Source organism: Micromonospora sonneratiae, assembly GCF_042679305.1.
Taxonomy (GTDB): Bacteria; Actinomycetota; Actinomycetes; order Mycobacteriales; family Micromonosporaceae; genus Micromonospora_H; species Micromonospora_H sonneratiae.
Genome location: NZ_JBHTMP010000039.1, coordinates 1 through 56,137, shown reverse-complemented (window position 1 = coordinate 56,137; position 56,137 = coordinate 1). Strand labels below are relative to the sequence as shown.

Sequence of the window (56,137 nt, the reverse complement as noted above, 5' to 3'; positions counted from 1 at the left end):
ACCGAGATCAGGAAGACGGCCTTGCGCCCGTAGAGGTCGCCGAGCTTTCCCCAGATCGGAGTGGAGACCGTGGTACCCAACACGTAGGCGGTGACCACCCAGGTGAAGTGGTTCAGCCCGCCGAACTCGCCGACAATGCGGGGCAGTGCGGTGCTGACGATCATGTTGTCGAGCATCGCCAGCATCATCGCGATCATGAGGCCAGCCAGCACGACCCGGATGTTGGGCCGTGCGGGCGCTTGCTCGGTCGTGGTCATCGGTAGGCTCCCCCGAGAACATGGCGCACTTACTTGCCGTCCGGCTAGTGACCTTACTAGCCGGACGGTAAGTTCGGGTTGCCGAAACGTCAAGCAAATTGGAGGAAGTCGGTGGGCGAGGGCACCGGAGGCACGCGGTCGAGGATCCAGGCCGTCGCGCTGGAGCTCTTCACCGAACAGGGCTACGAGAAGACCTCCCTGCGGGAGATCGCCGAGCGGCTCGGCGTGACCAAGGCTGCGCTCTACTACCACTTCAAGAGCAAGGACGAGATCGTCAACAGCTTCGTCGAGGACCAACTCGTCAAGCTCGATCAGCTGATCGCCTGGGCCGAGACCCAGCCCGCCGGTCCGGAGAGCCGACGGGCCATCATCGCCGCGTACGCCGATCGTTTCTTCGCTGCCGGAAACCCGTCACCGATGCGGTTCTTCGAGCAGAACCGGACCACCTTCAAGCATCTGCCCATCGGACAGCAGATGCGCGACCGGCTGATGCAGTTGGCCGGGCTGCTCACCCGTGGCGACGATTCGCCCAGCACCCGGCTACGTTCGACGTTGGCCCTGTTCGCCGTACACAGCAGTTGGCTCGTCCTGCGGGCACCGGAGATCAGCGACGAGGAGCGCAGGCGGTTGGTCCTCGAAGTCGCCGACGACCTGCTGGATCGGATCGGGGACAACACCGCGTCGTCCCGCCCGACCCCGCAGGCAGACATCGGCGGGGCCGGAACCGGTGACGCCGATCAGGCCGGCGGGGCCTGACCCGTCAGGTCCAGGCGCAGGGCGATCAGGTCCACCCCGGCCACCGGTGACCAGTCGCGCTCCGGAGTCCGGTGGAACCCCAACCGGGCATAGAGCCGATGTGCCGGAGCCGAGAAGCTCCGGGCCGAGATGACCACCGCCCGGCAGCCCAGTTCGACCGCCCGGTCCACACAGGCCCGGACCAGCGCCGCGCCGGCTCCCTGCCCCTGGGCGGTCGGATCCACCGCCAACATCCGGAACTCGGCCTCGCCGGGGCCGGAGAGTTCGGCGTACGACGTGCCGGGCAGTACGAACAGCACCGAGCCGACGACCTGCCCCGTCCCGTCGACGGCGACCAGCAGCTCACCGCCGGTCGCCCGGCCGGCGACATCGGCCAGCACCCGCTCGTAGCCATGCTCGCCCTTGAGCTGGCCGTCCGCCTCGTACGCCGCCACCGTCAACCGGGCAATCGCCCCGAAGTCGGCCGGCTCGGCTGCCCGGACCAGCACCGCGCTCACTCGATCACCGCGATGAGGTCACCGTCCTGGACGACGTCCCCCTCGTTCACGGCCAGCTCACGTACGACGCCGTCGTTCTCGGCGACGACCGGGATCTCCATCTTCATGGACTCGAGGATCACCAGCGTGTCGCCCTCGGAAACGGTGTCGCCGGCCGAGGCAACGACCTTCCAGACGTTCGCCACCATCTCAGCGCGGATCTCCTCGGCCATTGTGTGGCCCTCCCTCATCGGCGGGGTATGCGTGCGAACGGTATCCAATCATGTGCTGGCCCGCTCGGAGCGTCCGACCGGGCGGACTAGCATCAGCGAGTCGCTCCCGGTCCCGGGAGAACCTGTCCGACCACGCCCAGTCGGCGCGGCACGAGGAAACGGGAGGCCAACATGGCCAAGAAGTCTCGGAAGAAGAAGGCTCGGAAGAACAGCGCCGCCAACCACGGCAAGCGCCCCAACTCCTGAGTCGCCCGAGGGGCGCCGCCGTAGCAGCAGCGACGGGGGCGCCACCCGGGGCTGACGGGCGACGGCGCGGCCCACGGTCTCTCCACGAGCGCAAACCGGCCAGCAGACGGATTCCCGCCTACTGGCCGGCACACGGTCAGTCCGACAGATGTTCAGTCGGGAAGGTATTCCCGGGTCTCGGTCTCGATGACCAACTCCGCGATGCGCAGGCGAAGCCGTTCACGCAGCTCGGCGGGGGCGGTCTCGTTGCCACAGCAGCGCGCCACCAGCGCCTTCACCTCCTGCTCGATGCCGTACTCGCGCAGGCACGGCGAGCATTCGTCGAGATGGCGGCGGATCAGGATGGTGCGTTCCTCGGCGCATTCGAGGTCGAGATAGAGATAGACCTCGGCCAGCACCTCGCGGCAATCAGTTTCGTGTGCGTCACCACAGCTCACAGTCGCTCACGCCTCCCGACGGGCAGTCGCGGTGGAACCGGACGACGAAGCCGAGGTGAAACCCCGCTCAGCCGCATAGCGCTCAAGCATCTTTCGCAGGTTGCGCCGGCCCCGGTGCAGCCGCGACATCACCGTACCGATCGGGGTGCCCATGATGTCGGCGACCTCCTTGTAGGAGAAGCCTTCGACATCGGTGAGGTAGACCGCCAGCCGGAACTCCTCGGGCAACTGCTGCAACGCCTGCTTGATGTCGCTGTCCGGCAGGCGGTCCAGGGCCTCGGTCTCGGCCGAGCGCAGCCCGCTGGAGGTGTGCGACTCGGCTTCGGCGAGCTGCCAGTCGGTGATCTCCTCGGTCGGCGCCTGGATCGGCTGGCGCTGCCGCCGCCGATAAGAGTTGATGTAGGTGTTGGTCAGAATCCGGTACAGCCAGGCCTTGAGGTTGGTGCCCTCTTCGAACTGGTGGAAGGCGGAGTACGCCTTCAGATAGGTCTCCTGGACCAGATCCTCTGCGTCCGCGGGATTGCGGGTCATCCGCAGTCCGGCGGCGTAGAGCTGGTCGACGAAGGGCAGCGCGTCCCGCTCGAACCGCGTTCGACGCTCTTCTGTCTTCTCCGGTCGGGTCAACCGCACGTCCCCTCGCGTCGCATGCCGTCCTGCTGAGGATACGCGCATCGAACGAGCCGCAGATCCAGTTTTGGCCGATGTGCCGGTGCTCACCCGAGCCAGCTCGGCTGCCTCCCGGTCAGCCGGCCACTCGGGGGCATCCAGCAGTCGCTGGAGCCGGCGCGCACCACGCTCGTCGCGCTCCAGACCCTGTGTCTCGATCGCCACCGGTCAACTCCCTAGCCAATGGATAGCTTCCAGGAGCTGTAACACCACCCGACCGGCCGAACATTCCAGAACCCGCTCCCCATCCCTGGTCCCGGCCGTGGTCTACGCCACGACTGGGACCAGGAAGGGCCTGGGAGGATGACGCCGGCGCTACGGGGAACTCGTGGAAGTTCCTCCGGGGCGTCCGGCACCATGGCATGCAACGATCACCTACGCCGTGGGAAACGGTCGTGCCCAGTCGTACGTCCGTAGCCACGCCACGACCTCGGACGCCACCCCGGCCGGGTCCCGCCGCAGATCGTGCCGCTCCCCGGGACGGACCACCACCCGGATGTCCGGGCCGGTCGCCGGCACCCCGAACGGGTCCCGGTCCCCGTTGACCACGAGTGTCGGGAGTCCCGTCAGCAACTCCCCGGCCCGGGACCGTTCGGGCCGGCCCGGCGGGTGCAGCGGAAAGGCCAACGCCACGATTCCGGCGGCACCGGTCGACACCGCGGTACGGCAGGCGACCCGGGCACCGCTCGATCGGCCGCCCACGACGAGGGCCGGCACGGACCGATACCGGTCGCGCAGTACGTCGACCACCGCCGACCACGCCTCGTCGAGGTGGGCGGCGGGAGCGGGGGCCCGGCGACCGGCCACCCGGTAGGGCTGGGTGACCCGCGCTACCGCGACTCCGGCGGCGACGGCCGCGTCCCGCAGCGCGACCAGATCCGGCGCATCGACGCCGCCGCCGGCTCCGTGCCCCAGGACCAGCAGGCTGACCGGCTCGGCCCCGGGCAGGTCGAGCTGGACCATGGCGGGACCACGCGGGGTCTCGATCTCCTCGTCGCGGCGCACCGGCTCATTGTGCCCACCACCGGACCCGCCGATGGTCAGGCCAGCGGCACCAGGCTCAACATCCGCTCACGCGCGGCACACCCGCCCTCATCGACCGTGTCCAGGTCCGGTCTCATCGACCCGCGCCAGGCCACCAGCATGGCCCGCCGTTCCCGCGGGGTCGTACCGCCCCAGACGCCGTGACAGTCCCCGACCTCCAACGCCCAGGCCAGACACGGGCCCTGGACCTCGCAGGTACGGCACAGGGCCACAGCGGCATCCACCGGTTCGCTCGGCGCTGGAAAGAACGTCTCCGGGTCCACGCTCTGACACGCGCCCCTGGTCCGCCATGCGTCATCCAAGCGCCGCTCGCTGACCGCCCGAAGAAGCCTCGGGTCACGTCGTGCCGCAGCGACCTCATGCGGGCGTGGCATCCGCGCCCGTGTCATGCACCCACCTCCCCCGTGGGACCGGCAAGTTCGTAATTGTGTCCCTCGCCCTGGTGCGAATCGACATCAAATGCCGGCGCTGTGTTCTATCGCACTCACGAGGGCTGAGACAAGAGGTTGCCGCAAAGCTGCCGAAAAGAACGGGCGACGTTTCACCCTCAACTCTGGCAAATTAGTACGCGACAATGCACTGATCAACTTCGGAAGAAGTCAGAACAGGGTCAAATCGATATGCCCCGGCGGGGGCGATCCGAGCGGCGCGGCAGCGACCCGTTCGAGCAGACCGGGACCATCATTGCGAACATTTCCGACCCTGTTGCTGACCGGCCGGATTTCAATCCCGGCCAGCGTCTCGTCACCCGGCGGAGCCAGCAACTCGTCCGGCTCACCGTCCCCGGCCAGCCAGGTCGACCAGCGCTGCGGCGGCAGGATCAGCGGCATCCGCTCGTGCACGAGGGCCAGGTCCCCGAGGGCCGCAGTGGTGACCACGCTACAGGTGAGCAATGTCTCGGAACCGTCACCCCACAACGACCACAGACCGGCGAAGGCCAGCACACCGCCATCCGCGGGCGTCAGGTAATAGGCCTGCTTGGCACCGCTGTCCTGGCGTACCCATTCGTACCAGCCATCGGCCGGGACCAGACAGCGACGCCGGGCGAACGACCGGGCGTACGCATTGGTCGTGGCGACCGTCTCAGCCCGAGCATTGATCATGCGCGCGGCACCGCGGGCGTCCTTCGCCCAGGCCGGCACCAGCCCCCAGCGGGCCACGGAAAGCACCCGGCGCGGGTTGTCGTCCGCCGCCTGCTCCGATGCCTCCACGCCGGTCGCCGACGCCCCGGCGTCGGTCACCATCCGGACGATCGGCACCGGATCCGTCGGGGCCACGTTGTAGTCGGCGGCCAACCGGTCACCGGTCTCGTCGTACGACTCGAACAACGCGCTCAGGTCCGCCGCGCCACGGGTCGTGGCATACCTCCCACACATGGTTCCCACGCTAACCCGCACCCCGGACATCCGACCGGGTACGAAGCGACGCCTCCCGGGCCCGCCAGCCCGTGTCCCGATCACGCCCCGCCGGTGTCCCGCCCCGACCAGCCCGCCTCCCAGTCGCGGCCCCCGGCATCGGCGGCCACCGGATCGCCCGTCGTCCCGCGAGACGGGAGAATCGGGTACGGCGATCACGCCCCGCCAGCGGGACACGGCAGACTGTACGGGTGGCGAACCCGACGGCGAACCGTCCACCCCAGCCGTGGACCGCACCCACCGCGACCAACCCGGTCTCCTCGACCCTGCGTCTGCCCGGGTCCAAGTCGCTGACCGCCCGAGCGCTGGTGCTCAGCGCCATCGCGGCCGGCCCATCGACCCTGTATCGGCCGTTGCGGGCCCGGGACACCGAACTGATGGCCAGCGGCCTACGGGCGATGGGTGTCCACATGTCCACCGTGGACGACGAGCGTTGGCTGGTCCGGCCCCGCCCCCTACAGGGCCCGGCGCACGTCGACGTCGGTCTCGCCGGCACCATCATGCGGTTCGCGCCGGCAGTCGCCGGGCTGGCCGAAGGTCCGGTCACCTTCGACGGCGACCCGTACGCCCGGACCCGCCCGCTCGGGCCACTGGTCGAAGGACTGCGCTCCATCGGCGTACGTATCGACACCGCCCCCAATGGTGGCCTGCCGCTGACCGTGCACGGGACCGGCAGCGTCACCGGCGGCGAGGTGGTGATCGACGCCTCCGCCTCCAGCCAGTTCGTCTCGGGACTGCTGCTGGCCGCGCCACGCTTCGACCGGGGCATCGTGGTCCGCCACCAGGGTCCCCCGGTCCCGTCCGCGCCGCACCTGCGGATGACCGTGCAGATGCTGCGGGCGGCCGGTGCCGGTGTCGACGACACCACGCCCGACGTCTGGGTGGTCGAGCCGGGCCGGTTGTCCGGCCGGGGCTGGGAGATCGAGCCGGACCTCTCCGGCGCGGTGCCGTTCTTCGCCGCCGCCCTGATCACCGGCGGCGAGGTGACCCTGCTCGGCTGGCCACGCAGCAGTGCCCAGCCGGTCGACCGGCTACGTGCCCTGCTGCAACAGATGGGCGGCGAGGTGACGCTCGGCACCGACGGGCTGACCGTACGCGGCACCGGCGTCGTACACGGGCTCGAAGCGGACCTGTCCGACGTGAGCGAGCTGACCCCGGTGCTGGCCGCCCTGGCCTCGGTGGCCGACTCCCCGTCCCGCCTGACCGGGGTGGCGCACATCCGCGGGCACGAGACCGACCGACTCGCCGCCCTGGGCCGCGAACTGTCCCGGCTCGGCGCGGACGTGACCGAGACCGTCGACGGGCTGGAGATCCGGCCCCGACCGCTGCGCGGCGGTGTCTTCGAGACGTACCACGACCACCGGATGGCGCATGCGGCGGCGGTGATCGGGCTGGCCGTACCGGACGTCGAACTGAGCGATGTGGCGTGTACCTCGAAAACCCTGCCCGAATTCCCGGCACTATGGTCTGCGATGGTGACCGGTAGGAACTGACCGGAGAAACGAGGAGGCGATCCTGGCGGGCAAGCGGCGAGAGTACGACGAAGAGGACGTACGGGTCCGGCCGGGCCGGTCCTCGCGTCCCCGTACCCGTACCCGCCCTCGACACGAGAACGCGATCGAGGGATTCGTCGTGGCCGTGGACCGGGGTCGCTACACCTGTGTGATCACCGACCCGGCCGATCCCGGCGTGCCCGGTGGCGGGCCGGACGAGCGGACGGTCACCGCCATGCGGGCCCGGGAGCTGGGCCGCAAGTCGGTGGTGGTCGGCGATCGGGTCGCACTGGTGGGCGACACGTCCGGGGTGACCGGCGCGCTGGCCCGGATCGTCCGGATCGCCGAGCGCACGTCGGTGCTGCGGCGCACCGCCGACGACGACGAGAGCACCGCCGAAGGGCGGCTGGAACGGGTGGTCGTGGCCAACGCCGACCAGCTCGTGATCGTCAGCTCGCTGGCCGACCCGCCACCGCGTACCGGGTTCATCGACCGGTGCCTGGTGGCGGCGTACGACGCCGACATCGAACCGCTGCTCTGCCTCACCAAGGCCGACCTGGCGACGCCGGACGCCGTGCTCGACTACTACGCCGAGCTGGACCTGCCGTACGTGCTGGTCCGACCGGACTCCGACCTCGAACAGGTCGGCCAGCTACTGGCTGGTCGTATCTCGGTCATGGTCGGGCATTCGGGGGTGGGCAAGTCGACCCTGGTCAACCGCCTGGTGCCGGCGGCCGACCGGGCGGTCGGTACGGTCAGCGCCATCGGTCGTGGCCGGCACACGTCGACCAGCGCGGTGGCGCTACGACTTCCCGCCCGGCACCACGACGATGCGGGCGTCGACGCCCCGGGGGTCGCTGATCCGGGCGTCGACGACGCCACCACCGGCGGACCGGTTGATCCCGGCTGGATCGTGGACACTCCCGGCGTACGCAGCTTCGGCCTGGCACACGTTTCGGCGGAGAGTCTGCTCCACGGGTTCCCCGACCTGGTGGAGGGGACCCTCGAGTGTCCGGTCAACTGCGAGCACACCGCGAATGAGGCCGACTGCAAGTTGGATGCGTGGGTCGCCTCGGGCAACGCCGACCCGCGCCGGCTGGCTTCGTACCGCCGGTTGTTGGCGTCCCGGTCCGGCGACGTCGAGCAGTAGCGCTGCCGGCGATCGGACCAGCGCCCGGATCGTTCCGACGAAGGTCCGCGTGATCAGGGAACCTGCGTCGGACACGCCGGGGACACGCGCGAGTTGGTCCCTGATCACGCCGATCCTGGCGGATCAGATACCTTTCCGGCCATGGCCCGCTATGCCGATGACCTGGCCCTCGCCCACGTGTTGGCCGACACCGCCGACTCCATCTCGATGGCCAGGTTCCGGGCCATCGACCTGGCGGTGGAGTCGAAACCAGACCTGACCCCGGTCTCCGACGCCGACACTGCGGTGGAACGGGCGATCCGGGCCACGCTGTCCCGGGCCCGCCCCCGCGACAGCGTGCTCGGCGAGGAGTTCGGCACCGAGCCGGCAATCGCCGGGGCAGCCGCCCCGGACGGCGGCGAGCCGTCGACCGAAACACCCAACCGCCACGTCAACCGGCAGTGGGTGATCGATCCGATCGACGGCACGAAGAACTTCATCCGGGGCGTACCGATCTGGGCGACGCTGATCGCGCTGCTGGAGGATGGCCACCCGGTCGTCGGGCTGGTCTCCGCGCCGGCGCTCGGCCGCCGCTGGTGGGCAGCCACCGGCCACGGAGCGTACGCCGGGCGGCACCCCAGCTCCGCCACTCCGATCCGGGTGTCCGGGGTACGCAAGCTCGCCGACGCCAGCTTCTGTTACTCGTCCCTGGACGGCTGGGACGCCACCGGCCGCCTTCCGGCCATGCTCGACATCATGCGTGCCGCCTGGCGCAACCGCGCGTACGGCGACTTCTACGGCTACATGCTGGTGGCCGAGGGCGCGGTCGACGCGATGACCGAGCCGGAGTTGTCCCTGTGGGACCTGGCGGCGCTGGTACCCATCGTCACGGAGGCGGGCGGCACGATCAGCGACCTGTCCGGGCGACCCGGCCCCGGCGGGGGTAGCGCACTGGCCACCAACGGTCACCTCCACGGCGAGTTGCTCGGCCGACTGCGTTAGCCTGCCGCGCGCGCTCTGCCCGGGCACCCTCTATCCTCGCCAGGTGGCGTCCTCCGGCTGGTGGTTTCTGGCGATGATGATCATCGCCTATGGCGTTGCCAACATGCTCCAGTCGGTCGCGGCGGCCCGGACCACGATGCACCACTCGTTCGACCCCGGGCTGTTACTGAGACTGGCCTGCCACCGCACCTACCTGGTGGGGCTGGTCTGCCAGGTGCTCGGCTTCGTGCTGGCCTTCCTGGCCCGGCGCGACCTACCGCTGTTCCTGGTCCAGGCGAGCGTGGCAGCTGGCCTGGGGGTGACCGCGCTACTCGGGGTGCTGGTGCTCAAGTGGCGGTTGCCCGCTGCCGAGATCGCCCTGCTGATCCTGCTCTTCGCCGGAATCAGCGCGCTGATCCTGTCCGCCCAGCCGGCACCGTCCCGACAACTCGGTACGGCCGGCCTGGTCGCACTCGTGGTGGCGCTGGCGGTCATCAGCGGACTCGGCTTCTTCGCCGTACGTCTGCACGGCGCCCCCGGTTCGGTGGCCCTCGGCTCACTGGCCGGACTTGCCTTCTCCGCCGCTGCGGTGGCCGCCCGACCGCTGGCGTCGGCACAGAGCTTCGACATGTTCCTGCGCGACCCGCTGCTCTATCTGCTCATCGCCCACTCGATCGTCGGCCAGTTACTGCTCGGGCTGGCCATGCAACGCGGATCCACCACCGCGGCGGTGGCGGCGATGGACGCCGCCGGTGCCGTTCCCGCCGCGATCGTCGGCCTGTTGCTGCTCGACGACAAGATCTGGCCGGGACGGGAGTGGTTGGCCGCGACCGGCTTCCTGGTCACCCTGGCTGCCGTGATCGGCCTGACCAGATACGCCGAGCCACAGCATCACCACGAGGTGACACCGAGCGGAAAATGCAACCGGCTGCCGGATCCACCGGCTGCCCTACCGGCCCCGGCGGTCAACCCCCGGCTGACCCGAGACCTCTCCGCCAGTGGGGACGCCCGGAGCCACTGAGCCTGCGGGCCAGCCGCGACAAGGCCGGGGCGACCACGACGTCCGTCAGCGGCGGTGACTCACCACCCGTTCATAGAGCCGTTCCAGCGTGCCGGCGGCCCGATCCCAGGTGTAGCTGCACCGTACCCGGTCCACGGCGGCGTGGCCGAAGGCGAACCGCTCCGCGTCGTCGCTGAGCAACCGGCGCAGGGTCACGCCCAGGCTCCGTACGTCGCCGGGTGGCACCAGCCGGCCCGTCACCTCGTCCACCACGGTGTCCGCGACGCCGCCCAGGGCGTACCCGACCACCGGGACGCCGCAGGCCATCGCCTCCAGCGGTACCCGACCGGCGGAGGCGTAGCGTGGGGAACACACCACCACGTCGGCTGACCTGTACCAGGCCGGCGTCTGTTCGTGCGGCACCGCCCCGACCAGCCGCACCTGGTCGGCCACCCCGCAGCGGGCGGCAAGGTCACGCAGCCGCCGGGCATCCGGGTCGTTGGCCAACTCCCCGGCCGCCGGGCCACCCACGATGATCAGCTCCGCGTCACTGACCAGCCGCATCGCCTGGATCAGATCGTCCTGTCCATGCCCGGCCGTCAGTCCGCCGACGGACAGGATCCGGGCCTGATGGTCCCGGGGCTCCGCCTCCCCGTCCGGGTTGAAGCGGGCGGTATCGACCCCGGCGGGCACCACGGCCACCGCCGCCCGTTGCAGTCCCATCCGGGTCAACTCGTCCACCTCGTCGGTGGACTGGGCAACCGCCAGGTCGACCGCGCGACTCAGCGCGCGTTCCAGCGGTATGCGTTCCCCCGGCCCGGCGTAGGCACGACCGAGATGGCGCAGTTGCTCGACACCGAGTGAGTGGAAGGTCTGCACCACCGGGATGGTCGTCTGTCGTACGGCGGTGGCCGCAGCGAGGCCACCGACCCAGAAGTGGCCGTGCACCACATCCGGCGTCCAGTCACCGGCCCACCGGTCGGTGAGCCACTGCCCGAACTCGGGCACATACGGGACGAGGTCGGCGGTCGGGGTACGGGTGGACGGCCCCACCGGCACCCGTACGACCCGATAGCCTGCGATGTCCGATGTCGCCGGGAGATCCGGGTCGTCCCGCCGCTCGTAGACATGTACGTCGTGTCCCCGAATGGTCAGTTCGGCCGCCACCCGGGCGATGTGCTGATGGGTTCCGACCACCGGCCCATGTGGGCCCGGTGGACTGGCGTGCGCGCAGACTAGGCCAACGCGCATTCTCGACACCTCCATCGGAGCAAGGGGCTTCCGATCAGAGGCTCCCATTTAACCGGCCTGCCCCGAGCCGAAACCTGTCAAGTCGATCCGGGGCCACACAGGCACACCCGGCCCGGGGCCACACAGGCAACCCGGTGCGGCCCGCGCGGGCGACGCCAGCGGCGTACCCGGTTACAGTCGCAGACAGCGGGGTAGTGCGTTGACATGCGCGATGACCAGTACCTGACGCCCGTGTCCGACCCGGAGGCCGAAGGGCTGCCAGACACCGCCGATGACGATTCCACGGCCAACGACGATGTCGACACCGGCCGGGAGGCCGACGGCCTGGAGCCGGCCGCGTTGCCCGCCGACCGGCCGGTGGCCGTCGACCGGTTCGGCAACACCGCCGAGGAGCAGCGGGCGGGCGAGTCGCTCGACTACAAGGTCGCGCGGGAGCAGTGGGACCGTCCGGTCGACGATCCGTTGTCGGCGTCGGCCGATGCCCGGCTGAGCGGCGAGGCCGACAGCGACGAGGCAGCCGCCGAGGCACAACTGGACGCGGACGTCATGGACCCGGGGCCGACCTCGGACCCCAACTCTCCGGTGTCGCTCTACGACTACGGCAATCTCTCCGGTTCGCTCGGCGCCCCGGTGGGCCGGTTGACCGAGCCCGACGAGGGCATCGGCCCGGACGTGGAAAGCGACGCGGTGGGGTTCGATGCCGGGGTCGCCGGCGGCGGCCAGTCAGCCGAGGAGCTGGCGGTCCATGAAACTCCGCCACCGGACTGAGCCGACTCCTTCCGGACCGGTCCGCATCACCCCGGATCAACCGCATCGCTCTGGGCCTGTCCGCATCACCCCGGATCTACCGCATCGCTCCGAAGCAACCGCATCGCCCCGGACCGAGCCGGATCAGTCGTCCAGCCCCTGGGCGATGGCATAGCGGGTCAACTCCACCCGGTTGTGCAGTTGTAGCTTCCCCAACGTGTTCTGGACGTGGTTCTGCACCGTCCGGTGGGACAGGCTGAGGCGCTCGGCGATCTGCTTGTAGGACAGGCCCTTGGCCACCAGCCGCAGCACCTCCGTCTCCCGGTCGGTGAGCCGGGGCGTGCCGTCCTCCGTCCCGGCGGGCGGGGTCGTGGCCAGCCGGCGGTACTCCCCCAGCACCAAGCCGGCCAGTCCCGGCGTGAAGACCGTCTCCCCACTGGCGGTGCGCCGGACAGCGTCGAGAAATTCCTGCGGTCCGGCGGACTTGACCAGGTAACCGGTCGCCCCCGCCTTCACCGCGTCGAGCACGCTCTGCTGTTCGCCGCTGGCCGAGAGCATCAGCACCCGTACGTCCGGCACCGCTTCGCGCAGGCTGCGGATCACCTCCACCCCGGAGATGTCCGGCAACTGCAGGTCGAGTACGACCACATCCGGCCGGACCGCACCGGCGATACGGACGGCCTGCCGACCTTCGCCCGTCGTGGCGACGACGTGGTGGCCGGCCTCGGTCAGGTCGCGGGCCACGCCCTCCCGCCACATCGGATGGTCGTCGACCACCATCACCCGGATCTGCGCCTCGCCATCTCCAGTCACGCCGCCCACCCTAGACGAGTAGTTCCGAAATCTGGCCGGTCCCGGCGGTCAGGGGAGGCCGCCGTAGAGCCTGTCGAGCTGCCTCGTCTACGCTCCCACCTCTCTGCCCCGGCACCTGGCGGGCGCTTTCGCGGACGGACATCGCCCCTGGACAAGGAACCTCCCGAGACGACGCACGCCGATACCAGCAGCCGACCCCGGTGTCGACCCCGTAGCGGTCGGCCGCCTCGTGTGAATCCTGACCACCGATGGCGCAACGGCTTGCCCCGCCTGTGCGCCCAGCTCGACAGCCAGCAGACCTCCTCGCCCCCGGCATCGGCGGCGGAAACAACAACAGTTACGCGACACCCGACCAGTAGTCACGAAACCCGGCCAGTGGCCGTCGACGGCCACGTCCAGGTTCTGCATCACAACACGATCCTGGACACCCTCCCCATGCCCGAACATCGACCTCTGACTTCGGAACTACTCGGCTAGGCGACCGTCCACGGTCTGACACGTGCCGACCTGGCCACCGGACCGGAGACCGGACCGGAGACCGAGCGGGCAGCCGACCACGGGCCACCGACCGGGCGGCGCAGGTGCCGGCACCTGGGCTCAGCTCCTCGACGGTGCCGTCAGCCCGAGCAGTATCGGACCGGTCGGTGCTGCGATCAGCTCGTCGAGCGGCACATCGTCGAGGGTGGCGAGGAACGCCTGTTGCGCACGATGCAGGACTGAACGGAGCCGGCAGCCGTGGCGCAGTGGACACGGTGGCGTCGCACAGTCGACGACCTCGCCCTCGCCCTCGAAGGCGCGGACGACATAGCCGACTGTGACGTGCCGCGCGTCAGCCTCCAACTCCACCCCACCGGCCCGACCCCGCGTCGTCACCAGCACGTTCGTCCGTTGCAGACGCTGGACGATCTTGGCGATGTGGTTGCGGGGCACCGCCAGTTCGGTGGCGAGTTCCTCCACGGTCATCCGGTCGTTCCGCACCGCAACGAGCATCGCGATCCGTAGCGCGATGTCGGTGGACCGGTTGATTTTCACGGTGCAGACGATAGCCAAGCCGCTTACAACCAGCTAGCCATCGAGAACCCGCAGTGAATGGCCGAACCGGTACCGCCCGGTCCGTCTGATCGGCCGACCCTACGGGATGCTCGGGCCGGACCTCCGCCACGCCTGCCGTGGCACCGACCGCCGGTGGTCGCGAGCCGGTCTCGGTAGGCGCAACTCGACCTCGGTGCCCTGCCCCGGGGCGGAGATGATCTGGGCTGAACCGCCCAGCGTGGCCATCCGGCCCTGGATGGACTGGGCCACCCCCAGCCGCCCCTGGTCGGCAGCCTCGGCCAGCCGGCCCGCCGGGATGCCCGGCCCGTCGTCGCGTACGGAGATGACGACCAGGTCGGTCTCCTCCTCGACCAGCACCCACGCCCGGCCACCACCATGCCGCTCGGCGTTGTCCAGCGCCGCCCCGGTCGCCGCTCTGATCTCCCGGGCGACACCGGCCGGAAGGCGTACCGGAGTCGCCGGGCTGGCGATCGAGACCGTCGGCGAGGCGTACGCGCCGAGCACCGTACGCAGATCTGCCTCCTCCCCGTCCGATGGCCCGTCGACGCCGTCAACGTCGTCGTCGCCGTCGGGTGCCCGGGTGGCGATCAGTGACCGCAGCGCCGCCTCCTGCTGTCCGGCCAGCCGGGCCAACTCCCCCGCCTCGCCGTCCAGGTGGGCACCCCGCCGCTGCACCAGGGCCAGTACCTGCAACACCGAGTCGTGGATGTCCCGGGCCAGCCGTTCCCGCTCACGGGTCGCGGCGGCAAGTTCGACCGCGCGTTGCAGTCGCTCCTCGGCGATCACGGCCAGCCGGGCGACATGTCCGACGGCGACCCCGGCCAGCAGCATCAGCATTCCGCCGGTGAGGGTCGACTGGCTCACCTGCTCCCGTACGGTCAGGTCCGCGGCACCGATGATCAGCGCAGCCGCCACGCCTCTGCGCCGACCTCCGGAGACCGCCCAGGTCAGCACCGGACCGGCCAACCAGGCCACCGGCAGGGTCGGCACGCCTGCGGCCAGGGCCGACTGTCCGACCACCCAGGGGGTGGTCAGCAGGACCGCCATGACGACCGCCAGATCGGCGGCCAGCAGCGGCCATCGACGCCAGGCCGGCCGGGCGTACGCATACGCCGTGAAGATCGTCCACCCGGTCATGACCAGCAGCGCCGGTACGGCCGCGACCGGATGTGCGTAGTCGCGTGCGTTGCGCACGACCAGCACGAGGACGTACGCCAGTGAGGCGAACCGGAAGACGGCGATGGATCGCCACAGTGGCACCTGAAGGCTGCCGGGAGAGGACGGCATTGCCAGACCATGCCACACTCCGGATCATCCGATGATCCTCACCGGGTGCCGACTTCCCTGCTCGGCTGAAGTGCACAGCCGCATACCTTGACGTAGGGTTAAAAAGCCGCTAAAGCACTCGACTATCGACGGCGGGACGCTGCCCATGGCCGAAACAGAACCCTACGCGCCGCGCACAGTCGCGCCGAGCGGCCTTCCTCTCCTCATCGCCGAGGCATTCGATCGGGGCCGGGTCACCGGGCTCCGCCATGCCGTCGCAGCCTACGCCGAGGCGTCCGGGCTGGCCGGCCAGCGCCTCGAGGACTTCGTGCTGGCCGTCAACGAGCTGATCACGAACGCCGTACGGCACGGCGGCGGCCAGGGCTGGCTGCGGCTGTGGCGGGAGGACCACACCGTACGGTGTGAGGTGTCGGACAGCGGTGGCGGCATCGCGGCCAGTCAGCTCGGCGACCGGGACCGCCCGCCGCCGAACACCACCGGTGGACGCGGGCTGTGGTTGGCCCGACAGCTCAGCGACGACATGGTGGTGAACACCGACGCGACGGGCACCACCATCCAGATCAGTACGGCGGTCGGTGACCCGACCGGCTAGTCGCCGCTCCGGCTCCCGACCGCCGTCGTCGTCCTCTTCGTCGGCGCTGGCGTTGGACGCTAGGCGAACAGGGCACTCACCGATTCGCCGTTGTGGATCCGGCGCATCGCCTCCGCCAACGCCGGTGCCACCGAGAGCACCTTCAACTTCGGTACCTGCTTCTCGGCCGGGATCGGGACGGTGTTGGTGCAGACGATCTCCAACACCCCGTCCTGCTGGCTGAGCCGGTCGAGCGCGTCGCTGGAGAACAGGCCATGGGTGCAGGCCAGCCGGATCGAGCGGACCTTCTGGTCCCGCAGGTGGTCCATCAGCTCGATGACCGTACTGCCCTTGGCGATCTCGTCGTCGAGCACGATGACGTGCCGGTCCACCACGTCACCGATCACCGCGCTGATCTTCACCCGGTCGTCACTGAACCGCTGTTTCGCCCCGGCGGCCACGGGTGTGCCGAGCATCCGGGCGAAGGCCGCCGCCTCCTTGGCGTTGCCCAGGTCGGGCGAGACCACCACGGTGTCGGTCAGGTCGTACCGCTTGAAGTAGTTGGCCAACTCGCGCAGCGCGTGCAGGTGGTCGACCGGCACGCTGAAGAAGCCGTGCACCTGCGGCGAGTGCAGCGTCATCGCCAGCACCCGATCGGCGCCGGCCGAGACCAGCAGGTCGGCGACCAGCCGGGCACCGATGGAGATACGCGGGGCGTCCTTCTTGTCCGACCGGGCGTAGGCGTAGTGCGGCAGGACCACCGTCGTACGCGCCGCCGACGCACCCCGCGCGGCATCGAGCATCAGCAGCAGTTCCACCAAATTTTCCTGTACGGGTGGCACGAGCGGCTGGATCAGGAAGACGTCCCGCTCCCGGCAGTTGGCCTGCAACTGCACTTCCAGACAGTCGTTGGCGAACCGTGAGGTGCGTACGGGCAGCAGTGGGACGTCGAGTTGGGCACAGATCTCGGCCGCGAGTTCCGGGTGGGCACTTCCACTGAAAACAGCGATCTCTTCACGCACAGCCGCATGTTAACCGGATGTTCTCCGGCCTTCGCCGCCGTACTACCAGGTACGGCCGGTAAGCCGTTGATAGACGTCGACGTAGCGGGCCCGGGTCGCCTCGATCACCTCGGCTGGGACCTCGGGGGCCGGCGCCTGCTTGTCCCAACCGGTACCAACCGCCCAGTCGCGGACATACTGCTTGTCGAAGGAGAACTGCGTCCGGCCGGGCTGGTACGACTCTGCCGGCCAGAAACGCGACGAGTCTGAGGTGAGGACCTCGTCGGCCAGCATCAGCGTCCCGTCCGGCGTCCAACCGAACTCGACCTTGGTGTCGGCGACGATGATGCCCCGCTCGGCGGCCAACTCGGCCCCCCGGCGGTAGACGGCAAGGGTGACGTCACGCAACTCGGCCGCGGTGTCGGCCCCCACCTTGGCGACCACGCCCTCGAAGTCGATGGACTCGTCGTGCTCCCCGAGCGGCGCCTTCGTCGTGGGGGTGAACACCGCTTCGGGCAGCTTCGACGCCTCGACCAGACCGGGCGGCAGCGGGACGCCGGAGACAGAACCGAGCCGCTCGTACTCCTTGAGCCCCGAACCGGTCAGGTAGCCCCGGGCGATGCACTCGACCGGCACCATGTTCAGCCGCCGGCAGCGGATCGCCCGGCCGGCGAACTCGGCGGGAACGTCGGTCGCGGAGATCACGTGGTTGGGGACCAGATCCGCCAACTGCTCGAACCACCACAGGGACAGCGCGGTGAGCAGCTTGCCCTTGTCCGGGATCGGGGTCGGTAGCACGACGTCGTAGACCGACAGCCGATCGGAAGCGACCAGAATGAGGTCGGCACCATCGGCGTACACGTCCCTGACCTTGCCCGAATGCAGCAGCTCCACGGGCACTAGTAGAGCATGACCCGGCGCAAGCGCCGATTTGGCGTACCCGGATGACCGTTGACACCCGGCGGAACAGCCTGTGTAAATGGTCAGGATCATCACTCAGGTGGCTGACCCGGCCGACCAGCAACCGGGTCCGGGCCGACCGTCAGGAGATCCCTTGCCGCTTTCCTCTCCCGTCCCGATCCGCTCGGGCCCGCCGGCCCCGACCCGGCGACGTCTGCTGCAAGCGACGGTCCTCTCCGGTGCCACGCTGCTCGTCGGCGGTACGACAGCGTGCACCGAGGAGCCGACCGACCCGGCCAACGAGCGGGTCGAACTGTCGGTCTTCTGGTGGGGTGGGAAGGAACGGGCCACGCTGACCGAACGCGCCCTCGCGCTCTACTCCCGCCGGCATCCGTCGGTGACGTTCCGTTTGACCTGGCAGGGGGAGACCGGTTACTACGACCGGCTGGCCACCCAGACCATGGGTGGAAACGCACCCGACCTGTTCCAGATCGACGACGGCCACCTCAGCGAGTACGCCCACCGCAGGATCGTGCTGGACCTGACCGACTTCGTCGCCGACGGCCGGATCGACCTGCGGAACCTGCCACCGAGCCTGGTGCAGTACGGGCGGATCGGCGGCCGGACGGTGGCCGTGGCCGCCGCCGGGAACACTCCGGGACTGATCTACAACCGGTCCCTGCTCCGACGCCTGAAACTGCCCGAGCCGCACATCGGGATGTCGTACGACGAGTTCTTCCGTTGGATCGGCACCGTCGGCAGGCGCAGCGAAGGTCGGGTGGCCGGCACCATGGACCCGTCCGGCGACTACAGGGCGTTGTGGCTGTGGTTACGAACGCACGGCCGGGAGCTCTACCACGGACGGCAGGTCGGCTTCACGGTCGATGATCTGACCCGCTGGCTGGACATGTGGCAGAGTGCCCGGTCCAACCGCACCGCCCCGGGACCGGTCGTCGTCCGGGCGACCGACGAGCCGGACCCCGCTCGGCAGCCAATCGTGTCCGGGCGGGTCGCCACCGTCTTCGCCTGGGCCGACGAGCTGCCGGAGTTGCAACGCCACACCGGCGACGAACTCGCCGTGATCTCCTACCCCGGAGCACCCGAGGCCCACTGGGCGCGGGCCTCGATGTACTGGGCCGGCTTCCATGGCACCCGCCACCCGCAGACCGTCGCCGACGTCATCGACTTCCTGACGAACGAGACGGAGGTCGGCCGGGTTCTCGGTGCCGAACGCGGCCTGAACGCGAACCTGAACATCCGGCGGGTCGTCGAACAGTCGTTGACCGACCAGGGCATGAAGCGGGTTGCAGCCTTCGAGAATGCGATGAGCAGCCGGTTCGGACCGGCCCCGGTCCCGCCGCCGAAGGGTCACGGCAGGGTGCGTGCCCTGCTGGCGACGACCGCGGAAAGCGCCCGGTCCGGCCAGCAGACCAGCCGGGGAGCCGCGATCCAGTTCATCGCCCGCGCGAATGCCGCTCTGGTCAGCTGATCTTCCACCGGTCGGCTGGCCAGACGGAGCATCGGTGACGATCGGGTCGATGGTCGCCCAGCCGAGCCACCGTCACCGACCCCTCGGTCAGCCGCGGCCCCGCCGGTTGCGCATCACGAAGAACAGCACCAGCACCACAATGCCGACCACGACGAGGCAGCAGATCGCCCCGAAGAAGCCGCCGAAGCCCCGGGGCCGCCGCCGGGCAGCCTCCACGACCATTGCCCCGGTGTCGGTCGATGCCCAGGCAGCGGCCGGAACCAGCAGGGTCAACATCACGCCGCTGACAACCGCGCTCAGCCGCGCCCACCACGTACCCAATACAGACATGCCCCCATCCTCCCCGGTGCGCGCAAGCCTGACCCTGGGTTGGCCGTTATCCGACTCGGGGGCGGATCGGGTCCGGTCCATCGGCGAAGACGCGACAACCGGCGGGGTGGTGTCCCAGACACCACCCCGCCGGTCTCGTCAGCCGCCTACGCCCGCCACAGCGGGCGCCCGCGCTCGTTGCAGAGGACGCCTACGCGCCCAGCCACGGCCGGCGCCCACGCTGGCCGCAGAAAACGCCTGCGCCGGGGACTAGTCGGCCAGCGTCACGATCGAATTGGCCCACCGGAAGTACTTGTTGGTGCCGAAGTCCCGGACGGTCTTGATGCCGAAGGCCTTCAGCAGCAACTCCGCGTCGCCCTCCGACACCCCCTGGATGGCGGTGACCGGGGCGTCCGCAAGCTCCTGCGCGCTCTTGCCCTCCCAGTCCTTGGACAGCTTCGCTTCCAGTCCCAGCATGTTCACTCCTTTCAGATGGCCCGGCCCCACGCCGAGCCGCTGCAAAACAGGCCAGCCCCCGCTGGGGTACGGCTACCGGTGACGAACCATGGCCAACCGACGCGCCGGTCGGCCATGATCGGGATCAGCCTGGTGGCGGCGCCGGGGACGGCCATCGCCCCGGCTGGTCGTCCCGCACCGACCGGTGGTTACTCGTCGTCGCCGTCCGCCTCGGCCGACTCGTCGTCGTCATCGTCGAAGACCTCGTCGATCAGCATTCCGCCGGCGAAGCCGAGCGCCGCGCCCCCGACCGCACCCGCGACGACCGCCCCCATCCCCGGGCCGCTGCGCTCGTGGTGCTCCTCGTAGTGGCCGCCATGGCCGTAACCGCCATGTCCGTAACCCCCGTGGCTGTATGCCGGCGGGTATCCGGGAGCGCCGTACGGGTTGCCGCCGAACGCGGAAACGGCCGACTGGTGGCGTTCGAGCGCCTGCCGTACCCACCCGTCGACCCGGGCGAGCCAGTCGCCCTGGTCCGCCTCGGTGTGAGCCACGCTGTAGCGGCTGATCGCGTCGTGGCTGCCGCCGAACGCCCCGGTCCGCTTGTCGAACTCCAGAATCACCTCAACGCCGTGCGGGTTCGCCACGAACGTCAGCTCCACCTCGGCTATCCCGTGGGCGTACTGCGGCGGGGCGAAGAACTCGATCTCCTGGTAGAACGGCAGCGTCTGCGGTACGCCGTACAGCTGCCCCCGCTCAAGGTCGGCCCGCTTGAACTGGAATCCGAGCCGGGCGAACGCCTCGACGATCCGTTCCTGCACCGGCAGCGGATACACGTACACGGCATCCAGGTCGCCCTTGTCGATGGCGCCCGAGATCGCCACCTCGGTACGTAGCCCCATGGTCATCCCATGCAGGCGCTGCCCGTTCAGGTCGGTGACCGGGGTCTCCCACGGCATCGGCACCCGGAACGGGATCGACAGGTGCTGCCCCGCCGCAAGGCGCAGCGGTCCACCGACTCCGACCCGGGTGAACTCCACCAGCGCGTCGTACTCCTCGTCACCGCCCTCGACCTCGACCCGGGTCACCAGACCGACCGTCAGCTGCTCGATGTCCACGTCGTGGCTGCCGCCGACCAGGTTGACCTGCCCATCCAGCGGCAGTCCCGGGCGGGTGTTCGGGTTGGACAGGACCGTGTCGACACTCGGCCCCCCGACACCGAAGGCACCCAGCATCCTCTTGAAGACCACTACAACTCCCAACGGGTGACAGCAATTGCGCGCCCCATTCCCCGCCGTGGCCGGGTGGGCCGACCAATGGTCGAGATCACTTTCGTCCACTATGGAGCGCTGTGCCGGGACCGTACCAATCGAAACTGGACGAATGCTGAGAGCTGTCCCGGGAAAGCAGAGCCGACTTCGGATCCGACCGGATACCGCTCGGGTCGGATCCGTACGGCTGGACGTGAACGACCTGCGCACCCCCGCCCTCGACGTCGAGGGCCGCCCCGGCTGGACAGGGGCGGAAAATCAGAAGGCCGACTCTCGAAAGTTCGAGAATCGGCCTTCTGACCTACATCGCTTGGTAGCGGGGACAGGATTTGAACCTGCGACCTCTGGGTTATGAGCCCAGCGAGCTACCGAGCTGCTCCACCCCGCGTCGGCCCACTAACAGTAGCGCATCGGCAGCGGCGATCACGAAGCGGGCTGGCAAAGGCCAGGGATTCGTACGAAACCAGCACGCTGCGTCGCCCGGGGCGAACCGGCCGAATCCGCTTGCCCCCCGACGGAAAAGCTGTCGCAGCCCGACGGAAAGGCTGTCGCACCCCGACTGAAAGGCTGTCGCAGCCCGACGGAAAGAAAACGACCCGGCTCCAGAATCTGGAACCGGGTCGTCAATTGGTAGCGGGGACAGGATTTGAACCTGCGACCTCTGGGTTATGAGCCCAGCGAGCTACCGAGCTGCTCCACCCCGCGTCGGCCCGCTTACATTAGCGCACCGGACGACCTGACCGCAAAACAGGTCGGAAAGCACCCGAAGCCACCCAGCAAAACAGCGCTGCAACCCGATGGCGATGGCCCGGGTTGCAGCGCTGGCTGCGGGCGGTAGGGACTACGGGTTGATCACCCGCCCGGTGACGCTGGCGCGCTGGGCGGGGGCGACCCGGCCGGTGCCCCCGGCGAGCCGGTCGGCCTCGGCGACGCAGCGGGCGAAGCAGCCTGTTGGGCGGCCTGGAAGGCGGTCATCGCCTCGTCCAGCGCCTTCAGGGCTCGGCCGTACCGTTCGAAGTCGCCGGACGCCTGCGCGGCCTTGACCTCGGCGATGGCGGCCTGGACCCGGGCCGCAGCCGCCGCCAACTCCCCGGTCATCGGCGGGGTGCCGCCGTCCCCGGGTGGCGTGGTGCCCCCGTCCGGCGGCGGTGTGGTTCCGCCCTCGGCCTTCTTACCCTGTTCGACCAACTGCTTGATGCCATCGGCCAGGTTGTCGGCCAGCACGACGTACGAGCCGCCGTCACCGTAGGACAACAGCACCTTCTGCAACACCGGGTAGGCGTTGGTCTGGTTGAGCTTCACGTACACCGGCTCGACGTAGAGCATGCCGTCCCCGAAGGGCAGCGAGAGCAGGTTGCCGTACTGCACCTGGGCCTGGTTGGAGGAGAGCAGGTTCAGCTGTTGTCGGATGGTGGCGTTGTTGGTCATCCGCTGGTGCGCCTGCACCGGCCCGGAGACCGCCGTCTGGTCCGGCAACTCCAGCACCTCCAGGCGCGGCTTGCCGTCCACGTACGACCCGGAGATCAACGCGGCGAGGTTCTGCCGGCCACGCGGGGTCACCGCCGAAGTGAGCTGGAACCGGGCACCGTCCTGGCCGGGCAACTGGGTCAGCAGGTAGTACGGCGGCTGCTTCTTGTTGCTGTCCGGCGCGTCCGGGACGTTCGGCACCTCCCAGAAGTCCTGGCCGGAGTAGAAGTCGCCCGGGTCGGTCACGTGGAAGTTCGACAGCAGGTTGCGCTGCACCTTGAACAGGTCGGCCGGGTAGCGGAAATGTGCGGCCAACTCGGCCGGGATCTCCGCCTTGGGCACCACGAGATCGCCACCGAACGCCTTGTTCCAGGCCTTCAGCACCGGGTCGGTGTCGTCGAACTGGTAGAGCTTCACCGTGCCGTCGTACGCGTCGACGGTGGCCTTCACCGAGTTGCGGATGTAGTTGACGTTGGTCTTGGCCAGCTGGAACGTGCCCAGGCCGGTCAACTCGTCGGCAGTCTCGGTCTGCAGGTTGACCTGCTGGGCGTACGGGTAGGTCGCCGAGGTGGTGTATCCGTCGATGATCCACTGGATCCGCCCACCGACCACCGCCGGGTACGGGTCACCGTCCAGGGTCAGGAACGGGGCCACCTTCTCCACCCGGTCCCGGGGGTTACGCACGTACAACAGCTTGGAGTTCTCGTTGATGGCCCCGGAGAGCAGGAAGTTGCTCTCCTGCTCCTTGATGGCGTAGAGCAGCTTGCGGGTGAACGAGCCGATCTCGACGCCGCCGGCACCGGTGTAGGTGTAGTGCTGCTCCCCACCGGCGCTGGTCGGCCGGTCGAACTCGACGGGCCGGTCCTTGTCGACCTGGCCGACGATCGCGTAGTCGCCCTCGCCCATCTGCTCGCCGTAGTAGATCCGCGGCTGCTCGGTCGGGATCTCCTCGGTCTGCGACGAGCAGGCCTCCTCCTGTGTCCGGTCCCCGAGGAAGCCCGAGACGAAGAACGGCTGACCGCCGCAGACCACCTTGTTCGCCGGCGCGGCGACCAGGCCGTAGCCGTGGGTGAAGACGGTGTGCCGGTTGATCCAGCCACGCTGCTGCTCGGTCAGCTCGCTGTAGTTGATCTCGCGGAGACCGACCACGTAGTCCTGGGTCCTGGTCTGGCCCTGCGGCCCGACCGCATAGCGGTCGATGTCGAGCTTCGGGCCGAAGTCGTAGAAGCCCCGGACCTGCTGGAGCTGGGTGTAGGTCTCGGAGACGAGTTGCGGGTCGAGCAACCGGACGTTGGGCACCACCGTCGTGTCGGTGGCCAGGCTCGGCGGCGGCTTGAGGTTGGCCGCCGCGTACGGCTTGCTCTGGGTGTCATCCAGCCCGAACGCCGCCCGGGTCGCCTTGATGCTGCGCTCGATGTACGGCGCTTCCTTGTCCTTGGCGCTGGGCTTGACCTCGAAGGTCTGCACGGCCCACGGATAGATTCCGCCGATCGCCACGGCCGAGACGCCGAGCAGGGCCAGCGAGATACCCGGCCAGACGAGGTTACGCATCACCGCGTTGGAGAACACGATGATGGCCACCGCCACCACGATGGAGATCAGCGCCAGCGTCTCCTTGGCCGGCAGCAACGCGTTGACGTCGGCGTAGCCGGCACCGTACAGCTTGGTGCCCTCGTTGTACTCCAGCAGCATCGCCCGTCGGTCCAGCACGTAGGCGACGGCCTTGAGCAGCACGAAGACGGCGACCAGGCTGGTCAGGTGGGCCCGGGCCGCGCCGGTCATCCGGTCGCCGGCCCCCTGTAACCGGACGCCGCCGAAGATGTAGTGCACGGCCAACGAGCCGATCACGGCCAGCACGATCGCGGTGAAGCCGAGCCCCAGCAGATAGCGCAGGAACGGGTACTCGAAGACGTAGAACCCGACATCGATCTTGAACTCCGGGTCCTTGACCCCGAAGTCCTGGGAGTTGCGGAACAGCATCCACTGGCTCCACCGGCTCTGGCCGGACAGTCCGGCGAAGAGGCCGACGAGCACCGCGATCGCCACGAACCAGGTGCCGATCCTCGGGGCCAGCAGCATCCGGTAGCGCTCCAGCGTGGCCTGCTCGACCGAGTGCGGGCGCAGCATCGGCCGTAGCCGGTAGGCCAGCCAGAGGTTGCCGCCGATCACGACCGCCATGGCCAGCCCGACGGCGATGAAGAGCAGCACCCGGGTGAGCAGCACACCCTTGAAGACCTGGGTGTAATCGACCTCGTCGAACCACAACCAGTCGGTCCAGGCCTGCACCCCCCAACCCAGCAGGGTGAAGAGCACGAACACCCCGAGCAGCACGCCGACCGTGACGCGCCCACGCCTGCTCATTCTCGGTAGAGGACTGCTTCGCATGACCACTATTTGCTCCGCATGCTCGGTGTGACCGGCTCCGACCAGGCACCCAGAGTACGGGGTGTTTCTGAATGTAGTGAGTCAAGGTCAGCGTGGCCGGTCAGCAACGCGTCGGCTGACCCCCCGCACGCAGGGTCTCCAGAGCGGTCAACGCATCGTCGAGCGTGTCGACCTTGAGCAGTGGAAGGTCGGGCTGGGGGTTGCGCAACGCCTCGGCGCAGTTGTCCGCCGGCACGAGGAAGACCTTCGCGCCGGCCAGCTTCGCGCCGACGAGCTTCTGTGGAATCCCGCCGATCGGTCCGACCTTGCCCTCCTCGTTGATGGTCCCCGTACCAGCGATGATCTTCCCACCGGTCAGGTCCTCGGGGGTCAGCTTGTCCACGATGCCGAGGGCGAACATCAGTCCCGCGCTCGGCCCACCGATGTGATCGAGGTCGATCTTCAGGTCGAACGGGTGCGGTTGACGCTGCTCGATCGCCACACCGATCCGCGGTTTGCCGTCCTGCTCCCGGCTGGTGACCGTCGCGGTGCCCGGCGTGCCGGCCCGGGTGTAGCCGATGCTCAACGCACTGCCGGCCGGCTTGGCCTGGACCAGGCTGGTGAGCTTCCGGCCGAAGGTCACCGGTTGTCCGTCGACCGAGGTGATGATGTCGTCCGGCTGCAACACGCCCACCGACGGTCCGTCCGGGGTCACCGTCTTCACCACCACCTGGACCGGGTAGCCGAGTTTGATCAGTGCCGCGGTCTCCGCACTCGTCTGCGACGCCGCGAAGTCCTCCGCGTTGCGCTCGTCCACCTGCTGCTGCGTCTGGCCGGGCGGGTAGATGAGTTCGCGCGGCACCACCGCCTCGTCGTCGGAGAGCCAACCCGCGATCGCCGACAGCAGCTTCACGTTGGGCTGCACACCGACCGTGGTGAGTCGGAGCTGACCGGCGGAGGCGCTGGTCTCCTGGCCGGAAACCTGGATCACCTGCTTACCGTCGTCGGCACCCAGCGTGTCCACCGTCGGCCCGGGGCCGAGCACCACGTACGGAATGGGCGCCGCAAGCACCCCGATGCTGAGCAGGGCAGTGATCAGCGCACCGAGGAGAACGGTGATGCCGCGACGTCTCATGGCCCAGAGCGTACCGAGCGGTCCGGTTCCGTTCTGCGTGTGAACCCCCAGTTCTCCCTGAGCGCAATGCCTGGACCGGCACTATCTCCTCCGGCGCGCGTACCGTAGATGTCGTGCCTGATATTCCGTTCGGCTTCGCGCTCCCCGGTGGTCAACCGCCCGACCCCAACGACCCCGCCCAACTGCAGCAGTTCATGACCCAGCTGCAGCAGATGCTCAGTGCACCGGGCAGTGGTCCGGTCAACTGGGACCTGGCCCGTCAGGTGGCGTCCAGCCAGCTCGCCTCGGCGGGTGACCCGGCCGTGACGCCGTATGAGCGAAACGCGGTGGAGGAGGCGCTGCGCCTGGCCGACCTGTGGCTCGAACCCACCTCGGCCCTGCCGTCGGGCATCCACAGCCTGGTCTCGTGGAACCGCAACGAGTGGATCTACAAGACCCTCGACGTCTGGCGCAAGCTGTGCGACCCGGTCGCGGCGCAGATGGTCGGGGCGATGGGCAACCTGGTGCCGCCCGAGGCCCGTGCCCAGCTCGGCCCGATGCAGTCCATGGTCACCACGCTCGGCGGCGCGCTCTTCGGCGGCCAGCTCGGGCAGGCGCTCGGCTCACTGGCCGCCGAGGTGCTCTCCGCCGGCGACATCGGCCTACCGCTCGGGCCGGCCGGCACTGCCGCGCTGGTCCCGGCCAACATCAAGGCGTACGGCGAGGGCCTGGAGCTGCCCGAGGACGAGGTACGCCTCTACGTCGCCCTGCGCGAGGCCGCACATCAACGACTGTTCCAACACGTACCGTGGCTGCGCGGGCACGTCCTGACGGCGGTGGAGATGTACGCCTCCGGCATCACGGTCAACCGCGAGGCGATCGAGGAGGCGATGGGGCGGGTCGATCCGACCAACCCGGAGTCGATGCAGGCCATGGCCCTGGAAGGGATCTTCATACCGGAGGACACCCCGGCGCAGAAGGCCTCCCTGGCCCGGCTGGAGACCGCACTGGCCCTGGTCGAGGGCTGGGTCTGCCATGTCGTCGACAGCGCGGCCGGCGAACGGCTGCCCAACGTGGTACGGCTCGGCGAGGCGTTCCGTCGCCGTCGGGCCGCCGGTGGCCCGGCCGAGCAGACGTTCGCTGCGCTGGTCGGACTGGAGTTGCGTCCGCGGCGACTCCGCGAGGCGGCGGCCCTGTGGGCGGCGCTGACCGAGCACCGGGGCATCGCCGGGCGGGACGCGCTGTGGGGTCACCCGGACCTGCTCCCCTCCGGCGAGGACTTCGCCGACCCGGACGCCTTCGCCCGGGCCCAACTCGACCTCGGCGACCTGGACGACTTCGACTTCGGCAAGCCCGAGTAACCCCCCCTCGCCTAGTTGATCATGAAGTTGTTGTTCACGTATCGGACTTTTCGCGACAACAACTTCATGATCAACGCGGACGGCGGGGTGACGCGGACGGCGGGGGTGACGACACTCAGCCGCCGAGCAGCACGCGAGTGACGTCCCAGCCCTCAACCGCCGGATCGAGGGTCGCCAGGTCCGCAGGGCCGCGCAGGCGACGCCAGGACGGCGTCACCGCCACGTCCGCGGCACGCGGGGCGGCGGCCCGCACCGTAGCGGCGTCCGCAGCGTCGAGATCGATTTCCGGCAACCAGTCCGGTGCCGGCAGTCGGGCGGCCACGCCGAGCAACCCGGCTCCACCGGGCGCGACCGCGACGGCCCGGGTCGTGAGCGGACGAAGCAGCTTGGCCAGCAGCAGAGCGGGCAGGTCAGGGGCGTCGGCGGCGATCACGGCCGCCTGGTCGTAGCCGGCGGCGGTAGTTGCCGCCAGGACAGCGTTGACGGTCCGGACCGGCACCTCGTAGATCGGCATCCCGGGCCAGGCGACGGCCTCGGCCAGTACGCGATCGGCGGGGACCGCCGCGATCGCCGGTTCCACCTCGTTGAGCGTGGCGATCAGATCCACCACGTCCTCGACAAGTGCCGCCCGCCAGGCTGCCAGGTCGATGCCGGGCGGCCCCCAGCCGGTCGCCCCCAGCAGCGCCACCACCACACGTCGTGCCATCCGCAGAGCCTAGCGTCGCCGGGCCCACGGACGGACGCTCAGCCGGCCGCCTCGATGCCGGCCGGGTCGATGCCGGCCGGGTCGATGCCCGCCGCCGCGACGCCCTCCAGGTAGCCACGGGCCCGCTCGGCCTTCGGATAGCGCCCGACCAGCGCCCAGAAGCGGGCGTTGTGGCTGGGCACGACGAGGTGGGCCAACTCGTGCAGCAGCACGTAGTCGATCACCCAGTCGGGCATGTCCTGGATCCGGTGCGAGATGCGGATCGTCCGGTCGGCCGGGGTACACGAACCCCACCGGCTCTTCTGGTTGGTCACCCAGCGAACGCTCTCCGGGATGGCACCCTCGCCATGCTCGCTCAGGTATCGGCTGATCAGGCGACGGGCCCGGACCAGCAGTTCGTCATCCGACCGGACGAGCCGTTCCTCACGGGCAGCCAGCCGGGCGAGCATCCGGTCGACCCACTCGGACTCCTCCGCCCGGGAGAACTGGTCGGGGATGAGCACCACGACGCGCTCGCCATCCCGGTAGGCGGACACCGTCCGACGCCGGCGCTGGCTGCGCCGTACCTCGACGACCGGCTTACGCGCCCCAGCCATTACCGGCCCGCGCAGCCCCGGGTTTGGTTCACGAAGGCAAGCTAACGGGTAGTGACCAGGGGACCGCAAGAGTCAACGCGCCGACACGCGTCAGAAAAATCCTGCTTAGGGATAGATCGTCCTAAAAATTCTTTGGTCAGCGGCCTCACCGGCGACTCCGAACACCCCGTCGGAGATCTTCGCACGGCACCTTGCGCCGCCTGAACGGACGTACCGGCCCACGGTAAACGATCACTCCGCGTGCCCGTCCGACAGCACTCTTACGGGCAACTTGAGGGATTCACCCGGCGTGTCCCTGCGAAACTGACTTATCCGACCTATTCCGGCATGCACACTCTCGTCGTCGGCTTCCTCACAGTGTCGACGCATTACTGACATGGGACCGCCCAGACCTGGGTAGGGTCCGCGAGCCGGCGGTCACGTGGTGACCGAGGAGAAGACCCCCGCGCCGGAGCCAACTGGCCCGCCGCTGGGCGCCCGTCCTGATCACAGGATCGACGGGAAAGGACGAGGAGGGGCAACGTGGCCGAACAGGCCCAGACCTACAACGGGTACTGCGTCAAGTGCAAGGAGAAGCGCGATTTCGAGGGCACGGTCGAGGTGTCGAAGACCGGCATGAACATGGCCAAGGGCAAGTGTCCGGTCTGTGGCACCACCGTGAACCGGATCCTGGGCAAGGCGAAGGTCTAGCCACAGGCGATCAGGTACCCAACCGTGGGAAGGGGCGGCCGATCGGCCGCCCCTTCCCACGTATGCCCGAAGCAGCCGGCTGGAAGATGGCCACGCTGTCGCGATGTGGACATGACTCAATGTGTCCACGGGGCGACAAAAGCTACCCGCCAGTTGTGGATATCGACCGAATTCCTGTGGACAACACCCTGCGGAGACCGGGACGGCTGTGGACAACGACGTACGGGCCGCCCGGTGACGGTGACAGTGTGTCGCCCCATGACCAAGAACAAGCTGGCCAGCCCGCTCCCCCGACCAACGCTGCTGCCCGGCCTCGCCCGGCTCTGGCGCAACCGCCACACCCTGCAACTCGGCCTGGACCCGGCCCGGGCCGTCCTGCTGGAGGTGGCCGACCCCGGCACCGCCCGCCTGCTGGATCTGCTCGACGGAGCACACAGCGAGCGGATGATCCTTGATCACGCCGCCCGGCTCAGCGTCTCCCGGGACGACGCCCGTACCCTGATCGAGACGCTGCGGGACGCGGGCCTGGTCGTCGGCGCACACACCCTGCTCCCCCACGACCTGCCCGAACCGGCCCGCCAGCGACTTTCCGCCGAAGCTGCGGCCATCGCCCTGCGCGGCCCGGATGCCCCGGGAACCCCGGCGCAGGCGCTCCGCCGCCGGGCCGCCGCACAGGTGCTGGTGACCGGCCGTGGCCGGCTGGCCGCACCGGTGGCGATCGCCCTCGCCCAGGCGGGTGTGGGGCACGTCAGCGCGGACATCGCCGGCCAGGTGGAACCTCCCGATGCCATCGGCAGCGGCCTGCTGGCCAGCGACATCCGCCGGCCCCGGACCGCCGCGGTGGTCGACGCAATCGCCCGGGTCGCGCCCGGTACGGAAACCGGACCGGTACGGCGCGGCCGGGCCAGCCTGGTGGTGCAGGTCGGCACGGATCGTCCCGCCGGACTCCTCGCCGCCGGTTACGCCCAGCGCCGCCAGGCGCACCTGTTGCTGGGGATACGCGACGGCGTGCCCGTCATCGGACCACTGGTCCAGGCTGGTGGCTCACCCTGTTTGAACTGCCTCGACCTGCACCGGCGGGACCGGGACCCGGACTGGCCGGAGTTGGCTGCCCAACTCGCCGTCGCCGGTACGACCGAGCCGTGCGCCGCCTCGACGCTGATCGCGGCCGTTGGTTACACGGTCGGGGAGATCCTGACCTTCCTCGACGGCGGCCTACCGGAGACCGTGGGTGGTGCCGTGGAGATCAGCACCCCGGGCCGGGTACGGCGGCGGGCCTGGCCACCACACCCGGCCTGTCGCTGCATCGGGCGGCGGCGATAGTGGAGGATATGTTCCATACATCCCAACTGTCACCAAGCCAATTGACAAACCTGGCGGTGGAGGTGGTCCTACCCACCCTTTCGTGGCGGCAGCGACCCGACGAATTCGGTAACAATGATCTGGTGACCGACATCCCGCGCCGGGCCGTCTCCCGGACCGCCAAGCTCGCTGCACTGCCGCTAGGCTTCGCCGGGCGGACCGTCCTCGGCATGGGCAAGCGGGTCACCGGGCTGGCCAGCGAAGTGATCTCGGCCGAGATCCAGCAACGCACCGCCGAACAACTGTTCAGCGTGCTCGGCCAGCTCAAGGGCGGGGCGATGAAGTTCGGCCAGGCGCTGTCGGTCTTCGAGGCCGCGTTGCCCGAGGAGATCGCCGCCCCGTACCGGCAGGCGCTGACCAAGCTCCAGGAGGCGGCCCCACCGCTGCCCGTGGCCAGCGTGCACAGGGTCCTCGCCGAGCAACTGGGGCCGGACTGGCGCTCACACTTCGCCGAGTTCGACGACACCCCGACGGCTGCCGCCAGCATCGGGCAGGTGCACCGGGCGATCTGGCAGGGTCCGCCGACCGAGCCCGCCGCCGGCAACCGGCGACGCCGGACCAGCAAGACCGCCAAGCGGCAGGTCGCCGTCAAGGTGCAGTATCCGGGGGCCGGGGAAGCGCTACTGGCCGATCTCAAGCAGCTGTCCATGCTCAGCGGCATGTTCCGCGCCATCCAACCCGGGCTGGACATCAAGCCGCTACTCGTCGAGTTGCGTGACCGGATCACCGAGGAACTCGACTACGAACTGGAGGCCGAGTCGCAGCGTGCCTTCGCCGCCGCGTACGCCGGCGATCCGGAGATCTACGTGCCGGAGGTGGTGGCCGCCTCGCCCCGGGTACTGGTCACCGACTGGGTCGAAGGCACCCCGCTGTCCCAGATCATCCGCAGCGGTACGGAGAGCGAACGGGACCAGGCCGGCTACCTGATGGCCACCCTGCACCTGTCGGCGCCCAGCCGAGCCGGGCTGTTGCATGCCGACCCGCATCCAGGCAACTTCCGACTGCTGCCGGACGGGCGACTCGGCGTACTCGACTTCGGTGGGGTGGCCCGGCTCCCGGAGGGCGCGCCGGAACCGATCGGCCGCCTGCTCCGGCTGGCCCTGGCCGGCGACGCCGAAGCCGTCGTGGCCGGACTGCGGGACGAGGGCTTCGTCAAGCAGACCGATTCGATCAACGCCCAGGCGGTGCTCGACTTCGTGCTGCCGATGCTGGAACCGCTCTCGGTCGACGACTTCCGCTTCACCCGGGCCTGGTTGCGGGCCGAGGCAGCCCGGTTGGGCAGCCCGAGGTCGCCCGCCTACCAGCTGAGTCGGCAGCTCAACCTGCCGCCGGCGTACCTGCTGATCCACCGGGTGACGCTCGGCTCGATCGGTGTGCTCTGCCAACTGGAGGCGAAGGCCCCCTACCGGTCGATCCTGGAACGCTGGCTGCCCGGATTCGCCCACCCCGCCTGACCCTGCCCACCCCCGCCTGACCCCGTCCGGCCCGACCGGCAAGGGCGGGCAACGGGCTCCCAGTTCACGCCGGTGTCGACCAGCGTCGGGCAAGGGCGACGGCGACGTATGCGACGAAGACCGGAAGGGCCGGTCGGAACGGAGCTGTCCGCTCCGTCCCGACCGGCCCTCAACCCCCGGTTGTGTCGGATTCAGTTATCGGGTGCCCAGCTCGCGGGCCGCCCGGCGGCGGCTCTCCAGTGCGACGTTACGGGCGGATCGGGTTGCCTCAGTGCTCGTGGTGGTGCCGGCCTGAGGCCGACGCATTCGAGTCTTGGACAACGCTTCGTGGAGTAAATACATCTTCGCTGCTCCGCTATGGGTGGAATTCTCGATGTTCAGGGTGGTTATCAGCGCCACCGGGGCGCCGACGGACATACGGATCGGGAACATGTCAGGCCGCCAACCGGACCACGTTGCGGGACTCGGCGAGCTCGTTGCCCGCCAGCCGCGCCTCGGCCTCGACCCGCAGGACCGCGTCCCGTGCGACGTCCTCCTTGCGCGGGCGACCACGCGGCCGCTTGCGCGGGATGACCGCGCCACGCTCGAAGATCTCGCCGCCCCAGACGCCCCACGGCTCGGCCCGCTCCACCGCACCGGCCAGGCACTCGACGCGCAGCGGGCAGTCCCCGCAGAGCGACTTGGCCAGCTCCAGCTCGGTGGGCGAGTCAGAGAACCACAGGTCGGGGTCGAACTTCCGGCAGGGCAGGTTCGCCTCGATCTCGACATTCACGTCGAGGGTGGCCAACGCCAGACTCATCGCCCGGTCACCTCTCTCTCAATTCGATCTTCTGATCGCTGTCTTTCGACGTACTGGGTGGTGCAGAACGTGGTGCAAAACACTGAGGCCGCGGATCCCGGTAGCGGGTTCCGCGGCCTCGAGGTGAGCCGGAAGGTCAGTCAGACCGGTCTACCTCGAGGCGGAACACCGCGAACATCCGTCCGCTTGCTGCTGATCCGGATGCCTTTGCCCATGAACCCAGTGGTCCCCTTGTTTCCAGCCGGCGCAACGGCCAGGAGCAGCTCGGCCTGAGCCTGGACCTGGTGCACCTGCGGAACCGAGGAAGCAGCGACTGTCAGCGGGGCCCAGACAGCCGGCATCGGAGCGCAGACAACTGGCAGCGCCGACGGTCGCTCGTAGGTGTAGATCTCCATTGGGGCCACCTCCTGTCCTGCACTCGTCACTTACTCGGTCCTGCCCTCTGAGCAGCATCAATGCCGCCACTCGCGAGGTGCGTCATGAGGCTATGCCGCATGCCCACGCGAGGGCAAACGGTTTTACGCCTCTGTTGCGGAAGTTTTTTCCGGAGCCAGTTCGTCGACCGTCGCTCCACCGACGAGAGCCAGCACAGCGGCCCCGTACAGGCCCAGTTTCCGGGGGCCGATTCCGGCGATGGCCAGCAGTTCCTCGTCCCGACTCGGCCGGCGTTCGGCCAGCGCGGTCAGCGTCGCGTCGGTGAACACCACGTATGCGGGGACCTTCTGTTCCCCGGCCACCCGGATCCGCCACTCACGCAATCGCTCGAACAGTTCCTCGTCGAGATCGGAGGGGCAGGTCGGACAGCGGCCCAACTTGCGGTCCGCACCGGCTAGCAGGGTCGCCCCACAGACCCGGCAGGAGATCACCTGATTACGTCTACGGTCGGATTTCCGACTGTTCTCGGTTCCGCCCGCTGCCCGCTGGCCACCGGACCGGTCGAACTGCGGCAGGAACCGGCACGGGCGGCGGGTCCGACCACCGGGTGAGCGGGCCGAGGCGTACGACAACCAGAGCCACTCCCGGGCCCGGGTCACCCCGACATAGAGCAGCCGCCGCTCCTCCTCGATCTGTTCGGCCGTCCTGGCGTACGTGGTCGGCAGCGTGCCATCCGCGAGCCCGACCAGGAACACGGCATCCCACTCCAGCCCCTTCGCCGAGTGCAGGGATGCCAACGTGACGCCCTCGACCGTCGGTGCATGCTGCTGTGCGGCCCGCCGCTGCAACTCCTCACAGAAGTCGGCCAGCGACACCGGCCGTTCCGAGATGGCGGCCTCGCCGAGTGGGACCAGCACCGGCGTCGACGCGTACTCCTCGGCCAGCTGGACCAGCGCGGCCAGCGCCTCCCAGCGTTCCCGGGCGGCTCCGCCCGGCGGGGGCTGGTCCGGTGCCCAGCCGACCGCGGCAAGCGCGTCCACGACCGCCTGAACCAGCGGGGTCCCGCCCGGGGTCGACCGGACGGCCGCCCGCAGCGCCACCACGGCCTGCCGTACCTCGGTCCGCTCGAAGAACCGCTCGGCACCCTGTACGACGTACGGCACCTCGGCCTCGGTCAACGCCTTCTCGTACGCCTCGGACTGGGCGTTGGTCCGGAACAGTACGGCGATCTCCCGGGCCGGGGTGCCACCGGAGATGAGTTGCCGGCAGCGGACGGCGACCGCAGCCGCCTCGGCGGGCTCGTCGGTGAAGATCCGCACATCCGGTTCCGCACCGGGTGGTCGCTGCCCGACCAGTTCCAGCCGGAGCCGCGCCTCGGCCCCCCTGGCCTGCTTGATCACCGCATTGGCCAGGCCGACTATCTGTGGCGTGGACCGGTAGTCCCGGACCAGACGGACCACCAACGCGTCCCGCCGCTGCCGGGGAAAGTCGATCAGATAGCCCGAGGTCGCCCCGGTGAACGAATAGATCGTCTGGCTGGCGTCACCCACCACGGTCAGATCGTCCCGGCCGCCGAGCCAGGCGTCGAGCAACCGCTGCTGCAACGGGTTGACGTCCTGGTACTCGTCGACCACGAAGTGCCGGTACTGGGCGCGAACCTGCTGCCCGACATCGGGGTGTTCCTCGATGCCCCATACCGCTGCCCGCAGCATGTCCTCGAAGTCGATCACCCCGTTGTTTCGCTTGATCCGCTCGTAGGCGGCGAAGACCTCCGCCACCTTGGCCGGCTCGTGCGGTGTCTCCCGCAGTGCCTTCGCCGCCGCCACGACGTACTCGTCCGGCTCCACCAGCGACGACTTCGCCCATTCGATCTCGCTGGCCAGGTCGCGGGCGGCAGCCCGGTCGGTACGCAGGCCGGCCCGGGCCGCAGCCAGGGTGACCAGCCGAACCTTGCTGTCCAGGAGTTCCGGCATCGCCCGGCCGTCGAGCAGGCGGGGGGCAAAGTAGCGCACCTGCCGCAGGGCCGCTGCGTGGAAGGTACGGGCCTGCACGCCGCCCACCCCGAGGGCGGTGAGCCGGGCGCGCATCTCGGCCGCCGCACGGGCGGTGAAGGTGACCGCCAACACATGCCGGGCAGCGATCTCACCCGAGAGCGCCCGGTAGGCGATGCGGTGGGTGATCGCCCGGGTCTTACCGGTGCCCGCCCCGGCCAGGATGCAGACCGGGCCGGCCGGTGCCGTCACCGCAGCCCGCTGCTCGGGATCCAACCCCGCCAACACCTGATCCGCGCTTGAGTCAGCCACCACAGCAGGAATCATGTCAGCCTCCGCTGGCGTTACAGCGATTAGCCTGTGATCAACTACAACCGAAGGACCTGATCATGCTCACGATGTACTCCACCCCTTGGTGCGGCTACTGCAAGCGGCTCAAGTCGCAGCTCGATCGGGAAGGCATCGAGCACGAGGTGGTCGACATCGAGCAGGACCCGGCCGCTGCCGAGTTCGTGATGAGCGTCAACGGCGGAAACCAGACGGTCCCGACGGTTCTGATCGTCCCGCCCAACGGCGGGGAGCAGATCGTCATGACGAACCCGAGCATCGTGCAGGTGAAGCAGGCGCTGGCCGCCTGAGGGCGGGCGTGACGCAGCACGTACCGCAAGCTGGGCCCTGGGGACCACTCCCCGGGGCCTTTCTTCGTCCCCATCGAGAACCGGGCAGCAGGCTCCTGGACCGAGCAGCAATTTTTACCGTGACACGCCTGCGGTCAGTTCGGGCCCACCGACAGGCAACGGCATACTCCTCGTGGGGGTTACGCTCCGGACGGTGATCATCGGGCCGGAGATGGCGGGATCAACACCATCAAGAGAAGAGGACTTCCTTGCCTCCTGCTGAACCAAGCCCGACAGGTCCAGATGGTCCGACCACCCAGCCTGGTACCGGCACCCAGCAAAGTCCGATCATGCGCCGCCGCAATCTCGGTAACCAGCTGCGCCAACTTCGGGAAGCCGCTGGCCTGACCGGCGATCAGGTGATCGAGCGGGCCGGCTGGGCATCCGCCTCCAAGCTCTCCCGGCTGGAGAATGCCCGCAGTCGACCCGAGCCGCGCGACATCCAGACACTCCTGGAGATCTACAACGCCAGCGACGAGGCGCGCGCCTACCTGACCAACATCACCCGCGAGGCCGGCGACATCCGGAGCTGGTTACGCAAGTTCGAGGTGATGACGACGAATCAGCGGGTCTACGCCGAGCTGGAGGCTGGCTGTGCGGAGATTCGCGAGTACAGCCCGGTGATCGTGCCCGGCCTGCTCCAGACCGAGAAGTACGCGATGACGCGGATCATGTCGATGCTGCCGCTGACCACGCTCTCCGAGAATCCCGAGAAGGGTGAGACCGAGACTCCGGAGAACGAGGTCCGGGCCCGGATGTCCCGGCAGTCGATACTCGACCGGGAATTCGAGCCGCCGCACTACATGGCGGTGCTGGACGAGGCGGCACTGTCCCGCCGATCCGGGCCGCCCAATGTGCTCCGCCGCCAACTGACCAAGTTGCAGGAGGTGGCGACACTCCCCAATGTCACGATCCAGGTGCTCCTGCGTGATGCGATCATCGGCGAGTGGTATCTCGCCAACACCGCGTTCTCGCTCTACCGGTTCGCTGATCCCCACGATCCGGAGACGCTGGCGATCGAGGGCATATCGACCAACACCGTACTGACCGATCGCGACGAGATACGCCGCTACAGCGTGGCCTTCGACTGGTTGCGGACGGCGGCACTGTCCCCGGAGGAGACCGCCGACTGGCTGGCCGGCATGGCGAAGGAGATCGACGCCCGACCGTCCCGGTCCGCGCCGACGCCCCCCGGTCCGATCCCCATGCCGCCGGCCCAGCGCAGTCGGCGTACCGAACAGCGGCTGACCGAGCAGTAGATCGGATCCGACAAGCAGGTCCAATGAGGGCCGCCGAACCCCTTTCCCGGGGCGGCGGCCCTCTTGCATATCGATTGCATCTACCCATTGACCAGGCATCATCCGAACGGACAGGGTAAAAATCCGATCGTGGCGTTCCGCTTGTCGCGACCCGGTCGATGCGTAGCATGACGAACGGGACCCACCGTGGAACTTCCACGAAATGAACGTTCAACGTAGTCGCATGATCCTTATCCGTCACGGTTCATCCGGAGACACCCATGCGGTTTCTAATCGTTCGGACCGACATCCGCGCTGCCGCTGATGACGACGTGGCTGCGGCCTGGGCCTGCGGTGGACGGCTGCGCGACGAGCAGACGGCTCCCGAGCTACGTCGACAGACCCTCCACGCGGAGGACCTGGACGCCGCAATGCTGCTGGCTCGCGCGTTGTCCACAGTCGGCGCGGTACGCGCGGGACGCCAGCGGATCAAGGTGCTGCCGATCGGCGGCCCGAACAACCGATCCGCCCAACAACGAGGTGACCGACGGCTAGGCTCTAACCGGCCCCCGCACCTCACCTAGACGACCGCCACTGGTCTCCGCCGGTCTCCCCCGCCGCGCTTCCGCGCATGCCGACGGCCGACCATGACGGTCCAGGTTCTTGGTCCGTGATCGCCGCGGCAACGACGATCACGGACCAAGACATGTTCCGGGACGGCCCTGAAACGGACGTTCCGGAATGCCCCGCCGCAGACCCGCCGGGATCAGACCCCGGTCAGCGCCCGGTCAGCGCCCGGTGCCGGTCAACCAGCGCAGGATCAGCGAGTACGCGATCGACGCCGGGGTCGGCAGTTGGACGCACAGGCCGTCACCGGCGTCGACCACGCCACCCGCCAGCAACCCGGTGATCTCCCGTCGGGTGAACCAGCGGGCCCGGGCGATCTCGTTCGGATCGAGCTGGAGCGGCTGGGCGGAGTCGGCCCGGGCCAGGAACCCCAGCATCAGCGAACTCGGGTACGGCCAGGGCTGGCTGCCGACGTACTCGACGTCGTCGAGGAGCAGACCGACCTCCTCCGCGACCTCGCGTACCACCGCCGCCTCGGCCGACTCCCCCGGCTCGACGTAGCCGGCCAGACAGGAGAATCGCCGGAACTGCACGCTGTCCCGCCAGGCGGCGTTGTTGCCCAGTAGGCACCGACCGTCCGGGCCGGCGACCGCGTCGTGCACCAGCACGATCATCGCCGGGTCGGTACGGGGCCACATCTGGTCGCCGCCATCGTCCATCCGCGACCAGCCGCCCTCGTGGACCCTCGCGGGTAGCCCGGTGCTGGCCGAGTAGGCGTGCCGAAGGTGCCAGTTGGCCAGCGACACCGCAGTGGTGAACAGCTCGAAGTCCCGGGCGGAAAGCAGGTGGCCGACCTCGCGCAGGGTCACCGCCCGGCTCTCCGGGACCGTCGGCAGTGGCGCGTCGACCGCGAACACCGGCGTACCGTCCGACTCGATGCCGAGGAACAGGCGACCGGCATGGTCCTGCCCATCGGCGACGGCGGCATCGCACAGCACCAGCGCCGGCTGCTGTTCCGCCGAGGTGACCAGTGCCCGGCCCCCGGCGGAGGTGTCCACCACCAGGACCCGGGCACACCTCCAGGCCTCGGCCAACCACCGCTGATCGGTTCGCCGGTGCGCGGCACGGTCGAGAGTCGAACGGGCCAGCGGTGCGCCCGTCCGCTCTTCCGTCATGACGATGTGCCCACTTGTTCGAGCGGGGCCAGCACCGCCAGCGGCGCCGCGATCCGCTCGGCATCACCGAGTACGACGGTGACCGCGCGGGCCGGCGCCAGGTAGGTGGCCGCCGCAGCGGCGACCTCGTCCCGGGTCACCCTGGCCAGCCGGGCGGCATGCTCGGCGAGGAAGTCCACCCGCAGCCCGACCCCGGCGTACGCGCTGGCCACCGCAGCCAGCCCGGCCTGGGTCGACATGCCCAGTTGCAGGGTGCCCAACGCGTACTGCCGGGCCTGCTCCAGTTCGTCCTCCTTCGGCGGGAGGGAGGCCAGCCGACCGAGTTCGTAGACCGTCTCCAGCAGGGCCGGGCCGGTGACCTCCGTGGCCACCTCGGCGGCCACGACCAGCGCCGATCCGGCGACCGAATGCTCGATCATCGAATGCGGGCCGTAGGTGTAGCCCTTGTCCTCGCGGATGTTCTCCACCCAGCGGGAGGAGAAGTAGCCGCCGAAGATCAGGTTCGCCAGTTGCAGTGCGGCGTGATCCGGGTGGGTACGCGGGACCGCCGGCAGCGCCATGCGCAGCGACGACTGCACCGAACCGGGCCGGTCGACCAGGAGCAGCGGCTGCGGGGTCAGCGGCGGCACGGGTGCCAACTCGACCGCCTGCCCCGCCGTGTCCCACCCGCCCAGGGCCTGCTCGGCGGCGTCGATCGCCCGCTCGGGGTGCAGGTCGCCGACGAGGACCAGGATCGCGCCGGCCGGATGCACCCGCTCGGCGTGCAGCTTGCGCAGGTCGGCCGGGCGGACCGTACGCACCTGCTTCGGTTCCGGGGTCTGTACGGCGTACGGGTGCTTGCCGTACATCCGCTTGAGCAGCGCCTCGCGGGCCAGGTGGGCCGGTTGGCTCTGGGCCACCTGGATGTGGTCGATGAGCCGGTCCCGCTCGATGGCGACCTCGTCGTTGGGGTAGGTCGCGCCGGTCACCACCTCGGCGAGGAGTTCCAGGATCCGGTCCAGACCGGTGGCCAGACCGTTGCCGGCGACCATCAACCGGTCCGGGTCGAGCCCGGCGTGCAGACCACCGCCCACCGTCTGCAACTCGGCGGCGATCTGCACACTCGACATGGTGGCGGTGCCGCTGAGCAGGGTCTGGGACAGCAGCACGCTGCGGGCCAGGTGCGCCGGGCCGAAGGGCAGCCACAGCCGCAGCTCGACCAGGGGTACGGCCGGCCGGCGGATGGCGATCACCGTCAGGCCGTTGGGCAGTGTCCGCTCGACCTGGGCGGGCACCTTGAGCTTGCGGTTCGGCCCGAGGGCGGGCAGCGTCCGTACCGTCATTTGCCACCTCCGGGAACGACCTCGACCGATGCCCGACGCTGTGGCCGCAGCGTCGCCGCCGCAGCCCGGATCTGTTCCTCGGTGACCTCACCGACCAGCCGGGGTAGTTCGTTGAGCAGCCCCGGCTCACCGCGCTGCTGTTCGAGTACGGCCATCTGCAACGCCCGACCGAGCACCGCGTCGGTGTCCCGCAGCAGGTGGGTGGCCATCCGGGCCTGGGTACGGGCGAGTTCGCCGTCGGCGAGCCCGTCGGTGGCCAGCCGGTCGAGTTCCTCGTCGACGGTGCGCAGCACCTTGTCCACGTCGCCGCCGGGGGGCAGGTGCGCCTGTAGCAGCAGCACCGTGGGGTCGCGTACGTCGAACGGGTCCCCCATGAAGCCGAGGTAGCCGCCGACGCTGGTGACCGTACGGTCGCGCAGCACCAGCCGCTCGACGAGCCGGGAGGCGTCCCCGTCGGTCAGCACCTCGGCCAGCACCACGTAGGGCAGGTAGTTGGCGAAGTCGCTGATCGGGTCCGGCACCCGCCACGCGCTGGCCACCGCCGGCAGGGGCGCCAACTGGTCGACGTAGGAGTCCCGCCGCTCGGCGGTCAGGTCGGGCTCGGCGAAGTCCGGCCGGGCCGGAGCCGGTCGGGCCGGTACGTCGCCGAAGTGCCGCTCGATCAGCTCGGTCGCCTCGGCGACGTCGAGGTCACCGCTGACCGTCAGCACGGCGTTGCCACAGGCGTAGTAGCGGTCGAAGAAGTCGGCCGCGTCGGCGACGGTGGCGCTCTCCAGGTCGTCGAAGGAGCCGTAGCCGTCGTGCGCGTTGGGGAAGGTGTCGAACATGACCGGCGGCAGCTTCAGCCAGGGGAACCCGCCGTACGGTCGGTTGAGGACGTTGACCCGGATCTCCTCCTTGACCACGTCGACCTGGTTACGCAGGTTCTCCTCGGTCAACCGGGGACCGCGCATCCGGTCCGCTTCGAGGAAGAGCGCGCGTTCGAGGGCGTTGCTGGGCAACGTCTCGTAGTAGTCGGTGTAGTCGAGGTGGGTGGAGCCGTTGAACGTGCCGCCCGCGCCCTGGACATGCCGGAAGTGGGCCAGCTTCTCCAGGTTCTCCGAGCCCTGGAACATCAGGTGCTCGAAGAGGTGTGCGAAGCCGGTCCGCCCCTCGGGTTCCGAGCGGATGCCCACGTCGTAGACGACCGCCACCCCGATCACCGGCGCACTGCGGTCAGGTGTCAGCACCACCCGCAGGCCGTTGTCGAGGGTGAACCGCTCGACTGGATATTTCGTCGCTGGAATTCTCGATCTCCGCGCCGCCACGCACCGACCCTAGCGTGTCCCCCGGTCGACCAGCGGGACCCGGGGGGATTGCCCGACTTCCCAGCATGTGGATGACAGCTTGACCGGAGCTGATCCCCTAACCCACTCTTCCTATCGACTAAGTAGGAAAACTCGGGATTGGAAAGTGCGATGAGACGTCTCCCGTACCGCCGGCTCGGCACGCTGGCCACCGTCGCGGCCCTGGCCGCCGCGACCCTCGGCGCTGCCGCCGGCTGCGGCGACACCGACGACGCAGCCGGCAGCGGTGGGCCGGTCACCCTCCGGCTCGGCTACTTCCCGAACATCACCCACGCGCCGGCCGTGGTCGGTGTGGAGCGCGGCATCTTCGCCGAGAAGCTGGGCAGCGGCGTCAAGCTCGACACGAAGACCTTCAACGCCGGCCCCGCCGCCATCGAAGCGATCTTCTCCGGGGCCCTGGACGCCACCTACATCGGACCGAACCCGACGGTCAACGCGCACTCCAAGTCCAAGGGGGACGCGGTACGGGTCGTCTCCGGAGCCGCCTCCGGCGGGGTGGCGCTGGTCGTCAAACCCAACATCAACTCGGTCGAGGACCTGCGCGGCAAGAAGATCGCCACGCCGCAGCTGGGCAACACCCAGGACGTCGCCATCCGCTACTGGCTCAAGGAGAAGGGACTCAGGACCACCAAGGAGGGCGGCGGCGACGTCCAGATCGTGCCGCAGGAGAACGCCCAGACCATCGAGACCTTCGGCACCGGGGCCATCGACGGCGCCTGGGTGCCCGAGCCGTTCGTCTCCCGGCTGGTCAACGCGGGCGGCAAGGTGCTGGTCGACGAGCGCGACCTGTGGCCGGACAAGAAGTTCGTCATCACCAACCTGATCGTCAGCACCAGGTTCCTCAAGGCCCACCCGGACATCGTCCGCAAGCTCGTCGAGGGCCAGGTGGCCGCCAACGAGTTCGTCAACAGCCGGCCCGACGAGGCGCAGCAGGCGATCTCCACCCACATCGGCAAGATCACCGGTAAGCCGCTCGACCTCGCGCTGATCAAGCAGGCGTGGCCCACCCTGGAGTTCCTCAACGACCCGATCGCCTCGTCGCTGAAGGCCGGACTGGACCACGCGGTCGCCGTCGAACTGACCCAGCCGGTCAACCTCGACGGTCTCTACGACCTGAGCTACCTCAACGAGGTGCTCAAGGCGCAGGGCAAGCCGGAAGTCCCCCAGCCATGACGACCCGTACGGCAACGGTGGGCGGGACGACCGCAGTCTCGCTCACCGGGGTGACCAAGGTCTACGGCCGGGGGGACAACGCCGTACTCGCCCTGGACGGGGTCAGCCTCGACGTGGCGGCCGGCGAGTTCGTCTGCCTGGTCGGTGCGTCCGGCTGCGGCAAGAGCACCCTGCTCAACCTGGTGGCCGGGCTCGACCAGGTGTCCTCCGGGACGGTACGGCTGGCCGGGCAACCGGCCGGCCCCGCCGCCGGGAGAGCGGTCGACCGGGACGCCGGACAACCGGGCGACCGTACCGCTGGAAAAGCGGGCGACCATGCCGACGAACCAAACGGTGGCGGATCGCTCGACCTGCCCCCCATCCGGCCGGGATTCATGTTCCAGGAGCCGGCGCTGTTTCCCTGGCTGACCGTGGCGGACAACATCGGGGTCCCGCTGAAACTGCGGGGCCTGTCCCGGGCCGCCCGGCGGACCCGGGTGGCCGAACTGCTGGAGACGGTCCACCTGACCGAGTTCGGCCGGCGGCGTCCGCACGAACTCTCCGGCGGCATGCGGCAGCGGGTCGCGCTCGCCCGTACCCTCGCCCTGGACACCCCCGTGCTGCTGATGGACGAGCCGTTCGGGGCGCTCGACGCGATGACCCGGGACCTGCTGCACGACGAACTGGAACGGATCTGGTCGCAGCGCCGGCTGTCCGTCCTGTTCGTCACCCACAACGTACGGGAGGCGGCCCGGCTGGCCGACCGGATCGTGCTGCTGTCCAGCCGACCCGGCCGGATCATCCACGAGACCCGGGTCGACGTGCCCCGCCCACGTCGGATCGACTCCCCCGAGATCGCGGCCATCGCCGCCGAGGTCACCGACCGACTGCGTACGGAGGTGGGCCGTCATGGCCAGTGACACGATCACCCCCACCCGGAGCACCGACCGGGAGACCATCTCCGGGCTCGACGCGCTGGAGATCGCCAGCCGGGAACAGGACGCCTCCCGGCTCCGGCGGATCTGGTCCGGCCTCTGGCCGAAGCTGGCCGCCCTCGGGCTCGCCATCGGTGTCTGGCAGGTGGTGGTCTGGAGCGGTTGGAAACCCGAGTACGCGCTGCCCGGCCCGATGACGGTCGGCCGGGACCTGGGCGGCTACCTGCTCGACGCGGCGCTCTGGAACGGGCTGGCCACCACCGGCCGACGGGCCGCCGTTGGCTTCGCCGCAGCCGTGGCGGTGGGTCTGCTCCTCGGCCTGGCCGTGGCCCGGGTACGGGTGCTGCGCGCCGCCCTCGGCTCCATGATCACCGCCTTGCAGACCATGCCGTCGATCGCCTGGTTCCCGCTGGCGATCCTGCTGTTCCAACTCAGCGAAGAGGCGATCTTCTTCGTGGTGGTACTCGGCGCGGCCCCGTCGATCGCCAACGGCGTCATCCACGGCGTCGACTACGTACCGCCGCTGCTGTTGCGGGCCGGACGCAACCTGGGTGCCCAGGGCCTCGACCTCTACCGGTACGTCATCGCGCCCGCCGCGCTGCCGGCGATCGTGGCCGGGCTCAAGCAGGGCTGGGCGTTCGCCTGGCGCAGCCTGATGGCCGGCGAGTTGCTGGTGGTCATCGCGACGAAGACCTCGATCGGCGCACAGCTCACCTATGCCCGGGAACTCTCGGACGCCGAGCGGCTGATCGCGATCATGATCGTGATCCTGCTGCTGGGCCTGGTGGTGGACGCCGCGTTCGGCGCGGCCGACCGGGCGATCCGCCGCCGCTGGGGCGTACTGGATGCCACGGACAGGTGAGCGGTCATGTACGTCTCCGCCCGCAGCGACTACGCCGTACGGGCCATGCTGGCCATCGCCGCCGGCCAGGGCGGTGAGCCAATCAGGGCCGCCGCACTGGCCAGCGAGCAGGAGATCCCGCTGAGTTTCCTGCACGACATCCTGCTCGACCTGCGGCGGGCCGGTCTGCTGCACAGCCGGCGCGGCCTGGAGGGCGGGTACTCGCTGACCCGCCCAGCGGTCGAGGTGACCGTCGGCGAGGTGCTACGCGCCGTCAGTGGCTCGCTGACCACCGTACGGGGACAGCCGGCCGAGGCCACCGCCTATCGCGGGGTGGCCAGCGGTCTGCGCGACGTGTGGTTGGCGGTACACAGTGCCATCGAGGGGGTGGTCGACCAGGTCACCCTCACCGACCTACTGCTGCCGGACCAGTTGGGGTGACGCCGGATCAGTTGGTGGTACGCACCGAGGCCAGCACCTCGTCGACCACCCCGTCGTACTGACGGTGGGTGCCCGGGATCGAGACGTAGAGGATCGCGGCGGTCGGCTTTCCCACATCGATGCAGGCGACCGCCGCCAACTCGTTGGTGGCCCGCAGCCCCGGTTGGGTGAAGTGCAACCGGAACACCGACACCCACGCCGGCCGACCACCGAGGGTGGCCCGCTCGTCGCGGATCGGCTCCATCCGGTTCGGCTGCGGGTAGTACTCGGCCCGCACGTCAGCGGCCACCCGGCGGCCGACGCACTCGATGTCGAGGACCAGGGCATCGTTGTCGGCCGCCGGCACCGCGGCGGACAGGATCGAGGCGTGGTAGTCACTGAAGCCGTTGTAGTTCGGCTCGGTGACGAAGTGCTGGCCGACCCGGTACGGCACCTCCAGCGTTCCGGCATTCCACACCGTGGTCCACGGCTGCCAGGGCGCACCGAGGGCGACGTACGAGATGCCCGCCTGCTCGTCGACCGTACGCGGGCCGGACGGTGGCGGCCCGGGATCGACCGGTGCCGGGTCGGCGGGTGGCGAGTTCGGCGGCGGGCACATCCGGGCCAACTGCGGCCGGTTGTCGGGCGGCGCGTCGTAGTCACCACCACCGAACGGACGCGGGTTGCCCGACAGCGCCATGGCCAGCACCACGACCAGCCCGATCACCAGCACCACTGCCGCCGTACCGCCGAACCACCACAGTCGACGCCGGTCGTCGCGTCGGGGATCGCGTAGCGCGTGATCTTCGGGTGGTGCGACCGGTGGCGGTCCGGGGGTGCCGAGTCTGGTCACCGCACCGGCCGACCAGGCCGGTCCCGACGGAGGTCGACGACCGGGTGGCGGCGGCGTGGTGGCAGGCATCCTCTCTAGTGAACACCACCGCCCGGCGGGCGAACGTCGGGCGGGGCCGGGTTTTCGGTCAGCGGGTTCCCGGTCAGCGGGTTCCCGGCAGGGTGGCCCCGGCGCGGGCCGGCGGGCTCGCCGGAACCGGGGGCCGATCGGGGGCGTGCATCTCGACCACCACGGGACGCTCCGGCGAGACGGACTCGCCGTACCACGGCGCGAACACGGCGATCAGGGCGAGGAAAATTCCGGCCAGGGCCAGGCCGAACACCATGAGGATCTCGCGCGTCGCCCCCGTTCCGGCTTCCCCGACCATGTCACCTCTCCCGTCGTGGGGCTGACCTCGGATTCGCTGAGTTCACCAGGGAAGCAGGAGCGACCGGTCCACGTCTCGGCACAGTCACCCATCCGACTTGACTCCTCGCACAACCGGGTGTCAGTCTGTTCTGACAGGGGTGTCAGCAATATCTGACACCCAGGGAGGACGTCGAAGGCATGGACGACGCGGGGTTGTCCGGCGACGAACTGTTGCCGGTGCTGACCGCCCTGGCCAGCCCGCACCGGCTACGGATCATCGCCGCCCTCAGCGGCGGCCGCTACTACGTGAGCGAACTCGCCCGACAACTACAGATGAACCGACCGCTGCTCTACATGCACCTGCAACGACTGGAGGCCGCCGGTCTGGTCAGCGGCACGTTGGAGACGGCACGGGACGGCAGCTCGATGAAGTACTTCGAGGTCACGCCGTTCGCGATCAGCCTGACGCCCGAGGTCATCGCGGCAGCCGTACCGACCCTCGGCACGGACAACCCGGGAAAGGAAGAGAAGTAAGTGTCCACTACCTCTGTCGTCGCGATGGACCTCGCGAAGATCACCTCAATCGGATCGATGGTGATGGTGGTCGCGCTGGTGGCCATCGTCGCGTTCGTGGGCCTGGGCGTCTACCGGGCCCGGCACTCCGCCACCCGGGAGACGCAGTACCGGGCCCTCGCCGAACAGGCCAGCGCCGCCGAGGCGAGATTCGCCGACGGTACGCAGGCCACCGTGGCCGAACTCAAGGGCATGCGCGCGGACCTACAGAGCACGCATGCCGAACTCGTGGCGGTGAAGCAACGCCTGGCCGCGGTGGAGAAGCTACTGAGCCAGGTCGGCTAGGTATGACGGTACGGAACCATCGACCGAGAGGTGGGGCACGATGAGGAACTGGGCGCGCCCGCTGATGGCGCTGGCCTGCCTGGCGGCGCTGGCCGTACCGGCCCGGCCAGCGGCCGGCGCACCGGCTGACGACGGATTCGCCCAGATCGGTGCGTACCTCGACCGGCAGGTGGCCGAAACCCGGGCCCCCGGCACGGCGGTGGCGATCGTACGCGGCGAACAGGTCGTCTACCAGCGCACCTGGGGAGTCGACGGGGACGGCGAGCCGGTGACCGGCCGGACACCGTTCCTGCTGGGCTCGGTCGCCAAGCCGTTCACCGCACTGGCGGTGATGCAGCTCGTCGAGGCGGACCGGGTGGCGCTCGACGCGCCGATCCGTCGCTACCTGCCCTGGTTCCGACTCGCGGACGGGACAGCGGCAACGACGATCACCGTACGACAGCTGCTGACCCACACCAGCGGCCTGCCCGACGTCGCGGCCAAGGGCCTGACCGACCGGTTCGACAACACGGCGGACGGACTGACCAGGTCGGTACGGGACCTGGCCGGGATCCGGCCCACCGCCGCCCCGGGGCGGACCCATCAGTACAGCGACGCCAACTACCAGATCCTCGGTGCACTCGTCGAGACGGTCAGCGGGCAGCCCTTCGGGACGTACCTGCGGCACAACGTCCTCGAACCACTGGACATGCGGCACGCCGTCACCACCGAAGCCGAGGCGGAGGCGGTCGGCCTCCCCGCCGGCCACCGTCACCACTTCGGTCGTCCGCAACGCTTCGACCCGCCGTACGACACCTCCGGTGTTCCGTACGGCTACCTCGCGGCGAGCCTCGACGACCTGACCCACTTCACCCTCGCCCAGCTCAACGACGGTCGGTACGGCGACACCCAGCTCCTCTCCCCGGATGGCGTCGCGCAGTCGCACACCGGTCAGGTCCCCGTCGGCAGCAGGGGCCGGTACGGGCTGGGCTGGCGGGACACCGTCCTCACCGGCACCGACACCCGGATCGTCTGGCATGCCGGGGCGACCCCGGGATACTTCAGCCACGTCGTACTGGTGCCGGAGTCGGACCTGGCCGTCGTCGTACTGTCCAATGTCTACAGTCTGCCGATGGACCCGCCGCTGGCCGCCACCGCCTTCAACCTGGTCCGGATCATGCACGGTCACGCCGCCACGACGGCGACCGAGGAGCCGCTCTTCACCTGGACGCGCATCGGCCTGGTCGCGTTCGCCGGGCTGCTGCTGGCCGGTCTGGTGTGGACCGTGTTCCGGACCGTACGGCAGCGGCGGTCGGCCACCCGGCACGGGCGGACGGCAGCACGGGACGGGATCGAACCGGCCCGGGGCCGGATCATCGCCGGCACGGCCGGTTGGCTGGCCGGCTGCGCCGCCCTGGTGGCCGGCGCGCTCTGGGGCCTACCCGCCGCGTTGGGCGGATCCGGTCCCGCTCAGGTGCTGCTCTGGGCCCTGGACATCGGCCAGACCCTGGTGGCCATCGCGGTGCTGGCCACCGCCCTCGCCCTGGTCCGGATCGTCCGCACCGGCTACGCCCTGGCCGGCAGCCGACCGGCCGACCCGCCTCAGCGTCAGGACGGTCAGGACCGTGGCCAGCAGCTTCAGCACGGTCAGGACCGTGGCCAGGGTTGCCGGGCTACCTCGCCGACTGCTGCCCGGGTCGACGGCGGGGACGACGCGGACGGCCGGAGCCACGATGGGCAGCCCTGGGTGCGGCGGCCGGAGCCGGCTGCGCCGGCGGGGTGATGGTCACCGGCACCCCGGACGGAACGCGTGCGCCGGTCACCCGGACGAGTTCCTCGTCACCCGGGCGGACCCGGGTCGACTCCGGTTTGATCCCGGCAGTGGCCAGCAACCGGTCGACGTCCCGACGCTGTTCCGGCAGCACCAGGGTGACCACCGCGCCGGACTGCCCCGCCCGGGCGGTACGGCCGCCCCGGTGCAGGTAGTCCTTGGCCTCCGTCGGCGGGTCCACGTTGACCACCAGGTCCAGGCCGTCGACGTGGATGCCCCGAGCCGCCACGTCGGTGGCCACCAACGCGGTCACCTGGCCGGTACGGAACTGCTCCAGGATCCGGGTCCGCTGCGGCTGCGACTTGCCGCCGTGCAGGGCCGCCGCCCGTACGCCACTGGCCAGCAGTTGCCGGGCCAGCCGGTCGGCGCGGTGCTTCGTACCCATGAAGAGGATGGTCCGTCCCTCGCGGGCGGCGATCTGGGTCAGGGCGGCCGGTTTGTCGGCCAACTCCACGTGCAGGACGTGGTGCGTCATCGCGGTGACCGTGGCGGTCCCCGGGTCGACGGCATGCGACACCGGGTCGGTCAGGAACCGCCGGACCAACCGGTCGACCCCCCGGTCCAGGGTGGCGGAGAAGAGCATGCGCTGACCGTTCGGCGCGACCTGCTCCAACAGCTTCGTGACCTGCGGCAGGAACCCCATGTCGGCCATCTGGTCGGCCTCGTCCAGCACCGTGATGGCGACCTGGTCGAGTCGGCAGTCCTTCCGGTTGATCAGGTCGTGCAGCCGGCCGGGAGTGGCGACGACCACCTCCGCACCGGCCCGCAGGGTGTCCGCCTGGCGTTGCAACGACAGACCGCCGACCACTGTGGCGCAGCGCAGCCCGACCGCCTGGGCGTACGGCGTCAACGCCGTGGTGACCTGTTGGGCCAGTTCCCGGGTGGGCACCAGCACCAGCGCCAGCGGACGCCCCGGACGGGCCCGCCGGCCCACGGTCCGGGACAGCAGCGGCAGGCCGAACGCGAGGGTCTTGCCGGAGCCGGTACGGCCCCGGCCGAGGACGTCCCGACCGGCGAGTGCGTCCGGCAGGGTGGCCGCCTGGATCGGGAACGGATCGGTGATGCCGTTCGCGGTCAGCGCGGCCTGCAACTCGGGGGCCAGCGCCGCGTCGGCGAACATCTTGATTACCGGGGTGGTCATATGGTGCCTTCCTCGATGGCGGCACGTGTCGAGGAAGGCCCATCCGGGCGATAGCCAGGGAGGACACTGCCGCCGCGGCAACCTGCCGCCGGCGGTCGCCAGCACGAACCGGGAGAGTTACGCGGATCCGGCCCGTGCCGTGGGGCACGGGCCGGACGCGTCACCGCGTCGAACGGACGCGGCGGGATCGAGCGATGCTCAGAGCGGGCGGATGTTCTCCGCCTGCGGGCCCTTCTGGCCCTGGGTCACCTCGAACTCGACCCGCTGGTTCTCGTCCAGGCTGCGGTAGCCGGAGCTCTGGATTGCGGAGAAGTGGGCAAAGACGTCAGCGCCGCCGCCGTCCGGGGTGATGAAGCCATAGCCCTTGTCGGCGTTGAACCACTTGACGGTGCCAATTGCCATCTTGTTCGTCTCCTTGACGGAACGATCGGACCCACACTCGTTGCGGGCCCGAAGGGTCGTCCGCGCCTGTCTGCACGGATCGGTGTCGCACTGGTCGCCCCGCCCGGAGAACTCCGGACACAACAAAGCGCGCCTGGGGCCACAATCCCGCCAGGCGCACACAGAGTCTCTGGGAACCAAAACTGCAACCCGACCACTGTAACACGGTGATCGACCGCATACCCGAAAAATCAGACCAGGTACCTCCCGGCTCAGCCCGACGTCGCCTCCGGCAGCCCGGCCACCAGTTCGGCCAGGCCATCAGCGTCGAGCAGGTCGGCCGGACGTACGGTGCTCCCCGTACGGACGTAGTGGAACGCTGCCCGCACCCGGTCGACCGGCACCCCCGCCAGTTCGGCCCAGGCCAGTCTGTACGCCGCCAACTGCACCGCAGCCGCTGCCGCCTCCGGCCCCGAGGGCTGGCGACCGGTCTTCCAGTCGACCACGTCGTACCGGCCCCCGGGGGCGGTGAACACCGCGTCCATCCGTCCCCGTACCACCACACCGGCGATGACCGTGGCGAACGGCACCTCCACCTCGATCGGCGTACGGTCGGCCCACTCGCTGGCCAGGAAGCGCTCCTGCAACTCGACCAGTGCCTCGTCAGGGGCGGCATCCTCGTCGGCCGCGCCGGGCAACTCGTCCACATCGAGCAGCCGGCCACCGCCGAAGCGCTGCTCCAACCAGGCGTGGAAGGCGGTGCCCCGGCGGGCGTACGGGTCGGGCCGGGCCGGCATCGGACGACGCAGCGTACGCGCCAACGCCAGCGGGTCCCGGCGCAGTGCCACCAGCTGCGACACCGACAGGTGCCCGGGCAGGGCCACCTCCACCGGACCATGCCGCTGGGCCAGCCGCTCCCGTTCGGCCAGCAGCAGGTCGACCTCCTGCCGCCAGCGGAGAACCTCCGGATCGACCCCGGCCGGACCGCCTCCGACCCCGGTCTGATCAGTTCCGCCCCCGGTCTGATCGGTCTCGGCCCCGGTCTGATCGGTCTCGGCCCCGGACGGGCCGGTTCCCGCCTCCGGTCCGGCAGCCGGTCCGGAGACCAGGAACCGGCGTACGAGATTGGCGGCCTCGGTCATCGGTGGACGGCGGGCACCCAGCGGGTCCGCCGGCCACTCCGCCCGGAGCACCACGTCAGTCGTGGGGTTGACCGCGTCGCCGGCGGGTTCCGGCACCCACACGTCGATCACATAGCCGTCGCTACCGGCCACGGACTGTCCGGCCAGACAGCAGTCGTGCACCTCCTGGAGGAACACCGAGGGACCACGCGACCGCTTCGCCCCCTCACCCCACCAGTAACCGGAGCAGAGCAGCAGCCGTCGGGGTCGGGTGACCGCGACGTACGCCAACCGCCGCTCCTCCCGTTCGTCGTGTGCCCACCAGTGTTCGGTGAAGGTGGTCAGTGCCCTGGCCACCCCCTTCTGGTCCTCGGCACCGTCGAGGTCCAGCTGGGGAAGACCGTCGGCGTCGCCACGCAGCGGGAACGGCAGCACACCGAGCCCGCGCAGGTAGTGGTCCGAGCTGCGGACCGGCCCCGGCCAGACGCCCCGGGACAGTCCCGCCACGGCGACCACGTCCCACTCCAGGCCCTTGGCGGCGTGCGCGGTGAGGATCTGCACCGCGCCCTCCACCACCTCCACCTCGCCCGGGGCCAACCCGCGCTCCTCGTCCTCGGCGGCGGTGAGGAACGCCAGGAAGCTGGAGAGCTGGCCGCCGCCGGAGTCACTGGCGAACCGGGCCGCCACATCGCCGAGCGCGTCCAGGTGCCCCCGGGCCAGACCGGCGTCCCCGCCCCGTCCGTTCGCGCCGGCCCGGACCGCGACCTCCACGTCCAGGCCGATCGTGCGTTCGACATCCGCCAACAGGTCGGGTAACGGCTGGTCGAGGCGGTAGCGCAGCAGCCCCAGTTCCCGCCCGTACGACCGCAGCCGGGCATAGCCCTCCGCCGAGTACGCCTGCGCCGGCCCCAGATCGGCCAACGCCTCCACCAGCGTCGCCTCGTCGAGTTGGTCCACGACGATCTCCGGCTCGTCGTCGGACTCCCTGGGCAGTTCCCGCCGGTCGGCGGCGATCTCCTTCGCCCGGCGGTGCAGCGCGACCAGGTCCCGTGGCCCGATCCGCCAACGCGCCCCGGTGAGCAGCCGCAGCAGCGACGCGCCGTCGGTCGGGTCGGCCAACACCCGCAGGGTGCAGACGACGTCCCGTACCTCCGGGGTGTCCAGCAGACCACCGAGCCCGACCACCTCGACGGGCAGGCCACGGGACCGCAGCGCGGCTTCGATGGCGGGGATCTGGCTGCGTACCCGGACCAGCACCGCGCTGGTCGGCCGCTGCTCCACCGGGATGTGCTCGGCCAACGCCCCGGGCATCCGGGCCGCCCCCCGCCACGCGGCCAGCAGGCTGTCCGCGATCCAGTCCGCCTCGTCCTCGTACGTCTCCAGCAGCGCACAGTGGACGGTGCCGCCGGCCGCCCCCCGGGCGGTACGGCCGGGGATCGGATCCGCCACCCGGAACGCGGCGGCCAGTTCGGCGACCCGTGCTCCGGCCGCCCGCAGCGGGGTGGAGAGCCCGTTGGCCACCCCGAGGATCTCCGGCCGGTTACGCCAGCTCGTGGTCAGCGTCAACGCTCGGGCGGGCTCCCCGTCCCGACGGGTGAACGCGTCGGGGAACCGTTCCAGGGTGCCGGCGCTGGCGCCCCGCCAGCCGTAGATGGACTGGCACGGGTCACCGACGGCGGTGACCGGATGACCACCGCCGTAGAGCGAGTGGAGCAGCACCACCTGTGCGTGGCTGGTGTCCTGGTACTCGTCGAGCAGCACCACCCGGTACCGGTCCCGCTCGATCACGCCGACCTCGGGGTGGTCCCGGGCCACCCGGGCCGCCCGGGCCATCTGGTCGCCGAAGTCCATCGCCTCGAAGTCCTGTTTACGCTGGTCGTACGCGCGGACCAGGGGCAGCAGCCGCAACCGGATCTGCTGGACGGTCAACGCCTTCCGTACGTCGGCGTAGATCTTGCCGGGACGGGACTGCACATCGGCGAAGAACCGTCCCGTCCACGCCGCCAACTCGTCCGGCGTGACCAGGTGTTCAGCCAGCTCACCGGCCAGGGCCAGCACAGCGTCGGTGATGGTGCTCGGGGCCCGGTCCACCTCCGACATGTCCCCGTCGTAGTTGCGGACCAGCAGGTCGACCAGTTGCCACCGGGACGCCTCGGTGAGCAGCCGGGTGGCGGGCTCGTAGCCGGCCCGGAGGCCGTGCTCGGTGACGATCCGGGCGGCGTACGAGTGGTACGTGGCCACGGACGGTTCACCGCCGAGCAGGTCCCCGCCGATCGTCCGGCCCTCCCGCCCGAGTCGTCGTACGAGCTGGTCGAGCCGGGTACGGATGCGATGGGCGAGTTCGCCGGCCGCCTTCCGGGTGAAGGTGAGTCCGAGGATCTGCTCCGGTTGGACGTATCCGTTGGCAACCAGCCAGACCACCCGGGCCGCCATCGTCTCGGTCTTGCCGGAGCCAGCCCCCGCCACCACCAGCAGCGGTTCGACCGGCGCGGCGATGATGGCGGCCTGCTCCAGGGTCGGTGCGGGCAACCGCAGTAGTCGGGCCAGTTCGACCGGGGTGTAGCGCGGGCCGGCATCGGCCACCCGCTGCGGCCGGGCCGCGGCGAACAGGGACGGCTGGCTCAAGATTTCTCTCCCGGCTGACGCTGACCCGGCGGCTCCCGGCGGCTGGGCGGCTCAACCACCTGCCGCCCCTGACCGGAGACCGGGCAGCTGCTCCGTACCGGGCACACCCGACATTTCGAATTGGCCACCGCCGAGAAGGTCGCCGCAGCCATGGTGTCGGCGGTACGGCGCACCATCGCCTGCGCCCAGCCCGTCTCCTCCCCCTCGGCAACCGCCGCCTGGGCCTGCTCCCTGGCATCCTTCGTCGACGTGCCGAGCTGCACCAGGGCCGCCCCGCCGGACTCGGCACCGAACTCGGCGAAGGCCCCCGCCTCGACCGCGACCTGATACGCCCCGAGCTGTGGATGTTCGGCGAGTTCCGTCGCGGTCACCGCGGTCGACTTGCCGGTCTTCAGGTCGATCACGACGAGCCGACCATCGGCGTCAACCTCCAACCGGTCCACCCGACCGGTCAGCTCGACCGGCCGTACCGGGTCGTCGAGGCGTACCGCGAACTCGTGCTCGATGGCCAGCAACCGGCGGGGGTTACCGGCCAACCAGCGCAACAGCTTGTCGACCATCGCCTCGGCCCGGGACTGCTCCGGACCGGCCATCCACCTGGCGGCCAGGTCGATCACGTCGAACCGGGCCGCGACGTACTCCAGCAGCCGCTGCCGGTCCACGCTGGCATCCTCGGCCAGCATCGCTGCGGCATGCACCAGGTTGCCGACACCCTGTGCCGTGCTGGCCGGACCGCTGCCACCGTGTCTCTCCAGCAACCACCGCAGGCTGCACCGCAGCGCACTCTCCATGGTGGAGGGCGTGACCCGGACCGTCTCCCCCTCGTCGACGAGCGGTCGATCGTCGGAGAGCGCGCGCAGTCCCCACCAGTCGTCCGGATGGGCACCCGGCACCCCGGCGGCGGCGAGGCGCGCCAACTCGGCCGCCGCGGCGCGCCGCCGGTCCGCCGCCACCGTTGGGTCGATGACGGCGGTACGCAGCTCCGCGACGAGCGCCGAGAGGGTGAGTGCCCGGGGTGGGCGGCCAACCGGTAGTTCGACAGACCGATCGTCGGGCTCGCTCCCCCCGTTGGCATCCGGGTTCGACCCGGCGGCACCCGGCCGCTGCGGGCTCAGTTCGTAGAGGAACCGGCTCGGCTGCTCCTCATGGTCGACGCCACCGACCGCCGCCGAGTCGACCGCGCTGACCAGCAGCCGTCGCCGGGCGCGGGTCGTGGCCACGTAGAACAGCCGCCGCTCCTCGTCCAGCAGCGCCGAGGTCTGCCCGACCAGGGTCGCCGTCACGCCAGCGCCCTCACCCCGACCGGCCAGCACATCGACCAACCGTTCCGAGCCGAGCAGGCTGCCCCGCAGTCGCAGGTCCGGCCAGATCCCCTCCTGCACCCCGGCGACGGCGACGAGATCCCACTCCAAACCCTTGGCGGCGTGCGCGGTGAGCAGGCGTACGGCCTCACCCCGGTCGGCGCTCGGGGCAAGCGTGTCAGCGGGTAGCTGTTGCCCCATCACATGGTCGAGGAAGACCTCGGTGCCCGCACCGGGCAGCCGGTCGACGAACCGGGCCGCGGTGTCGAAGAGCACCACGACCGCGTCCAGGTCCCGGTCGGCCGCTGCGGCCCGCCAGCCCGGTCCCCCCTCACCCGAGACCGATTCGGTCCGGATGATCGAGGCGGCCCAGCGCTCGGCCAGGCCGCTGGCCCGCCACACCGCCCACAGCACGTCCTCGGCGGTGGCCCCCGGCACCGCCGCCGCCTCCCGGGCGGTGGCCAGC

Annotated in this window: 55 protein-coding genes, 2 tRNA genes and 1 pseudogene (1 of these 58 cut by a window edge); 23 read left to right on the top strand and 35 right to left on the bottom strand. The window is 69.9% G+C overall.

Annotated features, from left to right (window positions below; translation table 11 throughout):
• Nucleotides 1-257: the 5' end (the start) of an MDR family MFS transporter gene (locus ACFQ4H_RS22990; RefSeq protein WP_377573782.1), read on the bottom strand. It extends 1,360 nt beyond the left edge of the window; only the first 257 of its 1,617 coding nucleotides appear in the window; it begins with the start codon at nt 255-257; its stop codon lies beyond the left edge, outside the window.
• 111 nt (nt 258-368) lie between these two features.
• On the opposite strand from ACFQ4H_RS22990, the pseudogene ACFQ4H_RS22985 reads away from it, so the two are divergent.
• Nucleotides 369-988 (top strand): annotated as a pseudogene (locus tag ACFQ4H_RS22985) (TetR/AcrR family transcriptional regulator).
• Nucleotides 989-994: 6 nt separating this feature from the next.
• Here the strand turns inward: ACFQ4H_RS22985 and ACFQ4H_RS22980 are convergent.
• Together ACFQ4H_RS22980 and ACFQ4H_RS22975 are read right to left on the bottom strand one after the other, a co-directional pair.
• Nucleotides 995-1,510 (bottom strand): GNAT family N-acetyltransferase, encoded by a 516-nt coding sequence (locus ACFQ4H_RS22980; protein WP_377573779.1) that lies wholly within the window; start codon nt 1,508-1,510, stop codon nt 995-997.
• The gene (locus ACFQ4H_RS22975) at nt 1,507-1,722 is read right to left on the bottom strand and encodes a biotin/lipoyl-binding carrier protein (protein ID WP_377573776.1); all 216 of its coding nucleotides are present in this window, start codon (nt 1,720-1,722) and stop codon (nt 1,507-1,509) included. The genes ACFQ4H_RS22980 and ACFQ4H_RS22975 overlap by 4 nt, the downstream gene beginning before the upstream one ends.
• A 171-nt stretch (nt 1,723-1,893) precedes the next feature.
• Between ACFQ4H_RS22975 and ACFQ4H_RS22970 the strand changes: the two genes are divergently transcribed.
• Nucleotides 1,894-1,968 carry a 50S ribosomal protein bL37 gene (locus ACFQ4H_RS22970; RefSeq protein WP_377573814.1) on the top strand — a complete coding sequence of 25 codons (75 nt, stop codon included), beginning with the start codon at nt 1,894-1,896 and terminating at the stop codon, nt 1,966-1,968.
• Between the two features lie 152 nt (nt 1,969-2,120).
• Here the strand turns inward: ACFQ4H_RS22970 and rsrA are convergent, their stop codons facing one another.
• The 5 genes from rsrA to ACFQ4H_RS22945 form a co-directional block, all read right to left on the bottom strand.
• Nucleotides 2,121-2,405 carry a mycothiol system anti-sigma-R factor gene (gene rsrA, locus ACFQ4H_RS22965; protein WP_377573774.1) on the bottom strand — a complete coding sequence of 95 codons (285 nt, stop codon included), beginning with the start codon at nt 2,403-2,405 and terminating at the stop codon, nt 2,121-2,123.
• A gap of 6 nt (nt 2,406-2,411) precedes the next feature.
• Nucleotides 2,412-3,236: a sigma-70 family RNA polymerase sigma factor gene (locus tag ACFQ4H_RS22960; RefSeq protein ID WP_377573772.1), complete on the bottom strand. Its 825-nt coding sequence runs from the start codon at nt 3,234-3,236 to the stop codon at nt 2,412-2,414.
• 210 nt (nt 3,237-3,446) lie between these two features.
• A complete protein-coding gene (locus tag ACFQ4H_RS22955; RefSeq protein ID WP_377573769.1) occupies nt 3,447-4,076 on the bottom strand; it encodes an alpha/beta hydrolase family protein in 630 nt (209 codons plus the stop codon).
• Nucleotides 4,077-4,111: 35 nt separating this feature from the next.
• Nucleotides 4,112-4,504, bottom strand: coding sequence for a WhiB family transcriptional regulator (locus ACFQ4H_RS22950; protein ID WP_377573767.1), 393 nt, complete (start codon nt 4,502-4,504; stop codon nt 4,112-4,114).
• Between the two features lie 210 nt (nt 4,505-4,714).
• On the bottom strand, nt 4,715-5,491 hold the full coding sequence (locus ACFQ4H_RS22945; RefSeq protein WP_377573764.1) for an SOS response-associated peptidase: 777 nt from the start codon (nt 5,489-5,491) through the stop codon (nt 4,715-4,717).
• Nucleotides 5,492-5,721: 230 nt separating this feature from the next.
• Between ACFQ4H_RS22945 and aroA the strand changes: the two genes are divergently transcribed.
• From aroA to ACFQ4H_RS22925, 4 genes are all read left to right on the top strand, one after another.
• Nucleotides 5,722-7,023 (top strand): 3-phosphoshikimate 1-carboxyvinyltransferase, encoded by a 1,302-nt coding sequence (aroA, locus tag ACFQ4H_RS22940; protein WP_377573761.1) that lies wholly within the window; start codon nt 5,722-5,724, stop codon nt 7,021-7,023.
• Nucleotides 7,024-7,045: 22 nt separating this feature from the next.
• A complete protein-coding gene (gene rsgA, locus ACFQ4H_RS22935; protein WP_377573811.1) occupies nt 7,046-8,173 on the top strand; it encodes a ribosome small subunit-dependent GTPase A in 1,128 nt (375 codons plus the stop codon).
• Between the two features lie 141 nt (nt 8,174-8,314).
• Nucleotides 8,315-9,154, top strand: coding sequence for an inositol monophosphatase family protein (locus ACFQ4H_RS22930; protein ID WP_377573758.1), 840 nt, complete (start codon nt 8,315-8,317; stop codon nt 9,152-9,154).
• Nucleotides 9,155-9,230: 76 nt separating this feature from the next.
• Nucleotides 9,231-10,154 (top strand): hypothetical protein, encoded by a 924-nt coding sequence (locus tag ACFQ4H_RS22925; protein ID WP_377573808.1) that lies wholly within the window; start codon nt 9,231-9,233, stop codon nt 10,152-10,154.
• Nucleotides 10,155-10,199: 45 nt separating this feature from the next.
• On the opposite strand, the gene ACFQ4H_RS22920 is transcribed toward ACFQ4H_RS22925, so the two are convergent.
• Nucleotides 10,200-11,384, bottom strand: coding sequence for a glycosyltransferase (locus ACFQ4H_RS22920; protein ID WP_377573756.1), 1,185 nt, complete (start codon nt 11,382-11,384; stop codon nt 10,200-10,202).
• A 204-nt stretch (nt 11,385-11,588) separates the two neighbouring features.
• Here ACFQ4H_RS22920 and ACFQ4H_RS22915 point away from each other — a divergent pair, with 204 nt between their 5' ends.
• Nucleotides 11,589-12,152, top strand: coding sequence for a DUF5709 domain-containing protein (locus ACFQ4H_RS22915; protein WP_377573753.1), 564 nt, complete (start codon nt 11,589-11,591; stop codon nt 12,150-12,152).
• A 123-nt stretch (nt 12,153-12,275) separates the two neighbouring features.
• On the opposite strand, the gene ACFQ4H_RS22910 is transcribed toward ACFQ4H_RS22915, so the two are convergent.
• The 3 genes from ACFQ4H_RS22910 to macS all read right to left on the bottom strand — a co-directional run bounded on the left by ACFQ4H_RS22910 (nt 12,276) and on the right by macS (nt 15,284).
• The gene (locus ACFQ4H_RS22910; protein ID WP_377573805.1) at nt 12,276-12,911 is read right to left on the bottom strand and encodes a response regulator; all 636 of its coding nucleotides are present in this window, start codon (nt 12,909-12,911) and stop codon (nt 12,276-12,278) included.
• Nucleotides 12,912-13,541: 630 nt separating this feature from the next.
• The gene (locus ACFQ4H_RS22905) at nt 13,542-13,976 is read right to left on the bottom strand and encodes an RrF2 family transcriptional regulator (protein WP_377573750.1); all 435 of its coding nucleotides are present in this window, start codon (nt 13,974-13,976) and stop codon (nt 13,542-13,544) included.
• Between the two features lie 99 nt (nt 13,977-14,075).
• Nucleotides 14,076-15,284, bottom strand: a complete 1,209-nt coding sequence (gene macS, locus ACFQ4H_RS22900; protein WP_377573747.1) for a MacS family sensor histidine kinase — start codon at nt 15,282-15,284, stop codon at nt 14,076-14,078.
• Nucleotides 15,285-15,429: 145 nt separating this feature from the next.
• Between macS and ACFQ4H_RS22895 the strand changes: the two genes are divergently transcribed.
• A complete protein-coding gene (locus ACFQ4H_RS22895; RefSeq protein WP_377573745.1) occupies nt 15,430-15,876 on the top strand; it encodes an ATP-binding protein in 447 nt (148 codons plus the stop codon).
• A 59-nt stretch (nt 15,877-15,935) separates the two neighbouring features.
• On the opposite strand, the gene ACFQ4H_RS22890 is transcribed toward ACFQ4H_RS22895, so the two are convergent.
• Both ACFQ4H_RS22890 and ACFQ4H_RS22885 read right to left on the bottom strand, forming a co-directional pair.
• Complete coding sequence (locus ACFQ4H_RS22890) at nt 15,936-16,877, bottom strand: ribose-phosphate diphosphokinase (protein WP_377573742.1); 942 nt, start codon at nt 16,875-16,877, stop codon at nt 15,936-15,938.
• A 42-nt stretch (nt 16,878-16,919) separates the two neighbouring features.
• A complete protein-coding gene (locus ACFQ4H_RS22885; RefSeq protein WP_377573739.1) occupies nt 16,920-17,750 on the bottom strand; it encodes a phosphoribosylaminoimidazolesuccinocarboxamide synthase in 831 nt (276 codons plus the stop codon).
• 160 nt (nt 17,751-17,910) lie between these two features.
• Here ACFQ4H_RS22885 and ACFQ4H_RS22880 point away from each other — a divergent pair, with 160 nt between their 5' ends.
• Complete coding sequence (locus tag ACFQ4H_RS22880; RefSeq protein WP_377573736.1) at nt 17,911-19,245, top strand: ABC transporter substrate-binding protein; 1,335 nt, start codon at nt 17,911-17,913, stop codon at nt 19,243-19,245.
• Between the two features lie 87 nt (nt 19,246-19,332).
• On the opposite strand, the gene ACFQ4H_RS22875 is transcribed toward ACFQ4H_RS22880, so the two are convergent.
• The 7 genes from ACFQ4H_RS22875 to ACFQ4H_RS22845 all read right to left on the bottom strand — a co-directional run bounded on the left by ACFQ4H_RS22875 (nt 19,333) and on the right by ACFQ4H_RS22845 (nt 26,247).
• Complete coding sequence (locus tag ACFQ4H_RS22875; protein ID WP_377573733.1) at nt 19,333-19,575, bottom strand: hypothetical protein; 243 nt, start codon at nt 19,573-19,575, stop codon at nt 19,333-19,335.
• 249 nt (nt 19,576-19,824) lie between these two features.
• Nucleotides 19,825-20,031, bottom strand: coding sequence for a hypothetical protein (locus ACFQ4H_RS22870; RefSeq protein ID WP_377573730.1), 207 nt, complete (start codon nt 20,029-20,031; stop codon nt 19,825-19,827).
• Nucleotides 20,032-20,219: 188 nt separating this feature from the next.
• Nucleotides 20,220-21,260: a sporulation protein gene (locus tag ACFQ4H_RS22865; RefSeq protein WP_377573727.1), complete on the bottom strand. Its 1,041-nt coding sequence runs from the start codon at nt 21,258-21,260 to the stop codon at nt 20,220-20,222.
• A gap of 332 nt (nt 21,261-21,592) precedes the next feature.
• Nucleotides 21,593-21,669 (bottom strand) — tRNA-Met (locus ACFQ4H_RS22860).
• Nucleotides 21,670-21,909: 240 nt separating this feature from the next.
• Nucleotides 21,910-21,986 (bottom strand) — tRNA-Met (locus ACFQ4H_RS22855).
• Between the two features lie 147 nt (nt 21,987-22,133).
• Nucleotides 22,134-25,133 (bottom strand): UPF0182 family membrane protein, encoded by a 3,000-nt coding sequence (locus tag ACFQ4H_RS22850; protein WP_377573724.1) that lies wholly within the window; start codon nt 25,131-25,133, stop codon nt 22,134-22,136.
• A 100-nt stretch (nt 25,134-25,233) separates the two neighbouring features.
• Nucleotides 25,234-26,247 (bottom strand): YlbL family protein, encoded by a 1,014-nt coding sequence (locus tag ACFQ4H_RS22845; protein ID WP_377573721.1) that lies wholly within the window; start codon nt 26,245-26,247, stop codon nt 25,234-25,236.
• A gap of 182 nt (nt 26,248-26,429) precedes the next feature.
• On the opposite strand from ACFQ4H_RS22845, the gene ACFQ4H_RS22840 reads away from it, so the two are divergent.
• Complete coding sequence (locus ACFQ4H_RS22840; RefSeq protein WP_377573802.1) at nt 26,430-27,587, top strand: zinc-dependent metalloprotease; 1,158 nt, start codon at nt 26,430-26,432, stop codon at nt 27,585-27,587.
• 115 nt (nt 27,588-27,702) lie between these two features.
• Here ACFQ4H_RS22840 and ACFQ4H_RS22835 read toward each other — a convergent pair whose 3' ends face one another.
• Together ACFQ4H_RS22835 and ACFQ4H_RS22830 are read right to left on the bottom strand one after the other, a co-directional pair.
• On the bottom strand, nt 27,703-28,293 hold the full coding sequence (locus ACFQ4H_RS22835; RefSeq protein ID WP_377573719.1) for a hypothetical protein: 591 nt from the start codon (nt 28,291-28,293) through the stop codon (nt 27,703-27,705).
• Between the two features lie 38 nt (nt 28,294-28,331).
• Nucleotides 28,332-28,889: a M48 metallopeptidase family protein gene (locus ACFQ4H_RS22830; protein WP_377573716.1), complete on the bottom strand. Its 558-nt coding sequence runs from the start codon at nt 28,887-28,889 to the stop codon at nt 28,332-28,334.
• 522 nt (nt 28,890-29,411) lie between these two features.
• On the opposite strand from ACFQ4H_RS22830, the gene ACFQ4H_RS22825 reads away from it, so the two are divergent.
• The 3 genes from ACFQ4H_RS22825 (at nt 29,412) to ACFQ4H_RS22815 (ending at nt 32,395) form a co-directional block, all read left to right on the top strand.
• The gene (locus tag ACFQ4H_RS22825) at nt 29,412-29,579 is read left to right on the top strand and encodes a DUF5679 domain-containing protein (RefSeq protein WP_377573713.1); all 168 of its coding nucleotides are present in this window, start codon (nt 29,412-29,414) and stop codon (nt 29,577-29,579) included.
• 258 nt (nt 29,580-29,837) lie between these two features.
• Entirely contained in the window at nt 29,838-30,902 is a 1,065-nt protein-coding gene (locus ACFQ4H_RS22820) for a hypothetical protein (RefSeq protein ID WP_377573711.1), read from the top strand.
• A 122-nt stretch (nt 30,903-31,024) separates the two neighbouring features.
• Nucleotides 31,025-32,395 carry an ABC1 kinase family protein gene (locus tag ACFQ4H_RS22815; protein ID WP_377573708.1) on the top strand — a complete coding sequence of 457 codons (1,371 nt, stop codon included), beginning with the start codon at nt 31,025-31,027 and terminating at the stop codon, nt 32,393-32,395.
• Nucleotides 32,396-32,828: 433 nt separating this feature from the next.
• Here ACFQ4H_RS22815 and ACFQ4H_RS22810 read toward each other — a convergent pair whose 3' ends face one another.
• From ACFQ4H_RS22810 to ACFQ4H_RS22800, 3 genes are all read right to left on the bottom strand, one after another.
• A complete protein-coding gene (locus ACFQ4H_RS22810; protein WP_377573706.1) occupies nt 32,829-33,194 on the bottom strand; it encodes a WhiB family transcriptional regulator in 366 nt (121 codons plus the stop codon).
• 140 nt (nt 33,195-33,334) lie between these two features.
• Nucleotides 33,335-33,589 carry a hypothetical protein gene (locus ACFQ4H_RS22805; RefSeq protein WP_377573703.1) on the bottom strand — a complete coding sequence of 85 codons (255 nt, stop codon included), beginning with the start codon at nt 33,587-33,589 and terminating at the stop codon, nt 33,335-33,337.
• A 123-nt stretch (nt 33,590-33,712) separates the two neighbouring features.
• On the bottom strand, nt 33,713-35,872 hold the full coding sequence (locus ACFQ4H_RS22800) for an ATP-dependent DNA helicase UvrD2 (RefSeq protein WP_377573700.1): 2,160 nt from the start codon (nt 35,870-35,872) through the stop codon (nt 33,713-33,715).
• 77 nt (nt 35,873-35,949) lie between these two features.
• On the opposite strand from ACFQ4H_RS22800, the gene ACFQ4H_RS22795 reads away from it, so the two are divergent.
• The 3 genes from ACFQ4H_RS22795 to ACFQ4H_RS22785 all read left to right on the top strand — a co-directional run bounded on the left by ACFQ4H_RS22795 (nt 35,950) and on the right by ACFQ4H_RS22785 (nt 38,059).
• Entirely contained in the window at nt 35,950-36,198 is a 249-nt protein-coding gene (locus ACFQ4H_RS22795; protein WP_377573697.1) for a mycoredoxin, read from the top strand.
• A 329-nt stretch (nt 36,199-36,527) separates the two neighbouring features.
• Nucleotides 36,528-37,496, top strand: coding sequence for a helix-turn-helix domain-containing protein (locus ACFQ4H_RS22790; protein WP_377573694.1), 969 nt, complete (start codon nt 36,528-36,530; stop codon nt 37,494-37,496).
• 260 nt (nt 37,497-37,756) lie between these two features.
• Complete coding sequence (locus ACFQ4H_RS22785; protein WP_377573691.1) at nt 37,757-38,059, top strand: hypothetical protein; 303 nt, start codon at nt 37,757-37,759, stop codon at nt 38,057-38,059.
• 204 nt (nt 38,060-38,263) lie between these two features.
• Here the strand turns inward: ACFQ4H_RS22785 and nudC are convergent, their stop codons facing one another.
• Genes nudC through ACFQ4H_RS22770 form a run of 3 tightly spaced genes read right to left on the bottom strand, consistent with a single transcriptional unit; the run spans nt 38,264 to nt 41,846 of the window.
• A complete protein-coding gene (nudC, locus tag ACFQ4H_RS22780) occupies nt 38,264-39,217 on the bottom strand; it encodes an NAD(+) diphosphatase (RefSeq protein ID WP_377573688.1) in 954 nt (317 codons plus the stop codon).
• Entirely contained in the window at nt 39,214-40,539 is a 1,326-nt protein-coding gene (locus ACFQ4H_RS22775) for a M16 family metallopeptidase (RefSeq protein ID WP_377573685.1), read from the bottom strand. The genes nudC and ACFQ4H_RS22775 overlap by 4 nt, the downstream gene beginning before the upstream one ends.
• Entirely contained in the window at nt 40,536-41,846 is a 1,311-nt protein-coding gene (locus ACFQ4H_RS22770) for a M16 family metallopeptidase (protein ID WP_377573682.1), read from the bottom strand. Before ACFQ4H_RS22770 ends, ACFQ4H_RS22775 begins: the two co-directional genes overlap by 4 nt.
• A gap of 150 nt (nt 41,847-41,996) precedes the next feature.
• On the opposite strand from ACFQ4H_RS22770, the gene ACFQ4H_RS22765 reads away from it, so the two are divergent.
• The 4 genes from ACFQ4H_RS22765 to ACFQ4H_RS22750 are packed head-to-tail and all read left to right on the top strand — an operon-like array spanning nt 41,997 to nt 45,254.
• A complete protein-coding gene (locus ACFQ4H_RS22765; RefSeq protein WP_377573679.1) occupies nt 41,997-43,058 on the top strand; it encodes an ABC transporter substrate-binding protein in 1,062 nt (353 codons plus the stop codon).
• Nucleotides 43,055-43,957: an ABC transporter ATP-binding protein gene (locus ACFQ4H_RS22760; protein ID WP_377573677.1), complete on the top strand. Its 903-nt coding sequence runs from the start codon at nt 43,055-43,057 to the stop codon at nt 43,955-43,957. Before ACFQ4H_RS22765 ends, ACFQ4H_RS22760 begins: the two co-directional genes overlap by 4 nt.
• Complete coding sequence (locus ACFQ4H_RS22755) at nt 43,947-44,834, top strand: ABC transporter permease (protein WP_377573674.1); 888 nt, start codon at nt 43,947-43,949, stop codon at nt 44,832-44,834. The genes ACFQ4H_RS22760 and ACFQ4H_RS22755 overlap by 11 nt, the downstream gene beginning before the upstream one ends.
• Before the next feature lie 6 nt (nt 44,835-44,840).
• The gene (locus ACFQ4H_RS22750) at nt 44,841-45,254 is read left to right on the top strand and encodes an RrF2 family transcriptional regulator (protein ID WP_377573672.1); all 414 of its coding nucleotides are present in this window, start codon (nt 44,841-44,843) and stop codon (nt 45,252-45,254) included.
• A gap of 7 nt (nt 45,255-45,261) precedes the next feature.
• Here the strand turns inward: ACFQ4H_RS22750 and ACFQ4H_RS22745 are convergent, their stop codons facing one another.
• Both ACFQ4H_RS22745 and ACFQ4H_RS22740 read right to left on the bottom strand, forming a co-directional pair.
• Nucleotides 45,262-46,155 (bottom strand): hypothetical protein, encoded by an 894-nt coding sequence (locus tag ACFQ4H_RS22745; protein WP_377573670.1) that lies wholly within the window; start codon nt 46,153-46,155, stop codon nt 45,262-45,264.
• Nucleotides 46,156-46,228: 73 nt separating this feature from the next.
• Entirely contained in the window at nt 46,229-46,453 is a 225-nt protein-coding gene (locus ACFQ4H_RS22740) for a hypothetical protein (protein ID WP_377573667.1), read from the bottom strand.
• 179 nt (nt 46,454-46,632) lie between these two features.
• Here ACFQ4H_RS22740 and ACFQ4H_RS22735 point away from each other — a divergent pair, with 179 nt between their 5' ends.
• The 3 genes from ACFQ4H_RS22735 to ACFQ4H_RS22725 are packed head-to-tail and all read left to right on the top strand — an operon-like array spanning nt 46,633 to nt 49,054.
• A complete protein-coding gene (locus tag ACFQ4H_RS22735; protein ID WP_377573664.1) occupies nt 46,633-46,968 on the top strand; it encodes an ArsR/SmtB family transcription factor in 336 nt (111 codons plus the stop codon).
• The gene (locus ACFQ4H_RS22730; protein WP_377573661.1) at nt 46,969-47,292 is read left to right on the top strand and encodes a hypothetical protein; all 324 of its coding nucleotides are present in this window, start codon (nt 46,969-46,971) and stop codon (nt 47,290-47,292) included.
• Nucleotides 47,293-47,332: 40 nt separating this feature from the next.
• Nucleotides 47,333-49,054 (top strand): serine hydrolase domain-containing protein, encoded by a 1,722-nt coding sequence (locus tag ACFQ4H_RS22725; protein ID WP_377573658.1) that lies wholly within the window; start codon nt 47,333-47,335, stop codon nt 49,052-49,054.
• On the opposite strand, the gene ACFQ4H_RS22720 is transcribed toward ACFQ4H_RS22725, so the two are convergent.
• The 4 genes from ACFQ4H_RS22720 to ACFQ4H_RS22705 form a co-directional block, all read right to left on the bottom strand.
• On the bottom strand, nt 48,945-50,243 hold the full coding sequence (locus ACFQ4H_RS22720) for a DEAD/DEAH box helicase (RefSeq protein WP_377573655.1): 1,299 nt from the start codon (nt 50,241-50,243) through the stop codon (nt 48,945-48,947). The genes ACFQ4H_RS22725 and ACFQ4H_RS22720 overlap by 110 nt on opposite strands.
• A gap of 198 nt (nt 50,244-50,441) precedes the next feature.
• Nucleotides 50,442-50,645, bottom strand: a complete 204-nt coding sequence (locus ACFQ4H_RS22715; RefSeq protein WP_377573652.1) for a cold-shock protein — start codon at nt 50,643-50,645, stop codon at nt 50,442-50,444.
• 251 nt (nt 50,646-50,896) lie between these two features.
• Nucleotides 50,897-54,370 (bottom strand): ATP-dependent helicase, encoded by a 3,474-nt coding sequence (locus ACFQ4H_RS22710; RefSeq protein ID WP_377573649.1) that lies wholly within the window; start codon nt 54,368-54,370, stop codon nt 50,897-50,899.
• Nucleotides 54,367-56,137: PD-(D/E)XK nuclease family protein (locus ACFQ4H_RS22705; RefSeq protein ID WP_377573647.1), on the bottom strand; the 1,771-nt coding region annotated here is incomplete at its 5' end. The genes ACFQ4H_RS22705 and ACFQ4H_RS22710, both read right to left, overlap by 4 nt.

Coding starts and splice junctions, on each gene's coding strand:
- ACFQ4H_RS22715 (WP_377573652.1), bottom strand. CDS start 50,645: ATGGCAATTGGCACCGTCAAGTGGTTCAACGCCGACAAGGGCTATGGC.
- ACFQ4H_RS22820 (WP_377573711.1), top strand. CDS start 29,838: ATGACCAAGAACAAGCTGGCCAGCCCGCTCCCCCGACCAACGCTGCTG.
- ACFQ4H_RS22915 (WP_377573753.1), top strand. CDS start 11,589: ATGCGCGATGACCAGTACCTGACGCCCGTGTCCGACCCGGAGGCCGAA.
- ACFQ4H_RS22775 (WP_377573685.1), bottom strand. CDS start 40,539: ATGACGGTACGGACGCTGCCCGCCCTCGGGCCGAACCGCAAGCTCAAG.
- ACFQ4H_RS22930 (WP_377573758.1), top strand. CDS start 8,315: ATGGCCCGCTATGCCGATGACCTGGCCCTCGCCCACGTGTTGGCCGAC.
- ACFQ4H_RS22720 (WP_377573655.1), bottom strand. CDS start 50,243: ATGACCACCCCGGTAATCAAGATGTTCGCCGACGCGGCGCTGGCCCCC.
- ACFQ4H_RS22785 (WP_377573691.1), top strand. CDS start 37,757: ATGCGGTTTCTAATCGTTCGGACCGACATCCGCGCTGCCGCTGATGAC.
- nudC (WP_377573688.1), bottom strand. CDS start 39,217: ATGACGGAAGAGCGGACGGGCGCACCGCTGGCCCGTTCGACTCTCGAC.
- ACFQ4H_RS22845 (WP_377573721.1), bottom strand. CDS start 26,247: ATGAGACGTCGCGGCATCACCGTTCTCCTCGGTGCGCTGATCACTGCC.
- ACFQ4H_RS22725 (WP_377573658.1), top strand. CDS start 47,333: ATGAGGAACTGGGCGCGCCCGCTGATGGCGCTGGCCTGCCTGGCGGCG.
- ACFQ4H_RS22945 (WP_377573764.1), bottom strand. CDS start 5,491: ATGTGTGGGAGGTATGCCACGACCCGTGGCGCGGCGGACCTGAGCGCG.
- ACFQ4H_RS22750 (WP_377573672.1), top strand. CDS start 44,841: ATGTACGTCTCCGCCCGCAGCGACTACGCCGTACGGGCCATGCTGGCC.
- ACFQ4H_RS22975 (WP_377573776.1), bottom strand. CDS start 1,722: ATGGCCGAGGAGATCCGCGCTGAGATGGTGGCGAACGTCTGGAAGGTC.
- ACFQ4H_RS22795 (WP_377573697.1), top strand. CDS start 35,950: ATGCTCACGATGTACTCCACCCCTTGGTGCGGCTACTGCAAGCGGCTC.
- ACFQ4H_RS22925 (WP_377573808.1), top strand. CDS start 9,231: ATGATCATCGCCTATGGCGTTGCCAACATGCTCCAGTCGGTCGCGGCG.
- ACFQ4H_RS22835 (WP_377573719.1), bottom strand. CDS start 28,293: ATGGCACGACGTGTGGTGGTGGCGCTGCTGGGGGCGACCGGCTGGGGG.
- macS (WP_377573747.1), bottom strand. CDS start 15,284: ATGCCGTCCTCTCCCGGCAGCCTTCAGGTGCCACTGTGGCGATCCATC.
- ACFQ4H_RS22735 (WP_377573664.1), top strand. CDS start 46,633: ATGGACGACGCGGGGTTGTCCGGCGACGAACTGTTGCCGGTGCTGACC.
- ACFQ4H_RS22755 (WP_377573674.1), top strand. CDS start 43,947: ATGGCCAGTGACACGATCACCCCCACCCGGAGCACCGACCGGGAGACC.
- ACFQ4H_RS22910 (WP_377573805.1), bottom strand. CDS start 12,911: ATGGTGGTCGACGACCATCCGATGTGGCGGGAGGGCGTGGCCCGCGAC.
- ACFQ4H_RS22745 (WP_377573670.1), bottom strand. CDS start 46,155: ATGCCTGCCACCACGCCGCCGCCACCCGGTCGTCGACCTCCGTCGGGA.
- ACFQ4H_RS22810 (WP_377573706.1), bottom strand. CDS start 33,194: ATGAGTCTGGCGTTGGCCACCCTCGACGTGAATGTCGAGATCGAGGCG.
- ACFQ4H_RS22875 (WP_377573733.1), bottom strand. CDS start 19,575: ATGTCTGTATTGGGTACGTGGTGGGCGCGGCTGAGCGCGGTTGTCAGC.
- ACFQ4H_RS22950 (WP_377573767.1), bottom strand. CDS start 4,504: ATGACACGGGCGCGGATGCCACGCCCGCATGAGGTCGCTGCGGCACGA.
- ACFQ4H_RS22870 (WP_377573730.1), bottom strand. CDS start 20,031: ATGCTGGGACTGGAAGCGAAGCTGTCCAAGGACTGGGAGGGCAAGAGC.
- ACFQ4H_RS22740 (WP_377573667.1), bottom strand. CDS start 46,453: ATGGTCGGGGAAGCCGGAACGGGGGCGACGCGCGAGATCCTCATGGTG.
- ACFQ4H_RS22760 (WP_377573677.1), top strand. CDS start 43,055: ATGACGACCCGTACGGCAACGGTGGGCGGGACGACCGCAGTCTCGCTC.
- ACFQ4H_RS22895 (WP_377573745.1), top strand. CDS start 15,430: ATGGCCGAAACAGAACCCTACGCGCCGCGCACAGTCGCGCCGAGCGGC.
- ACFQ4H_RS22765 (WP_377573679.1), top strand. CDS start 41,997: ATGAGACGTCTCCCGTACCGCCGGCTCGGCACGCTGGCCACCGTCGCG.
- ACFQ4H_RS22805 (WP_377573703.1), bottom strand. CDS start 33,589: ATGGAGATCTACACCTACGAGCGACCGTCGGCGCTGCCAGTTGTCTGC.
- ACFQ4H_RS22920 (WP_377573756.1), bottom strand. CDS start 11,384: ATGCGCGTTGGCCTAGTCTGCGCGCACGCCAGTCCACCGGGCCCACAT.
- ACFQ4H_RS22850 (WP_377573724.1), bottom strand. CDS start 25,133: ATGCGAAGCAGTCCTCTACCGAGAATGAGCAGGCGTGGGCGCGTCACG.
- ACFQ4H_RS22830 (WP_377573716.1), bottom strand. CDS start 28,889: ATGGCTGGGGCGCGTAAGCCGGTCGTCGAGGTACGGCGCAGCCAGCGC.
- ACFQ4H_RS22790 (WP_377573694.1), top strand. CDS start 36,528: ATGCGCCGCCGCAATCTCGGTAACCAGCTGCGCCAACTTCGGGAAGCC.